Annotated in this window: 48 protein-coding genes and 1 pseudogene (2 of these 49 cut by a window edge); 22 read left to right on the top strand and 27 right to left on the bottom strand. The window is 63.8% G+C overall.

Annotation, left to right across the window (positions count from 1 at the left end; all coding sequences use genetic code 11):
* Positions 1-186, bottom strand: the start of a protein-coding gene (locus FYB76_RS09360; RefSeq protein ID WP_370516334.1) for an FAD-dependent oxidoreductase. Its footprint begins 1,086 nt before the window's first position; only the first 186 of its 1,272 coding nucleotides appear in the window; it begins with the start codon at positions 184-186; the stop codon falls past the left edge of the window.
* Positions 187-656: 470 nt separating this feature from the next.
* Between FYB76_RS09360 and purL the strand changes: the two genes are divergently transcribed.
* The gene (purL, locus tag FYB76_RS09355; RefSeq protein WP_154133483.1) at positions 657-4,688 is read left to right on the top strand and encodes a phosphoribosylformylglycinamidine synthase; all 4,032 of its coding nucleotides are present in this window, start codon (positions 657-659) and stop codon (positions 4,686-4,688) included.
* Between the two features lie 181 nt (positions 4,689-4,869).
* Here the strand turns inward: purL and FYB76_RS09345 are convergent, their stop codons facing one another.
* The 6 genes from FYB76_RS09345 to FYB76_RS09320 all read right to left on the bottom strand — a co-directional run bounded on the left by FYB76_RS09345 (position 4,870) and on the right by FYB76_RS09320 (position 10,231).
* Positions 4,870-5,970: a porin gene (locus FYB76_RS09345; RefSeq protein WP_154133481.1), complete on the bottom strand. Its 1,101-nt coding sequence runs from the start codon at positions 5,968-5,970 to the stop codon at positions 4,870-4,872.
* Between the two features lie 504 nt (positions 5,971-6,474).
* Entirely contained in the window at positions 6,475-7,251 is a 777-nt protein-coding gene (locus tag FYB76_RS09340; RefSeq protein ID WP_088753910.1) for a peptidylprolyl isomerase, read from the bottom strand.
* A gap of 90 nt (positions 7,252-7,341) precedes the next feature.
* Positions 7,342-7,626 (bottom strand): BolA family transcriptional regulator, encoded by a 285-nt coding sequence (locus tag FYB76_RS09335; RefSeq protein WP_154133480.1) that lies wholly within the window; start codon positions 7,624-7,626, stop codon positions 7,342-7,344.
* On the bottom strand, positions 7,623-8,243 hold the full coding sequence (locus tag FYB76_RS09330; RefSeq protein WP_154133479.1) for a septation protein A: 621 nt from the start codon (positions 8,241-8,243) through the stop codon (positions 7,623-7,625). Before FYB76_RS09330 ends, FYB76_RS09335 begins: the two co-directional genes overlap by 4 nt.
* 45 nt (positions 8,244-8,288) lie before the next feature.
* The gene (gene msrB, locus FYB76_RS09325; RefSeq protein WP_088753913.1) at positions 8,289-8,684 is read right to left on the bottom strand and encodes a peptide-methionine (R)-S-oxide reductase MsrB; all 396 of its coding nucleotides are present in this window, start codon (positions 8,682-8,684) and stop codon (positions 8,289-8,291) included.
* A 71-nt stretch (positions 8,685-8,755) separates the two neighbouring features.
* On the bottom strand, positions 8,756-10,231 hold the full coding sequence (locus FYB76_RS09320; RefSeq protein ID WP_154133478.1) for a YdiU family protein: 1,476 nt from the start codon (positions 10,229-10,231) through the stop codon (positions 8,756-8,758).
* Positions 10,232-10,395: 164 nt separating this feature from the next.
* Here FYB76_RS09320 and FYB76_RS09315 point away from each other — a divergent pair, with 164 nt between their 5' ends.
* From FYB76_RS09315 to FYB76_RS09295, 5 genes are all read left to right on the top strand, one after another.
* Complete coding sequence (locus FYB76_RS09315) at positions 10,396-11,331, top strand: branched-chain amino acid ABC transporter permease (RefSeq protein ID WP_088753915.1); 936 nt, start codon at positions 10,396-10,398, stop codon at positions 11,329-11,331.
* Positions 11,332-11,334: 3 nt separating this feature from the next.
* On the top strand, positions 11,335-12,555 hold the full coding sequence (locus FYB76_RS09310) for a branched-chain amino acid ABC transporter permease (protein WP_154133477.1): 1,221 nt from the start codon (positions 11,335-11,337) through the stop codon (positions 12,553-12,555).
* A complete protein-coding gene (locus FYB76_RS09305; RefSeq protein WP_154133476.1) occupies positions 12,552-13,310 on the top strand; it encodes an ABC transporter ATP-binding protein in 759 nt (252 codons plus the stop codon). Before FYB76_RS09310 ends, FYB76_RS09305 begins: the two co-directional genes overlap by 4 nt.
* A complete protein-coding gene (locus tag FYB76_RS09300; RefSeq protein WP_154133475.1) occupies positions 13,303-14,019 on the top strand; it encodes an ABC transporter ATP-binding protein in 717 nt (238 codons plus the stop codon). The genes FYB76_RS09305 and FYB76_RS09300 overlap by 8 nt, the downstream gene beginning before the upstream one ends.
* A gap of 106 nt (positions 14,020-14,125) precedes the next feature.
* On the top strand, positions 14,126-14,407 hold the full coding sequence (locus FYB76_RS09295; protein WP_154133474.1) for a hypothetical protein: 282 nt from the start codon (positions 14,126-14,128) through the stop codon (positions 14,405-14,407).
* A gap of 75 nt (positions 14,408-14,482) precedes the next feature.
* On the opposite strand, the gene FYB76_RS09290 is transcribed toward FYB76_RS09295, so the two are convergent.
* The 3 genes from FYB76_RS09290 to FYB76_RS09280 form a co-directional block, all read right to left on the bottom strand.
* Positions 14,483-15,790 carry an MFS transporter gene (locus tag FYB76_RS09290; protein ID WP_154133473.1) on the bottom strand — a complete coding sequence of 436 codons (1,308 nt, stop codon included), beginning with the start codon at positions 15,788-15,790 and terminating at the stop codon, positions 14,483-14,485.
* 148 nt (positions 15,791-15,938) lie between these two features.
* Positions 15,939-16,697 carry an SDR family oxidoreductase gene (locus tag FYB76_RS09285; RefSeq protein WP_154133472.1) on the bottom strand — a complete coding sequence of 253 codons (759 nt, stop codon included), beginning with the start codon at positions 16,695-16,697 and terminating at the stop codon, positions 15,939-15,941.
* A 43-nt stretch (positions 16,698-16,740) separates the two neighbouring features.
* Positions 16,741-18,174, bottom strand: a complete 1,434-nt coding sequence (locus FYB76_RS09280; protein ID WP_154133471.1) for an aldehyde dehydrogenase family protein — start codon at positions 18,172-18,174, stop codon at positions 16,741-16,743.
* A gap of 311 nt (positions 18,175-18,485) precedes the next feature.
* On the opposite strand from FYB76_RS09280, the gene FYB76_RS09275 reads away from it, so the two are divergent.
* From FYB76_RS09275 to FYB76_RS09265, 3 genes are all read left to right on the top strand, one after another.
* Positions 18,486-19,262: a FadR/GntR family transcriptional regulator gene (locus FYB76_RS09275; RefSeq protein WP_088753923.1), complete on the top strand. Its 777-nt coding sequence runs from the start codon at positions 18,486-18,488 to the stop codon at positions 19,260-19,262.
* Between the two features lie 63 nt (positions 19,263-19,325).
* Positions 19,326-20,267, top strand: coding sequence for a LysR substrate-binding domain-containing protein (locus tag FYB76_RS09270; RefSeq protein WP_088753924.1), 942 nt, complete (start codon positions 19,326-19,328; stop codon positions 20,265-20,267).
* A 220-nt stretch (positions 20,268-20,487) separates the two neighbouring features.
* Positions 20,488-21,669, top strand: coding sequence for a GGDEF domain-containing protein (locus FYB76_RS09265; RefSeq protein WP_154133470.1), 1,182 nt, complete (start codon positions 20,488-20,490; stop codon positions 21,667-21,669).
* A gap of 26 nt (positions 21,670-21,695) precedes the next feature.
* On the opposite strand, the gene FYB76_RS09260 is transcribed toward FYB76_RS09265, so the two are convergent.
* The 3 genes from FYB76_RS09260 to imuA are packed head-to-tail and all read right to left on the bottom strand — an operon-like array spanning position 21,696 to position 27,102.
* The gene (locus FYB76_RS09260) at positions 21,696-24,932 is read right to left on the bottom strand and encodes an error-prone DNA polymerase (protein WP_154133469.1); all 3,237 of its coding nucleotides are present in this window, start codon (positions 24,930-24,932) and stop codon (positions 21,696-21,698) included.
* Between the two features lie 9 nt (positions 24,933-24,941).
* Positions 24,942-26,426, bottom strand: a complete 1,485-nt coding sequence (locus FYB76_RS09255) for a DNA polymerase Y family protein (RefSeq protein ID WP_154133468.1) — start codon at positions 26,424-26,426, stop codon at positions 24,942-24,944.
* A complete protein-coding gene (gene imuA, locus FYB76_RS09250) occupies positions 26,353-27,102 on the bottom strand; it encodes a translesion DNA synthesis-associated protein ImuA (protein ID WP_154133467.1) in 750 nt (249 codons plus the stop codon). The genes FYB76_RS09255 and imuA overlap by 74 nt, the downstream gene beginning before the upstream one ends.
* Positions 27,103-27,486: 384 nt before the next feature.
* Between imuA and FYB76_RS09245 the strand changes: the two genes are divergently transcribed.
* Positions 27,487-27,825, top strand: a complete 339-nt coding sequence (locus FYB76_RS09245) for a KGG domain-containing protein (RefSeq protein ID WP_088753930.1) — start codon at positions 27,487-27,489, stop codon at positions 27,823-27,825.
* 204 nt (positions 27,826-28,029) lie between these two features.
* Here the strand turns inward: FYB76_RS09245 and FYB76_RS09240 are convergent, their stop codons facing one another.
* Positions 28,030-28,785: a YoaK family protein gene (locus FYB76_RS09240; protein WP_088753931.1), complete on the bottom strand. Its 756-nt coding sequence runs from the start codon at positions 28,783-28,785 to the stop codon at positions 28,030-28,032.
* 277 nt (positions 28,786-29,062) lie between these two features.
* Between FYB76_RS09240 and FYB76_RS09235 the strand changes: the two genes are divergently transcribed.
* Positions 29,063-29,323: a hypothetical protein gene (locus FYB76_RS09235; protein WP_154133466.1), complete on the top strand. Its 261-nt coding sequence runs from the start codon at positions 29,063-29,065 to the stop codon at positions 29,321-29,323.
* 338 nt (positions 29,324-29,661) lie between these two features.
* Here the strand turns inward: FYB76_RS09235 and FYB76_RS09230 are convergent, their stop codons facing one another.
* Complete coding sequence (locus FYB76_RS09230; RefSeq protein WP_154133465.1) at positions 29,662-30,192, bottom strand: CBS domain-containing protein; 531 nt, start codon at positions 30,190-30,192, stop codon at positions 29,662-29,664.
* A 263-nt stretch (positions 30,193-30,455) separates the two neighbouring features.
* On the opposite strand from FYB76_RS09230, the gene FYB76_RS09225 reads away from it, so the two are divergent.
* The 3 genes from FYB76_RS09225 to FYB76_RS09215 all read left to right on the top strand — a co-directional run bounded on the left by FYB76_RS09225 (position 30,456) and on the right by FYB76_RS09215 (position 31,843).
* Positions 30,456-30,728, top strand: a complete 273-nt coding sequence (locus FYB76_RS09225; protein ID WP_186450031.1) for a SemiSWEET family transporter — start codon at positions 30,456-30,458, stop codon at positions 30,726-30,728.
* A gap of 158 nt (positions 30,729-30,886) precedes the next feature.
* Entirely contained in the window at positions 30,887-31,456 is a 570-nt protein-coding gene (locus tag FYB76_RS09220) for a DUF4142 domain-containing protein (protein ID WP_154133464.1), read from the top strand.
* A gap of 138 nt (positions 31,457-31,594) precedes the next feature.
* Entirely contained in the window at positions 31,595-31,843 is a 249-nt protein-coding gene (locus tag FYB76_RS09215; RefSeq protein ID WP_088753935.1) for a hypothetical protein, read from the top strand.
* Between the two features lie 392 nt (positions 31,844-32,235).
* Here the strand turns inward: FYB76_RS09215 and FYB76_RS09210 are convergent.
* From FYB76_RS09210 to FYB76_RS09195, 4 genes and pseudogenes are all read right to left on the bottom strand, one after another.
* A pseudogene (locus tag FYB76_RS09210) lies at positions 32,236-32,784 on the bottom strand (type 1 glutamine amidotransferase domain-containing protein); the annotation flags it as partial.
* A gap of 70 nt (positions 32,785-32,854) precedes the next feature.
* Positions 32,855-33,073, bottom strand: a complete 219-nt coding sequence (locus tag FYB76_RS09205) for a hypothetical protein (RefSeq protein ID WP_088753936.1) — start codon at positions 33,071-33,073, stop codon at positions 32,855-32,857.
* 146 nt (positions 33,074-33,219) lie between these two features.
* On the bottom strand, positions 33,220-33,477 hold the full coding sequence (locus tag FYB76_RS09200; RefSeq protein WP_088753937.1) for a hypothetical protein: 258 nt from the start codon (positions 33,475-33,477) through the stop codon (positions 33,220-33,222).
* Positions 33,478-33,480: 3 nt separating this feature from the next.
* The gene (locus tag FYB76_RS09195) at positions 33,481-35,175 is read right to left on the bottom strand and encodes a thiamine pyrophosphate-binding protein (protein ID WP_154133463.1); all 1,695 of its coding nucleotides are present in this window, start codon (positions 35,173-35,175) and stop codon (positions 33,481-33,483) included.
* Between the two features lie 229 nt (positions 35,176-35,404).
* Here FYB76_RS09195 and FYB76_RS09190 point away from each other — a divergent pair, with 229 nt between their 5' ends.
* The 4 genes from FYB76_RS09190 (at position 35,405) to FYB76_RS09175 (ending at position 41,760) form a co-directional block, all read left to right on the top strand.
* Positions 35,405-36,430: a Ku protein gene (locus tag FYB76_RS09190; protein ID WP_154133462.1), complete on the top strand. Its 1,026-nt coding sequence runs from the start codon at positions 35,405-35,407 to the stop codon at positions 36,428-36,430.
* Positions 36,427-39,021, top strand: a complete 2,595-nt coding sequence (gene ligD / locus FYB76_RS09185; protein ID WP_154133461.1) for a DNA ligase D — start codon at positions 36,427-36,429, stop codon at positions 39,019-39,021. The genes FYB76_RS09190 and ligD overlap by 4 nt, the downstream gene beginning before the upstream one ends.
* Positions 39,022-39,207: 186 nt before the next feature.
* On the top strand, positions 39,208-40,293 hold the full coding sequence (locus FYB76_RS09180; protein ID WP_229296934.1) for a nucleotide excision repair endonuclease: 1,086 nt from the start codon (positions 39,208-39,210) through the stop codon (positions 40,291-40,293).
* A 99-nt stretch (positions 40,294-40,392) separates the two neighbouring features.
* Entirely contained in the window at positions 40,393-41,760 is a 1,368-nt protein-coding gene (locus FYB76_RS09175) for a hypothetical protein (RefSeq protein ID WP_154133459.1), read from the top strand.
* A 132-nt stretch (positions 41,761-41,892) separates the two neighbouring features.
* Here the strand turns inward: FYB76_RS09175 and FYB76_RS09170 are convergent, their stop codons facing one another.
* Genes FYB76_RS09170 through FYB76_RS09150 form a run of 5 tightly spaced genes read right to left on the bottom strand, consistent with a single transcriptional unit; the run spans position 41,893 to position 48,715 of the window.
* Positions 41,893-42,696 carry a transporter substrate-binding domain-containing protein gene (locus tag FYB76_RS09170; protein ID WP_154133458.1) on the bottom strand — a complete coding sequence of 268 codons (804 nt, stop codon included), beginning with the start codon at positions 42,694-42,696 and terminating at the stop codon, positions 41,893-41,895.
* A gap of 60 nt (positions 42,697-42,756) precedes the next feature.
* Positions 42,757-43,413: a ligase-associated DNA damage response endonuclease PdeM gene (gene pdeM, locus FYB76_RS09165; RefSeq protein WP_088753942.1), complete on the bottom strand. Its 657-nt coding sequence runs from the start codon at positions 43,411-43,413 to the stop codon at positions 42,757-42,759.
* Positions 43,410-45,977 carry a ligase-associated DNA damage response DEXH box helicase gene (locus tag FYB76_RS09160; protein ID WP_370516332.1) on the bottom strand — a complete coding sequence of 856 codons (2,568 nt, stop codon included), beginning with the start codon at positions 45,975-45,977 and terminating at the stop codon, positions 43,410-43,412. Before FYB76_RS09160 ends, pdeM begins: the two co-directional genes overlap by 4 nt.
* A complete protein-coding gene (locus FYB76_RS09155; RefSeq protein ID WP_154133457.1) occupies positions 45,958-47,661 on the bottom strand; it encodes an ATP-dependent DNA ligase in 1,704 nt (567 codons plus the stop codon). Before FYB76_RS09155 ends, FYB76_RS09160 begins: the two co-directional genes overlap by 20 nt.
* Positions 47,654-48,715, bottom strand: a complete 1,062-nt coding sequence (locus FYB76_RS09150; RefSeq protein WP_154133456.1) for a ligase-associated DNA damage response exonuclease — start codon at positions 48,713-48,715, stop codon at positions 47,654-47,656. Before FYB76_RS09150 ends, FYB76_RS09155 begins: the two co-directional genes overlap by 8 nt.
* Positions 48,716-49,068: 353 nt before the next feature.
* On the opposite strand from FYB76_RS09150, the gene FYB76_RS09145 reads away from it, so the two are divergent.
* The 3 genes from FYB76_RS09145 (at position 49,069) to FYB76_RS09135 (ending at position 51,595) form a co-directional block, all read left to right on the top strand.
* Positions 49,069-50,001, top strand: coding sequence for an HDOD domain-containing protein (locus tag FYB76_RS09145; RefSeq protein ID WP_088753946.1), 933 nt, complete (start codon positions 49,069-49,071; stop codon positions 49,999-50,001).
* 515 nt (positions 50,002-50,516) lie between these two features.
* Positions 50,517-51,266: a transporter gene (locus FYB76_RS09140; protein ID WP_154133455.1), complete on the top strand. Its 750-nt coding sequence runs from the start codon at positions 50,517-50,519 to the stop codon at positions 51,264-51,266.
* A gap of 122 nt (positions 51,267-51,388) precedes the next feature.
* Positions 51,389-51,595, top strand: coding sequence for a hypothetical protein (locus tag FYB76_RS09135; protein ID WP_034334193.1), 207 nt, complete (start codon positions 51,389-51,391; stop codon positions 51,593-51,595).
* 88 nt (positions 51,596-51,683) lie between these two features.
* On the opposite strand, the gene prpF is transcribed toward FYB76_RS09135, so the two are convergent.
* Genes prpF through FYB76_RS09120 form a run of 3 tightly spaced genes read right to left on the bottom strand, consistent with a single transcriptional unit; the run spans position 51,684 to position 56,268 of the window.
* Complete coding sequence (gene prpF, locus FYB76_RS09130) at positions 51,684-52,874, bottom strand: 2-methylaconitate cis-trans isomerase PrpF (protein WP_154133454.1); 1,191 nt, start codon at positions 52,872-52,874, stop codon at positions 51,684-51,686.
* Complete coding sequence (gene acnD / locus FYB76_RS09125) at positions 52,871-55,492, bottom strand: Fe/S-dependent 2-methylisocitrate dehydratase AcnD (protein ID WP_154133453.1); 2,622 nt, start codon at positions 55,490-55,492, stop codon at positions 52,871-52,873. Before acnD ends, prpF begins: the two co-directional genes overlap by 4 nt.
* Before the next feature lie 47 nt (positions 55,493-55,539).
* Positions 55,540-56,268 carry a GntR family transcriptional regulator gene (locus tag FYB76_RS09120; protein WP_154133452.1) on the bottom strand — a complete coding sequence of 243 codons (729 nt, stop codon included), beginning with the start codon at positions 56,266-56,268 and terminating at the stop codon, positions 55,540-55,542.
* A gap of 262 nt (positions 56,269-56,530) precedes the next feature.
* Between FYB76_RS09120 and FYB76_RS09115 the strand changes: the two genes are divergently transcribed.
* Positions 56,531-57,176, top strand: the 5' portion of a protein-coding gene (locus FYB76_RS09115) for an IclR family transcriptional regulator (RefSeq protein ID WP_088753952.1). 92 nt of this gene lie beyond the right edge of the window; the window shows 646 of its 738 coding nt (coding positions 1-646); the start codon lies at positions 56,531-56,533; its stop codon lies off the right edge, out of view.

Below are 57,176 nucleotides of genomic sequence, written 5' to 3'. Positions count from 1 at the left end.
CAAGGTCAGCGGCATGGCCGCCCCCGGCGCCAACAGGCCCGAGTCGCCGAAGGTGGCTTCTTCGGCCACGTGCGCGCGCCGTTCGATGACGGCGACTTCATAGCCCTTGGCGGCCAGGAAGTAGGCGCTGCAAATCCCTGAAAGTCCCCCGCCGATGACGGCGATCTGTCGATGTGTGCTGTTCACTCTATTTGTCTTGGAAGCGGCAGGGCCGCTGTGGTCGTGGGCATCGGCCGTGGCTCGCCGGGCTGGCCCGGTTCCGGTGCGGGCCGAATGATACCGCGAAATTTCCTTGCAGTTTGGATATTGCCGCAGGGCTACCCGCGTCCTGCCCGAAAGGGTGGACATTTTCTGCTTCGGATGACAACGTCCGGCGACGCAGCGCGGATGACAAGGGCCTGGTGGATCAGCGTGCCGCCCGCGCGGACGCGGGCCGGCCTGACCGCTCGCTTTGCGCGGGACTTGGCGCGGTGTCCACTGTATAATGCCGGCTCTGCCAGCAAACGCGCGCACGATCCATCATTCCGCCTTCCCCCGGCCTGCACGATTTTTCACTGTGCAATGCGGCATCCGGGGCCGGCCGGTGCCGGTGGACCGGTCCCTGCCGCGATGCTGCGACGGTTTTCCCGATTCAAGCTAACTGCCTCGACCTCGCCATGCTGATCCTGCCGGGCTCCAATGCCCTTTCCGCTTTTCGTACCCAACGCCTTCTGACCCAATTGCAAGCAGTCGATGCCGCCATCACCGGCGTGTCCGGCCGCTACCTGCACTTCGTCGACGCCGGCCAGTCCCAGGCCCTGACGCGCGAGGACGAGGCACGCCTCAATGGCCTGCTGACCTATGGCGATCCCTTCAATGGCAGCGATGAGGGCGATGCCTTCGTCGTGATCCCGCGTTTCGGCACCATCTCGCCCTGGGCCAGCAAGGCCACCGACATCGTGCGCAACTGCGGCATGGGCCACATCCACCGGGTCGAGCGCGGCATCATCTTCCGTGTGCAGGTCAAGACGGGCTTGCTGGGCGGTGCCAAGAAGCTCAACGAAGCCAGCATCCCGGCCGTGGCCGCACTGTTGCACGACCGCATGACCGAAACCGTGCTGCGCGACCCGCAGGACGCCGCCGGCCTGTTCTCGGAACTGCAGGCCAAGCCGCTGGAGTCGGTAGACGTGATCGGCGGGGGCCGTGCCGCGCTGGAGCGCGCCAATACCGAGCTGGGCCTGGCCCTGTCGGATGACGAGATCGATTACCTGGTGGACGCTTTCACCAAGGCCCAGCGCAATCCGACCGACGTCGAACTGATGATGTTCGCCCAGGCCAACAGCGAACACTGCCGCCACAAGATCTTCAACGCCGACTGGACCATCGACGGCGAAAAGCAGGACAAGTCGCTCTTCGGCATGATCAAGAACACCCATCAACTGGCGCCCAAGGGCACCGTGGTGGCCTATTCGGACAACTCCTCCATCATCGAGGGCGCGACCGTCTCGCGCTTCTACCAGCGCGGTGCCACCAAGGGCAACGTGTATGAAGCCTCGGACGAGCTGACCCACATCCTGATGAAGGTGGAAACCCACAACCACCCGACCGCCATCTCCCCGTTCCCGGGCGCCTCCACCGGTGCCGGCGGCGAGATCCGCGACGAAGGTGCCACCGGTCGTGGCTCCAAGCCCAAGGCCGGCCTGACCGGCTTTACCGTCTCCAACCTGATGGTCACCCACGCCGTGCAACCCTGGGAAAACGCCCGTGACGTGGCCCAGCCGGTGGACCAGCGCGATGAACACGCGCAGGGCGGCATCTACGGCAAGCCCGAACGCATCGCTTCGCCCCTGCAGATCATGATCGACGGCCCGCTCGGTGGCGCGGCCTTCAACAACGAATTCGGCCGTCCCAACCTGGGCGGTTACTTCCGCACCTACGAGCAGAACGTGGGCGGCCAGGTCATGGGCTATCACAAGCCCATCATGATCGCCGGCGGCATGGGCAACATCTCGGCCAAGCACACCAAGAAGAACGACCTGCCGGTCGGCAGCCTGCTGATCCAGCTGGGCGGTCCCGGCATGCGCATCGGCATGGGCGGTGGCGCTGCCTCCTCGATGGCTACTGGCGTCAATACCGCCGACCTGGATTTCGACTCGGTGCAGCGTGGCAACCCGGAAATGGAGCGCCGTGCCCAGGAAGTCATCAACGCCTGCTGGGCGCTGGGTGACGACAACCCCATCCAGTCCATCCACGATGTGGGTGCGGGCGGCCTGTCCAACGCCTTCCCGGAAATCACCAACGACGCCAAGCGCGGTGCAATTTTTGACCTGCGCAAGGTGCCGCTGGAAGAAAGCGGCCTGGCCCCGCGCGAGATCTGGAGCAATGAATCCCAGGAGCGCTACGTGCTGGCCATCCTGCCGGAACACCTGGACCTGTTCAAATACCTCTGCGAGCGCGAGCGCGCACCCTTCGCCGTGGTGGGTACCGCCACCGAAGAACGCCAGCTGAAGGTGATCGACCCCGAGCACAACAACAACCCGGTCGACATGCCCATGGACGTGCTGCTGGGCAAGCCGCCCAAGATGCACCGCGATGTGCAGCACGTGCAAAAGCAGTTGCCGCCGGTCGACCTGACCGGCATGGACCTGGTGGACGTGGCCCAGCGCGTGCTGCGCCTGCCGGCCGTGGCCGACAAGTCCTTCCTGATCACCATCGGTGACCGCAGCGTCGGTGCCATGTCCGTGCGCGACCAGATGGTCGGTCCCTGGCAGGTGCCGGTGGCCGACGTGGCCGTGACCGCCATGGGCCTGGAAGGCTATCTGGGCGAAGCCATGGCCATGGGCGAGCGTACCCCGCTGGCCGTGATCGACGCACCGGCCTCGGGCCGCATGGCCGTCGGTGAAGCCATCACCAACATTGCTGCCGCCCCCATCGCCGAGATCGGCGACATCAAGCTCTCGGCCAACTGGATGGCCGCCTGCGGCCAGCCCGGCCAGGACGCCGCGCTGTTCGATACCGTCAAGGCCGTGGGCATGGAGCTGTGCCCGGCACTGGGCATCTCGATCCCGGTGGGCAAGGATTCGCTGTCCATGCGCAGCACCTGGAGCGATGAAGAGGGCGCCAAGTCGGTGACCTCGCCGGTCTCGCTGATCGTTTCCGGTTTCGCGCCGGTGACCGACGTGCGCCGCGTGCTGACCCCGCAACTGCGCAAGGACAAGGGCGACACCGTCCTGATCCTGATTGACCTGGGCCGTGGCAAGAACCGCATGGGTGCCTCGGCGCTCACCCAGGTGATGCAGCAGATCGGCAACGAGACCCCGGACGTGGACAGCGCCGAAGACCTGAAGGCCTTCTTCAACGCCATCCAGCAACTCAATACCGAAGACCGCCTGCTGGCCTACCACGACCGTTCCGACGGCGGCCTGTATGCCACCCTGGCTGAAATGGCCTTTGCCGGCCATACCGGCATTTCGGTCAACCTCGACATCCTGACCATGGAAGCCGAGCACGCCGCCGACTGGGGCGATTCCAAGAACTGGACCACGCAAGTGGCCGAGCGCCGCAATGAACTGACCCTGCGCGCGCTGTTCAGTGAAGAACTGGGCGCCGTGATCCAGGTCCCGGCCGAGCAGAAGTCGGAGGTCATGAACGTGCTGCGCAGCTACAACCTGGGCGCGTGCAGCCACATCATCGGCAAGCCCAACGACCGCGACGTGATCGAATTCATGCGCGATGCCAAGAACATCTACGGCCAGCCGCGCGCCGAGCTGCACCGCGTCTGGAGCGAGACCAGCTGGCGCATCGCCCGCCTGCGCGACAACCCGGCCTGCGCCGATGCCGAATACGAACGCCTGCTGGATGCAGCCGATCCCGGCATGACGCCCAAGCTGACCTTCGATCCGCAGGAAGACATCGCCGCACCCTACCTGTCGCTGGGTGCAGCGGCGCGTCCCAAGGTCGCCATCCTGCGCGAGCAGGGCGTGAACTCGCACATCGAGACTGCCTACGCCATGCACAAGGCCGGCTTCACCGCCGTGGACGTGCACATGAGCGATTTGATCGCCAATCGCGCCAAGCTGGATGACTTCAAGGGCTTCATCGCCGTGGGCGGTTTCTCCTACGGTGACGTGCTGGGTGCCGGCGAAGGCTGGGCCAAGACGATTCTCTTCAATGCGCAGCTGGCCGAGCAGTTCTCGCGCTTCTTCCAGCGCCAGGACACCTTCTCGCTGGGCATCTGCAACGGCTGCCAGATGATGAGCAACCTGAAGTCCATGATCCCGGGCGCCGAAGCCTGGCCCAAGTTCACCCGCAACAAGTCCGAGCAGTTCGAGGCGCGTTTCGTGATGGTGGAAGTGGCCGATTCGCCGTCCATCTTCATGCAGGGCATGGCCGGTACCCAGGCACCGATCGCCACCGCTCACGGTGAAGGTTTCGCCGACTTCTCGCAGACCGGCGACATCGACCGTGCCATTATCGCGATGCGTTATGTCGACCATCGCGGCGCGGCCACCGAAGCCTATCCGTTCAACCCCAACGGTTCGCCCCAGGGCATCACCTCGGTGACCACCCCGGACGGCCGCTTCACGGTCCTGATGCCGCACGCCGAACGCGTGTTCCGCACGGTGACCCAGTCCTGGCACCCGGAATCGTGGGGCGAGGATTCGCCGTGGATGCGCATGTTCCGCAATGCCCGCAAGTGGGTGGGTTGAGCCGGAAATGGCTTGACATGAAGTTTCCTGTCCCGACTGCCCGCCGCACGGGGCATTCGGACAGGGGATGGAAAAGCAGGATGAAAAAAAACGCAGTTCCGAAAGGAACTGCGTTTTTTGTTTCTGCTGCGGGGTTGGGTGATGACGCTCTCCCGAAGGAAAGCGCCACCCTCAAGCCGGATCAGAAGATGTGACGGATGCCAACGCCGACGGTGGTCAGGTTGTCCTTGCCAGCGGCTTGGCCGGTCAGCTCGTAGCGGGCTGCATCCTTGGCCTTGTTGTAGTCCACGATGGTGTAGACCTGGGTGCGCTTGGACAGGGCATATTCGGCCCAGCCCACGATGGCGTAGCGCTTGCCGTCGCCAACCGTGCCCACGTTCTTGACGCTGGCGTTCTGGCTCTTGTCATAGTAGAAGGCGCCGGTCAGCGACAGGGCGGCGGTAGCTTGGTAGGACGTACCGAAGAAGTAACCCTTGTCCTTGCGCTGGACACCTTCGACACCGCCAGCCGATGCTGCGCTGTTGGTCATGGCCATGTAGGCAGCAGTGGTACCGGTGGCATCCTTGATGTTGAAGTAGCCGCCGAACAGCTTGGCGTCACCGATCTTGTAGGAAGCCGACAGGTTGTAGCTGGTGTCCTTGTTGTCGCTGTTATTGGGGCTCACAGTCTGCTGCCAGCCGCCACCGACGGAGAAGGGGCCGGTGGTGTATTGCAGCGAGCTGCTGATCTGGCTGCCGCGACGTGCCGAACCGGCTTGTTCGCCAGCCGAGTAGGACAGGCCAACGCTCACGCCGCTGAAGCTGCCGTAGTACTTGATCATGTTGCTGTTGCGCACCAGGGTGCCGGCGGCCGGCAGCCAGGAGTTGCTGTCGTAGTTGCCCACGGTCAGCGGGTCGAAGTGGTCAGCCAGCAGGTCGAACAGCGGGGTGTTCTGGCGGCCGATGGAGACCTTGCCGAAGCTGCCACCCAGGCCAACCCAGGATTGACGGTTGAAGATGGTGTTGGCGCTGCTCATGGAGCCGTTGTCACCGTTGAAGCCGTTTTCCAGCTGGAACATGGCCTTCAGGCCGCCACCCAGGTCTTCGGTACCCTTGAAACCGATACGGCTGTTGGCGATCGCGCCGTTGTCCACGCGCACGTTGCTGTTGCCCTGGGCATTGTCGCTGCTCAAGTAACGGATGCTGGTGTCGACGATGCCGTAGATGGTCACGGTGGACTGGGCAAAGGCTGCCCCGCCCGTGGTCAGGCCGGCTGCCAGCAGCAGCATGGAACTCTTCTTCATAGGTTTCTCTCCAGAAAGCACGATGTTGTGTTGTTGATGGCGCCGCGGATCAGCCTTGTGTGCCTCTCCCCGAAACACCTCTTTTATCGCCGCGACCGCATTGAACGTGGCCGGCCGCAGCCTGTCCCTATTTGGAACTGGATCGAAGAATATCAGAACGATGGTTCGCAAAATGCGCAAAATGCTGCAGGTTAATTCCTCTTTTTTAATTATTTAGTGAATTTATATGATTATGAAAAATTTATTGGATAAATCTTTTATAAAAATAAATCTTCACTATGAAACTTGGTTTGTGTCTTCTCTGTGACAAGAAGGCCAATTTCAGCGCTTTTTTGGAGGAAATCCGGGGTTTTCGAGCGACTTTTTGATCGCAGGTGCAGAAGTTGTGCGTGCGATCGTAGCTAAAAAGCAACATGCCCGGCGAGGAGACCTGGCCGGGCATGCTGGGGGAACGATGAAGAGGAGGGCGCGCGGCCGTCCCCTTCGACGATCAGGGCGAAAGGCTTATTGCACCTTGGCCTTGGCGCGCAGTTGTTCCTGGTAAGCCTGCAGCTTCTTCTGTTGCAGGGCTTCGGCGATCTGCGGCTTGACTTCTTCCAGGGTCGGGACCTTGGCGGGGCGCACGTCTTCCAGCTTGATCACGTGCCAGCCGAACTGGGTCTGCACCGGGGTCTGGGTGATGTCACCCTTCTTCAGGGCCACCATGGCGTCGGAGAAAGGCTTGACGAACGAGGCCGGGGTGGCCCAGTCCAGATCGCCGCCGTTGGCTGCCGAACCGGTGTCCTTGGATTGCTTGGCCAGGTCTTCGAACTTGGTACCAGCCTTCAGCTTGGCGATGATGGCTTCGGCGTCTTCCTTCTTGTCCACCAGGATGTGGCGGGCGTGATATTCCTTGTCGCCGGCCTGGGCCTTGAACTTGTCGTATTCGGCCTTGATGTCGGCGTCGGAGACCGGGTTCTTCTTCAGGTAGTCAGCGATCAGGGCGCGGATGACGATGGACTGGCGGGCCAGTTCCAGCTGGTTCTTGACGTCGCTGCTGTTGGACAGGCCTTGCTTGTCGGCTTCCTGCATCAGGATTTCACGGTTGATCAGCTCTTCCTTGATGGCGCCGCGCAGTTGCGGGCTGTCAGGCTGGCCTTGCGCAGTCATCTGCTTGACCATCAGTTCGGCGCGGGAGGAGGGAATCGCCTTGCCGTTCACTACGGCCAGGTTTTGTGCGAAGGCCGGGATGGAAGCGATGGCGAACAGCAGCACCAGCAGACGAGCGGGTTTGAATGTCATTGTTGAATCCTAGAAAAGAAAGGAATGAATCAAAACGGAGAAAAAAACAGGAGGGGCTTGATAAGCAGGCGTCGGTCTTTGTTCTTGGTCTCAGTTCGTTGCCTCTGACGGCGAGAGCGCCACTATGGCCAGCGCGTGGATCTCCTGCTGCATCAGGTCGGACAGGCAATCATACACCAGCCGATGGCGGTTCAACCGATTTTTGCCCTCGAACAAGTCGGAAACCAGGCGGACCCTGTAATGTCCTCCGCCAGAGGCGGCGCCGGCATGTCCAGCATGCAGGGCCGACTCATCCTCGACCAGACAGGCCTGCGGCGTGAAAGTTGCAGTCAGGCGTTCGGTAATGCGCTGCACGCGCGTGTCAGCGACACTCATTCGGCGTCCTTCATGTATTTGGAAAGGAACAGGCTCTGCCCGATGATGAAGGCAAACATCAGGCCCATGCTGCCGAACATCTTGAAGTTGACCCAGGTATCGAGCGAGTAATTGAAGGCGATATACAGGTTCAGCACGCCCATGACGGCGAAGAACACGATCCAGGCCAGGTTCAGGCGCGGCCAGATCGGTTCGGGCAGGGTGACCTGCTTTTCCATCATGACGCGGATGAGATTTTTCTTCATGAACAGCTGCGACACCAGCAAGGCCAGTCCGAAGGCCCAGTACAGGATGGTCGGTTTCCACTTGATGAAGGTATCGTCACGGAAATAGATGGTGGCACCGCCAAAGACCACGATGATGGCCAGCGACACCCACAGCATGCCGTCCACCTTGCGCCGGCGCAGCAGCAGCCAGGCAATCTGGCCCAGCGAGGCGATGATGGCCACCGCCGTCGAGAGCAGGATCGGTGCCTGGGTGGCCGTGACGGCGCCGGCCGACATGGCCCCGCCCAGGTATTGCATCACGAGGTCCTGCGCGGCCGAGGGATGGCCCTCGGCCCATTTGAAGACGCCGAAAAACAGGATGACGGGGAACAGGTCGAACAGGAACTTCATCGGGTTGGCTTCTTCAGTGAGTCAATGAAACGGTGGAAGAGCGGCTTACGCGGGGTCGAAACGCAGCGAAGCCGAATTGATGCAATAGCGCAGTCCGGTCGGCGGCGGGCCGTCGGGGAAGACATGGCCCAGGTGGGCGTCGCAGACGTTGCAGATGATCTCGGTGCGAATCATGCCATAACTGCGGTCCAGTTTCTCGCGCACGTTGGCCGGATCGATGGGTTCGAAGTAGCTGGGCCAGCCGCAGCCGGAATCGAACTTGGCGTCCGACGTGAAGAGCGGCGTGTCACAGCAGACGCAGGTATAGATGCCGGCTTCATGATGATCCCAGTAGCGGCCGGTGAAAGCGCGCTCGGTGGCCGCTTCGCGGGTGACCTGGTATTCCATGGGGTCCAGCTGTTCGCGCCATTGCGCTTCGGTCTTTTCTACACGTTTGTTCATGCTTGGCTCCTTGGGGATGACGGGCGACGGGCAAATGCGGGCCGCCCGGGAAGAAAGTTGCAGAGGCCGCCTCAGGAAGAGCAACTCACCTCGAGATGGCGGGCCCACTCCGGCGGCAGTGCGGCGTAGCGCTCGAATTCGGGTTGCTCGTCAAAGGGGTGTTGCAGGATCTGCTGCAGGCGCGCCACTTCACTGAAATCCTTCTCCAGCGCGCGGTCGATGGCGTCCTGGGCGAGGTAATTGCGTAGCACGTATTTGGGGTTGACCGCATGCATTGCAAGCCGGCGGGCGTCGTCGTCGCTGTCTTCGGCGCGCAGGCGGGCGCGATACTGCACGGCCCAGGCATCGAAGGCAGGACGATCAAGGATCAGGTCGCGCACGGGCTCGTCGTCAGCCACATTGCCGATGCGCAAGTCGCCCAGGCGGCGGAAGAACAGGGTGAAGTCCACCCCATTGGCCTGGAGGATGGCAAACAGCGCTTCGATCAGTTGTTCATCCTCGGGCTGCTGCGTGCGCAGCCCCAGCTTGGCGTGCAGCAACTGGGCATGGCGCGCCTGGAAGATGGCTTCATAGTCGGCCAGCGCTGCTTCGGTCTGCTCCACCGAACCGATCAGCGGCAGCATGGCCTGGCCCAGTGCGAAGCAGTTCCACTGGCCGATCCTTGGTTGCATCTGGTAGCTGTAGCGGCCCTGGCTGTCGGTGTGGTTGCAGATGTGGCGGGCGTCGAAGGCTTCCATGAAGCCGAAGGGGCCGTAATCCAGGGTCAGGCCCAGGATGGACATGTTGTCGGTATTCATCACGCCATGCATGAAGCCCACCGCCTGCCATTGCGCCATCAGGGTGGCGGTGCGGCGGGTGACTTCCTTGAGCAGGGCCTGGTACGGGTTCTCTTCAGGCAGCAGTTCCGGATAAAACTGTTCCAGCACGGTATCGGCCAGGATCTTCAAGTCGTCGAAGCGCTGGTTGTAGTACCAGTGCTCGAAGGAGCCGAAGCGGATGAAACTGGGCGCCATGCGGGTGACGACGGCGGCGGTTTCCGGGGCTTCGCGCATGACGCGCTGGTCCGAGCCGATCACGGTCAGGGCGCGCGTGGTCGGGATGCCGAGCGCGGCCATGGCTTCCGAGCAGAGGAATTCGCGGATCGAGGAGCGCAGCACGGCGCGGCCGTCGCCCATGCGCGAGTAGGGCGTCATGCCCGCGCCCTTGAGTTGCAGTTCGATGCGGCCCTGGCCGTCGGCGGCCGGCAGGTCGCCCAGGGTAATGGCGCGCCCATCGCCCAGCTGGCCGGCCCAGACCCCGAACTGGTGCCCGGAATAGACCGCCGACAGCGGCGTCGAGCCGGGTGCGATCTGGTTGCCGGCGAAGATGTCCAGGAAATCGAAGTGCTCATCGGCCGGCCGCGGCAGCCCGACCGTGGCGGCGGCTGCGTCGCTGAAGCCGACCAGGTAGGGGGCGGGCAGGGGTGTGGGCTGCAGGCGGGTATAAAAAGCCGGCGGCAATTCGGCGAAACGGTTCTCGAAGGGGGGCAGCGGATAGGATTGCGTCATGGTCAGCCTGTGGCGCGCAGCCCGGACCGGGCCGCAATCCGCTATTTTGACAGAGAAGCGCGAATCCCATAGGATCGCTCCACTTTTGCGTCCTGCCGCGCCTGGCCGGGCGCGGCAAGCCCCTCAACCCCTTCGATACGGCATCTCCCCGCAAGGCTGGCAATTTGGAATTCGCGCTGATCACCTTCCTGAACGGCCTGGGCTACGGCTTTTTGCTGTTTCTGCTGTCCTCGGGCCTCACGCTCATCTACAGCATGATGGGCGTGCCCAACTTCGCCCATGCCAGCTTCTACATGCTGGGCGCCTATGTCGCCTATGCCTTGGCCGGGCTGTTGGGATTCTGGTGGGCGCTGTTGCTGGCGCCCTTGATCGTGGGCGTGGCGGGCGCGCTGGTGGAGCATTACGGCCTGCGCATCGTGCATCGCTACGGGCACGTGCCTGAACTGTTGTTCACGTTCGGCCTGTCCTATCTGGTGGTGGAACTGGTGCAACTGGTCTGGGGGCGCTCGCCCGTGCCCTACCGCATCCCGCCCGAACTGGATGGCACGCTGTTTACGCTGTATTCCACCGCCTTCCCGGTCTATCGCGGCTTCATGCTGCTGGTGGCGGCCTTGATGCTGCTGGCCCTGTGGCTGCTGCTGCGCCATACCCGCATCGGACTGCTGATCCAGGCCGCGCTGACCCATCCGCAGATGGCCGAGGCACTGGGCCACAACGTGCCGCGCGTGTTCATGCTGGTGTTTGGCGGCGGCTGCGCGCTGGCGGCACTGGCCGGTGTCATCGGCGGCAATGCCTTCGTCACCGAGCCGGGGATGGCCGCCGCCGTGGGCAGCATCATCTTCGTGGTGGTGGTGGTAGGTGGCCTGGGCTCGCTGGCCGGGGCCTTCATCACCTCGCTGCTGATCGGCATGATGCAGACCTTTGCGGTGGCGCTGGATGTCTCGCTGGCCAGCCTGGGGCTGCAGGTTCCGTCCGGCAGCGCGCTGGCGCCCCTGGCGCGGCTGACATTGGCGCAGGTGGCACCGGTGTTGCCCTACCTGCTGCTGGTGGTGATGCTGGTCGTGCGTCCCAAGGGCCTCATGGGCCGGCGGGAGGGCTGAGCGATGCGGCGGATGGTCTTTCCCTGGCTGCTCTTTGCCCTGGTGCTGCTGGCCGCGCCGCTGGTATTTGCGCAGAGTGCGGCCTTGTCGCTGCTCTCGCAGATGGGCACGATGGTGCTGCTCTGCCTCTCCTACAACATGCTGCTGGGGGAGGGCGGCATGCTCTCTTTCGGGCATGCGGTGTATTCCGGGCTGGGGGCCTTCGGGGCCATCCATCTCATGAACCGCATGGCCGATGGCGTGCTGGCCTTTCCGATGACGCTGGTGCCGCTGGCGGGCGGCCTGACCGGAGCGCTCTGTGCGGTGGTGCTGGGCTATCTCACCACGCGCCGCGCCGGCACCACCTTTGCCATGATCACGCTGGGGCTGGTGGAACTGGTCTCGGCCTGCGTGCTGATGTTTCCCGAGGTCTTCGGCGGCGAGGGCGGCATTTCCGGCAATCGCGTCATCGGCGAGCCCGTGCTGGGGATCAGCTACGGGCCGCAGATCCAGGTGTATTACCTGATCGCCGGCTGGCTGCTGGTCTGCGCCATGGCCATCTGCGCGCTGCGCCACACGCCCCTGGGCCGCATCCTCAATGCCGTGCGCGACAACCCCGAACGCGCCGCCTTCATCGGCTACGACCCGCAACGGGTGCGCTACCTGGCGCTGATCCTGTCGGCCTTCTTTGCGGGGGTCTCGGGCGGGCTCTCGGCCATCAATTTCGAAATCGTCAGCGCCGAATACGTGGGCGCGCTGCGCTCGGGCGCCATCCTGCTCTTTACCTTCATCGGCGGCACCGCCTATTTCTACGGGCCCATCGTGGGCGGCGTGGTGGGCGTGCTGTTTTCTTCCTGGCTGTCGGCCTATACGCAAGCCTGGCAGTTCTACCTGGGCGCGTTCTTCATCCTCATCGTCATGACCACGCCGGGCGGACTGGCCAGCCTCATCGACCGCGCCTGGCATCTGCGCTATGGCGACATCGATGCCAGCCGCGCGCTGCGCCTGGGGCTGTGGCTGGCAGGGGCACTGTGTGCGCTGGCCGGGCTCATCCTGGCCACCGAAATGGCCTATCAGGCCAGCCTGGGCAGCCTGGCCGAAACAGGCGCAGGTGCCGCGCCCTTGCTGTTGTCGGGCTGGCGCATCGACGTGCATGCGCCTTTTCCGTGGGTGATCGCGGTGTTGTGCATGGTGGCGGGAACAGCGATGCTCATGGCTTGGCATCGCCACGGAAGGCCGCGATGACTGCGCCGGCTCCCTTGATCCTGCAGGGTGTGTACAAGGCCTTCGATCGCAGCGAGATCCTGCGCGGCGTCGACCTGCAATTGCAGCCCGGCGAGCGCTGTGCGCTGATCGGGCCCAATGGGGCGGGCAAGTCCAGTCTCTTTCACGTCATCTCGGGCCGCTATCGTGCCGATGCCGGCCGGGTGCTGCTGCATGGGCGCGACATCACCCACGCACCGCCGCAACAGATCCATCGCCTGGGCCTGGCGCGCAGCTTCCAGATCACCAGCCTGTTCCCGCGCCTGAGCGCCTTCGAGAACGTGCGTTGCGCGCTCCTGTGGACGCTGGGCTATCGCTATGCCTTCTGGCGCCGCATCGGCCGGTTGCGCGACGCCAGCGAGCGGGCGCTGGCGGTACTGGAGAAGGTCGGCCTGGCCGCGCGAGCGCAAGTGGTCGCGGGTGAACTGAGCTATGCCGAGCAGCGCGCCCTGGAGCTGGCCGTGACCATTGCGGCCGACGCCTCCGTGATCCTGCTCGATGAACCGACCGCCGGCATGAGCCGCGCCGAGAGTGCGGCCATGGTGGCGCTGATCCGCGAGGTCACCGTCGGCAAGACCCTGCTGATGGTGGAGCATGACATGCAGGTGGTCTTCGGCCTGGCCGACCGCATCGCGGTCATGGACAACGGCCGCGTGATCGCCTGCGACAGCGCCGAGCGCATCCGCGCCAATCCGCATGTGCAGGCGCTGTATCTGGACCGGAGGCGCCATGGATAAATCCCCTGCGCTGCTCAGGGTCCATGACTTGCAGGCCTGGTATGGCCAGAGCCATGTGCTGCATGGCGTGTCGCTGGAGGTGGGGCGCGGCGAGATCGTCAGTGTCCTGGGCCGCAACGGCGCGGGACGATCAACCCTGCTCAAGGCCCTGATGGGCCAGGTGCGCAGTACCGGCGACATCGATTTTGAGGGCCGTCCCCTGGCCGGGCTGCCGACCTACACCATCGCCCAGCGAGGTATCGGCTATGTGCCGGAAAGCCGCGATGTCTTTCCCGCACTCACCGTGCAGCAAAACCTGCTGCTGGGCCGCAAGCGCGGGCCGGCGGTGGCCGAAGGCTGGCGTGAAGACGAAGTGCTCGCACTCTTCCCGGCCCTGGAACGGCGCTACAAGGTGGCCGCCGGCGCCTTGTCGGGCGGCGAACAGCAGATGCTGGCGCTGGGACGCTCGCTGATGGGCAATCCGGTCCTGCTGCTCATCGACGAACCGACCGAAGGGCTCTCGCCGCAGATGGTCGAGCAGGTGGCGCATTGCCTGGAACTGCTGCGCCAGCGCCAGGTGGCGGTGCTGCTGATCGAGCAGAAGCAGGCGCTGGCGCTGGAGATGTCGCAGCGGGTCTATGTGATGGGACGCGGCGAGATGGTCTTCGAAGGGACGCCCGTCCAACTGGCGAAGGACCCGGCCTTGCAGCAGGAGTGGCTGGCGCTCTGAAGACAGGGCGGATGAAAGGCGGCATTTCTCGCGCAGCCGCGATGGCTGTGCCTGCCGCGTGCGCGCACAATCGCCGCTCTAGCCGAACGCTGACCGGGAGATGTGCATGCTGCTCTGGACCCTGCTGATTTGCCTCGCCATTCTCGCCCTCTACGCCGCCGATCGCGCCTGGCTGCGCCATGTGCAGCGCGAGGACTTGCCCTTGTCCGATCCGCAGGGCTATCTGGAGATGACCGCCCGCATGACCGAACTCTGCCACGGCGACCGGGCGCGGGTAGAGCAGCTCATTGCCCGCCAGCGCCAGCGTTTTCCGCAGGCGGCGCATGCCGAACTGGTGCGGCTGGCCATGCGCCAGTTGCTGGAACCGCAATCGGCCAGACAGCCGTGACCTTGTTCGCAGATCGCAGATACAAAAACGGCGGCCCGTTTGCAGCGAGCCGCCGTTTGCGTATCAGCACGAGGATTACTTGTTGACCAGCTTGGCCGGCAAGCTCAGGGTCAGCAGGCCGCCGATCACCAGCGAGGCCGCCAGCACGTACATGCCGGCATTGGTGCTCTGGGTGGTGTCCTTGAGCCAGCCGACCAGGAAGGGGCTGACGAAACCGGCCAGGTTGCCCAGCGAATTGATCAGCGCGATGCCGGCCGCAGCGGCGGTGCCCGACAGGAAGGCGGTCGGCAGGCTCCAGAACAGCGGCAGGGTGGTCAGGATGCCGATGCTGGCCAGGGTCAGCGAGGCCATCGCCAGCGCCGTGTTGTGGCCGTACAGGGTCGACAGCAGCAGGCCGATGCAGCCGATGAAGGCGGGAATGGCCACGTGCCAGCGGCGTTCGCGGCGGGCGTCGGCGCTGCGGCCGATCAACACCATGGCGGCTGCGGCGAAGGCGTAGGGAATGGCGGTCAGCAGGCCCACGTTGAGCGGATCAGAGACGCCGGTGGCCTTGATGATGGTCGGCAGCCAGAAGCTCACGCCATACAGGCCCATGACGAAGCAGAAGTAGATCAGAGCACCCAGCCAGACACGGCCGTTGGTGAACATGGCACCCAGGGATAGGTGCTCCTTCTGGCTTTCTTCGTGGCTGATGTTGGTTTCCAGCAGGCGCTTTTCGTCTTCGGTGAGCCACTCGGCGTCACGGATGCGATCCTTCATGTAGAGGATCACCAGGGCGCCCAGGATCAGCGAAGGAATGGCTTCCAGGATGAACATCCACTGCCAGCCGGTATGACCCCACACGCCCGGCATGGCGTGCATGATCCAGCCCGACAGCGGTCCGCCGATCACGCCCGAGAGCGCGATGCCGGTCATGAACAGCGCAGTGATCTTGCCGCGGCGCGCGGCCGGATACCAGTAGGTCAGATACAGGATCACGCCCGGGAAGAAGCCGGCTTCGGCCACCCCCAGCAGGAAGCGCATGATGTAGAACATTTCCGGGGTGGTGACATAGGCCATCGCGCCCGAGATGATGCCCCAGGTGATCATGATGCGGGCGATCCAGAGCCGCGCACCGACCTTGTGCAGGATCATGTTGCTGGGCACTTCGAAGACGAAGTAACCCAGGAAGAAGATGCCCGCGCCCAGGCCATAGACGGTATCGCTGAACTTCAGGTCCTGCAGCATCTGCAGCTTGGCAAAGCCGACGTTGACCCGGTCCAGGTAGGAAGCCACATAACACAGGAACAGCAGCGGCAGCAGCCGCCAGGTGACCTTGCTGTAGGTCGCGTCTTCAAAGGATGCGCGTGCGCCGCTGGCGGCTGCGCCTGCTTGGTAGGTCATGTCTCGCTCCAGATATTGTTTGACGTGTCGTTGTTGTACGCCGACGGTTCTTTGTGACCGCTTGACGGTGCCACGCATTGTAGGCGCGGTGAGGACATTGTCAAATCAATATCCTCACCGATCGCATGAAGATTTTTGCAATGCGGTCTTACACGCAGCGCCCGCCATCGACCTCGATGCACACACCGGTGACGAATTGCGCTTCATCCGAGCCCAGGTACAGGCAGGCATTGGCAATGTCTTCCGGGGTGGAGAAGCGGCCCATGGGGATGGTAGCGACGAACTTCTTGCGGTTTTCCGGGGTGTCGGGCACGCCCATGAACTCCGACAGCAGGCCGGTGGCCGAGATGACCGGATTGACGCAGTTCACGCGGATCTTGTCCGGGCCCAGTTCGGCCGCCATCGATTTGCTGGTGGTGATGACGGCGCCCTTGCTGCCGTTGTACCAGGTCAGGCCCGGACGCGGGCGGACGCCGGCGGTGGAGGCAATGTTGACGAAAGCGCCGCCGCCGACCTGGCGGAAGTAGGGCACGAAGGTCTTGGCCGAGAGGAAGATGCTTTTGACGTTGACCGCATAGACGCGGTCAAATTCGTCTTCTTCCACTTCCAGCATGGGACGGTTGCGGTGCGTGGTCCCGGCATTGTTGACGACGATGTCGAGCTTGCCGAAGTGTTCCAGGGCGGTCGCCAGCAGTTGGTCCATGTCGGCGCGCTTGGAGACGTCGGCCTTGGCGAAGACTGCACGGCCGCCCGCCGCCTTGATCTCTTCGACCACCCGCAGGCCGCCGGTTTCGCCGATATCGGCCACCACGACGGAAGCGCCTTCACGGGCATAGGCCTTGGCGATGCCTTCACCGAAACCCGAACCGCCACCGGTGACGATGGCTACCTTGTCTTGCAAACGCATGATGTGTCTCCTTGGAAATTGCGTGTGTTGAGTGAGGGGGAGGTCAGCCGTGGCGGATGGCGATGGTTTTCAGGACCGTGAAGCCATACAGGGCCTCGAATCCCTTTTCGCGCCCGTGGCCGCTGGCCTTGACGCCACCGAAGGGCAATTCCACGCCACCGCCGGCGCCATAGTTGTTGATGAAGACCTGGCCGCTGCGAATGGCGCGCGCCAGCCGCAACTGGCGGCCGCCGTCGCGGGTCCAGACGCTGGCCACCAGGCCGTAGTCGGTGCCGTTGGCCAGGGCGATGGCCTCGGCTTCATCCTCGAAGGACATGGCTGCCAGCACCGGACCGAAAACTTCTTCCTGCGCCAGCCGGTGCTGCGGCGGTACGTCGCGCAGCAGGGCCGGGGCCTGGTAGAAACCGCCGGCCGGGGCGCCGGGCGCGATCTCGCCCTGTGCCACCAGCGCGATGCCATCGCGCCGCGCATCCGAGAGGAAACCGGCCACGCGCTCCTGCTGGGTCTTGCGGATCAGCGGGCCGCAGTCCAGGTCCATCTGCGAGGACCCCACCTTGAGCTGCGAGAACAGCCCGGCAAGCCGCTCCAGCACCTGCTCGTAAGCGCCACGCTGGACCAGCAGGCGGCTACCGGCCGAGCAGGTCTGGCCGGCGTTCTGCACGATGGCATTGACCACCACCGGCAGCAGGGCGTCCATGTCGGCATCCTCGAACACCACCTGCGGCGACTTGCCGCCCAGTTCGAGGGTAACCGGCGTGTGATGTTCCGCGGCCGCGCGCACCACCAGCTTGCCCACGTTGGGCGAGCCGGTGAAGGACACGTGGTCCACGTCAGGATGCTTGACCAGCAGGTCGCCGGCCTCGTGCCCATACCCGGTGACGATGTTGAGCGCACCCTCGGGGAAACCCGCCTCAGCCGCCAGTTCGGCCACCCGGAGGATGGACAGGCAGGCATCCTCGGCCGGCTTGACCACGCAGGTATTGCCGGCAGCCAGGGCACCGCCCACGCAGCGCCCGAAGATCTGCATCGGGTAGTTCCAGGGCACGATGTGGCCGGTCACGCCGTGCGGCTCGCGCAGGGTCAGCACCGTATAGCCGGCCTGGTAGGGAATGGTGTCGCCGTGCAGCTTGTCGGCGGCCCCGGCATAGAACTCGAAGTAGCGCACGATGGCCGCCGCGTCGGCACGTGCCTGCTTCATGGGTTTGCCGCAGTCGCGTCCTTCCAGCTGGGCCAGTTCTTCCTGGTGATCCTGGAGTTTGTGGGCCAGCTTCATCAACAGGCGGCTGCGTTCGGCGGCGGAAAGCTTGCCCCAGGCGCCTTCATAGGCACGGCGCGCCGCTTTCACGGCCTGCTCGATGTCGGCGGCGTTGCCACGGGCGATGGCCTCGAAGGCCTGGCCATCGGAGGGATCGATGACGGGAATGCTTTCGCCGGAGGCGGGGACGACCCAGCGGTTGTCGATGAAGTGCTGTTTCATGGCGATGCGGTCCTTGGAGGCGAATCAGGGAGAGGAGCAGTACAGGGAAACAGCAGGAAAGCACGCCATGCATGCGCGGGCCGGCGTCGGACGGGCAGTCCGAACGGGGGGCCGGGAAGGGCTTGTCTCCTGGTGTCTTGTCATGTGCTGCTGTTTTTGTTGTGCCTGAATCTAAGCCTGTGCATGCAAGATGTCAAATGAATTTACTACTTTGTTGACTGCTTGCGCCTGATGGCTGGCGGTGAGGCCGACAAATCCGCTACCATGCGGCCCATGCTGTTCTTTTCAGTTGCTGCCCAAGTGGAGTTTGGATGCCTTCATCGAGCAAGTCCCCGCGCCCCGGCGCTTCCGGCGACATCCTGAGCCTGGCTGCTGCCGGGCTGGGCCCGGTGCGGCCGGAACGCTTCGCTGAACGCGTCTATGAAACCTTGTTCCATGCCATCGTCGAAGGGCGCATTGCGGTGGGCAGCAAGCTGCCTTCGGAAAACGACCTGGCCACGCTGTTCGAGGTGTCGCGCCCGGTGGTGCGTCAGGCGCTGGACCGCTTGCGGGAGGATCAACTGGTGGAATCCCTGCGCGGCTCCGGGACCTATGTGAAGGAAAAGGCGGGACTGGCGCCGGCCCGGCCCGATGGCGAACCCGAGACCCGCATCGGCCACATCATGAACGGCCTGGAACTGCGCCTGGTGCTGGAGCCTGAATGCGCCTACATGGCCGCCCTGCGGCGCAACAAGCAGGACCTGGAACAGATGGACGCCTTGCTGCTGGGTTTCGAGGAAGCCAACCGGGTGGGCGCCATCGCCCATCATTACGACTTCGGCTTCCATGAAGCCATCGCCCAGGCCACCGGCAACCAGCGTTTCGTGCAGGTGATGAAGACGCTGGAATACGATGTCAGCCACGCCGTGAACATGCTGCGCCACCTGATGCACATCCCGCCCTGGAAGCGCTCCCAGGATGCCATGGATGAACACCGCCAGATCTTCGAGCTGATCCGGCTGCAGGATGCGGAAGGCGCCCGGCGCGCCATGCGCGGCCATATCGAGAATGCGCGCACGCGCATGTTCAACAGCCGGCCAGGCTTGTAAGCAGCTTGTCATTGAGGCTGTCAATTTATTTAACTACTTATCGTCAAGCAGGAAGCCCACCGCATGGAATTACGCCAACTGCGCTACTTCGTGGCCATCGTCGATCACGGTTCGCTGTCGCGGGCGGCGCGTGTGCTGCACATCGCCCAGCCGGCGCTGACCCAGCAGATCCGCCAGCTGGAAGACGAGATGGCGGCGCAATTGCTGCATCGTTCGGCCCAGGGGGTCATCGCTACCGATGCCGGCAAGGTTTTCTATGAGCACGCCCTGGCGATCTTGAAGCAGGTGCAGGACGCCAAGCAGGCCGTAGCGCAATCCACCGACAAACCCTCGGGGACGGTGGCGCTGGGCATTCCGCAGAGCGTCTCCAATGCGCTGGCCTTGCCGCTGTTGAACGCGGTGCGCTCGATTTACCCCGAGATCACCCTGCAGCTGACCGAGGAATTGACGGGCAACCTCATCACCCAGTTGAAGTCCGGCCGCATCAACCTGGCCGTGCTGTTTGACGACGGCCAGCTGTCTTCCTTCGCGGCCACGCCCATGATCGAGGAAGAGATGATGTACATCACCCGCGCCAAGTCGCGCTATGGGGTGAAAGGCCGCAAGGGCGTGCCGCTGGCAAAGGCCATAGAGGCTCCGCTGATCCTGCCCGGCCTGGCCCATGGGGTGCGCCCGCGTATCGAGAACCTGGTACGAGCCCAAGGCATGAGCCTGGACAACGTCATCGAGATCAACTCGGTGGCCATCCTCAAATCCGCCATCCTGGCCGATATCGGCGCCACTATCCTGCCGGTGGCTCCGCTGCTGGCCGACATCGAGCGCGGCGAGATGGTCGCCCACCCCATCGCCGGAGAGCAGATCTCGCGCACCCTTGTGCTGTGCGCCTCGCGCAATATTCCGCTGACTACCGCCGCCGCCGCCGTCGAAAGGCTGGTGCTGGATGTGACGGACGAACTGTGCCGTTCAGGGCAGTGGGGGCATACGCGGGCCTTGGAACGTGAATAATTCTGAATGAGTGCCCGGTTTTCCAGCATGGAAATTCAGATTTTTTGATGAATTGCTGAAAATCACTGCTGAGCTTGCGCCATCGGTTACACTTCCGCCGATCCCGGCCGTCCTTTAGCCCCCAGCCATTGAGGACGCTGCCAATGTGCTTGTGAGCGCATCTTCCGCATCGCCCGCCGCGGTGCCTTCTACACCCGTCCGCGAGGACAAGCGAACCCGCATGAATCCTTTCACCGCCAGCATTGCGCTGGCCATCGTACAGTTTTGCAGTGGCGTCATCATGACCGGGCTGTTCATCAGCACGCCGTCAGAGCGCTTCACGCGGCTGTGGGCGCTGTCGGGGGTGTTCTCGGCGCTGGGGATCTGCATCACCGTGGCGGTCTACAGTGGTCTGGAGGGCAACCTGCGTTTGCTGGGCTTGTTGCTGGGCAATACGCTGGTGTTTTCTTCCGGCATCGTGGCCTGGTGCGGCCTGCGCAGCTTCTACCAGCGCCAGTCGCGGGACTGGCCGTGCATGATCATCATCGGCTATGCCGTCAGCTTTACGGGCCTGTTGGTCGGCGGGGCCGATTTCACTCAACGCGCCTTCCTGGCCGTGGGTGGGCTGCAACTGGTGTTTTGCCTGGTGCTGCTTGAGTTCTTCAAGGGCATGTCCGGACCACTGGCCAAGCGCTACCCGCGCTGGACCTTTGGCCGCTGTACCGGCATCGGTGCCTTGCTGATCCTCAGTGCCACCCTGGTGAGCCGGTTCGTGATCTCGCTGTCGCATCCCGAACTGTTCATGCCGCCGGAGATGAGCAACCTGGGCGTGGCACTGATCTATCTCATTCCCATCAGCGGCTCCTTGCTGCTGTCGGTATCGCTGATGATGATCTACTTCGAACGCCTGCTGGCCGACAAGCAGCGCCTGGCGACCGAAGATGAACTGACGGGTACCCTCAACCGCCGCGAGCTGGTGCGCTGTGGCGAAGAAGTGCTGGCCCGGGCGGTGCAGGGCGGGCGGGTATTGACGCTGGCCTTCATCGATGTGGACCATTTCAAGCACATCAACGACACCCACGGCCACCTGGTGGGCGACCGCGTGCTGGCCGACATCGGTGCCTTGCTGCGCGAGCAGTGCTGCCAGGGCGGCATGGTGGGCCGCTACGGCGGGGAGGAATTCTGCGCAGTTTTCCCGGACTGGTCCGAAGCCCAGGCACGCCAGATCGCCCAGCATCTGCTGGAGACCGTGCGCAATCACGATTTCGGGCATGGGCAGAGGGTCACCATCAGCGTCGGGCTGGCGGTATTGCAGCCGGGCCAGTCCATGAGCTGGGATGCGCTGGTTCACGAGGCCGATCTGGCCCTGTATCGTGCCAAGAGTGAAGGGCGCAATGCCTTCAGGATGGCATTGGCGGCCTGATCCGGACGCTGCTTTACAAGGTACTTTCAGAAGAAATCCCGGCTGCGCGGCTGCAGCTCGCCCAGCAGATGGGTCCAGTCTTCCAGGCGTCCCGCCACCAGGTGGCGCACTTCACCATGGCACTGCCAACTGCCATACACCCCCAGCAAGCGCGCATTCAAGACCTCGCTGCGCTGCCTCTCCAGTACCGAAGGCCAGACGATCACATTGGCCGAACCAGTCTCATCCTCCAGCGTCATGAAGATCACCCCCTTGGCCGTGCCCGGCCGCTGGCGCACCGTGACGATGCCGCAGCAACAGGCGAACTGGCGGTTCTGCAAGGTGTTCAGGTCGGCCACGCTCATGAAGCGCCGCCGCTGCAAGGTCGGGCGCAGGAGCGCCAGCGGATGGCGGCGCAGCGTCAGATTCATGGCGCGATAGTCGTCGACGATCTGGTCGCCTTCGCCGGGTGCCTCCAGTTCTACGGTGTCATCGCCGCGCGGTGCCGTGCGTAGCAGGTCGCGGTCGGGCACTGCGCCCACCGCATGCCAGAGCGCAGCGCGCCGATGCCCGGCCAGCTCGCGCAAGGCATCGCCCGCTGCCAGCGCCTGCAGGGCGTGGCGGTCCAGCCCGGCGCGCCGGGCCAGGTCATCGACATCGGCAAAGGGACGTTCGGCACCGGCCTGCTCAATACGCTGCGCCGCCTGTTCGGGCATGCCGCGCAACAGGCTCATGCCCAGCCGCACGGCCGGACGCGCCTGGCCGCTCGGGTCAAGCTCCAGGATGGATTCCCAGCGGCTGCGCAAGACGTTCACCGGCAGGACCTTGACGCCATGCCGGCGCGCATCCTGGATCAATTGCGAGGGCGAATAAAAGCCCATGGGCTGGCTGTTGAGCAGCCCGCACAGGAAAGCTTCCGGCTCGTGGCACTTGAGCCAGCTGCTGAAATAGGTCAGCAGGGCAAAGCTGGCGGCATGGCTTTCGGGGAAACCGTATTCGCCGAAACCTTCGATCTGGTTGAAGATGCTTTCGGCGAATTCACGCGAATAACCATTGTCGGTCATGCCCAGCACCAGCCGTTCATGGTGCGGCCCCATGCCGCCCTTGCGCTTCCAGGCGGCCATGGAGCGGCGCAGGTCATCGGCTTCGCTGGGGGAATAACCGGCGGCCTCGATGGCCACATCCATCACCTGTTCCTGGAAGATCGGGATGCCCAAGGTGCGCTCCAGCACCTTCCTGATCTTGCCGCTCTTGCTGGTGTTGTCCGGATACTCGAAGCTGCCGCCGCTGCGCACCAATTCCCGCCGCCGCAGGTAGGGATGCACCATGCCGCCCTGGATCGGGCCCGGCCGCACGATGGCCACCTGCACCACCAGGTCGTACTGGGTGCGCGGCTGCATGCGCGGCAGCATGCTCATCTGGGCGCGGCTCTCGATCTGGAATACGCCGATGGTATCGGCCTTGCAGATCATCTCGAAAGTGGCCGGATCTTCACGCGGGATGTCGTACATCTGCATGACCTGCGGCAGGCCGCGCCGCAGGCTCACCAGTTCCAGCGAGCGGCGCAGGGCGGTCAGCATGCCCAGCGCCAGCACGTCGACCTTGAGCAGCTTCAGCGACTCCAGGTCGTCCTTGTCCCATTCGATGACGGAGCGCTCTTCCATGGCCGCATTCTGGATCGGCACCAGCCGCGACAACTGTCCGCGCGCGATCACGAAGCCCCCGGTGTGCTGCGACAGATGGCGCGGAAAGCGCAGCAGCTTGCCGGTGATGCTGGCCCATAGTCCGATCTGCGGCAGTTCCGGGTCCAGCCCGGCCTCAGCAAAGCGGGCCAGCAATTCTTCCCGGCTGTCGAACCAGTGCTGCGACTTGGCCACCGTATCGACGATGGCCGCATCCACGCCCAGCGCCTTGCCGACTTCGCGCAGGGCGCCACGCGGCCGGTAGCTGTGCACGGCGGCCGCCAGCGCGGCGCGGCGGCGGCCGTACTTGCGGTAGATGTGCTGGATCACTTCTTCGCGGCGCTGGTGCTCGAAGTCCACGTCGATGTCGGGCGGCTCTTCGCGCTTTTCGCTGATGAAGCGGGCAAACAGCAGCCGGGTCGAAGTGGGATCGACTTCGGTCACCCCCAGGCAGTAGCACACCGCCGAGTTGGCGGCCGAGCCGCGTCCCTGGCAGAGGATGCCGCGCGAACGGGCAAACTTGACCAGGTCGTAGACCGTCAGGAAATAAGCTTCATATTCCTTTTGGGCGATCAGGGACAATTCCATCTCGATCTGGGCGCGCACCTCGCCCGGCAGTCCTTGCGGATAGCGTTTGGCGGCCCCGGCCAGGGTCTCCTGGCGCAGGTAGTCGGCCGGACTCATGCCCAGCGGCACCAGTTCGTCAGGATATTCATAGCGCAATTCCGCCAGGCTGAACTGGCAACCGGCCGCCACCGCCAGGGTCTGGGCCAAGGTGGACGGGCTGTGCACCAGCGACAGCCGCATGCGTGGCCGCAGGTGCTGTTCGGCATTGGGGGCCAGGGCCAGTCCGCATTCCTGCACCGGCTTGCCGACGCGGATGGCCGTGACCACATCCTGCAGGTATTTGCGTGAACGCTGGTGCATCTGCACATCACCCACCGCCACCAGCGGCAAGCCGTGCAGCCGTGCGGCAGCATCGATGGCAGCGCGGTGCAGGTCGTCCAGCGGACGGTACAGGCGCGTCATGCCCACCCACGAACGGCCGGGGGCCAGCGGGACGAACCAGCGCAATTGTGCATCCAGCGTTTCTTCATCGGCCGGGTAGTCCGGCACCAGGATCAGCTGACAATCGGGCAGGGTGCGCAGGTGCGACAGGGCGGGCGGCGGCTGGCTCAGGTCTTCTGGCGACAGCAGGTAGCTGCCTTTCTCGGCGCGGGTGCGCGCCAGCGTGATGAGTTCGCAGAGGTTGCCATAGCCTTCGCGGTTCCGGGCCAGCGCCACCAGGGTCATCCTGGCCAGGGGATGGGCCGGATCGTCCTTGAAGGACGTAAAACGGAAGCAACTGCCGATGAGCAGCTTGAAATCCTTGGCCTTGCCGCGATTGATCTGTTCCATCCAGGCGGCATGGGCGCGCACCACCCCGGCCATGGTGCATTCGTCGGTGATGGCCAGGGCGCGATAGCCCAGTTCGATGGCGCGCTCCACCAGTTCCTGCGCATGCGATGCCCCTTGCAGGAAACTGAAGTTGGTCCGGCAATAAAGTTCGGCATAGTCGGGCAGGCCGGTCTGGGGTACGCCCAAGGGCAGGGAAGCTTGCATGCTGCGCTCCTAGCCGAACAGGCCGTGCAGGAACCACTGCGGCTCTTCGTCGGACCACTCGCCGCCGCGCCACTGGCGGAAAATCCAGTAATAGGCATGGCTGGCATCGCGCGCCGTGAAGTAGTCGCGCGTCAATGGCCGGCCTTCCCACCAGCCGGCTTCGATACGTTCTGGCGGCGAGGTGAATTCCAGCACGCTGCGATAGAAGGGCTTGTGCTGCTGCATCCGCAAGGGCAAGGGTTCAGCCAGCAGCCACAGCGGACGCGGCGGCAATCGCGCCGCATCGGTAGTCAGGGCGGCCGGCAGACTGGCGGGGCTCTGCATCACGCTGCACCAGCGGTTGGCGATCTCGGGCCGGTGATCGGCGCGCGGGGCGGCCTGCTGCACCTTGTCCGCGCCCAGGCGCGCCACCAGCAGTTCCAGCAGGCGGTGGTGATCCTCTGCACTGCCGCCGGGTTCGGGGAAGAGCATCTCGCTGGCCGCCTGCTGGCTTTCCAGTTCATCGGCGGCCAGCCCCAGGGCGATGGCCGGGGCGGGCAGGGAAGAACGGGCCAGCTTTTCCTTCACCAGGGTGTGCAGATGATCTTCCTGCCAGGCCGGGACCGACAGCGCCACCTGCAGTTCGGTGGGCGCTACGGCCTGTCGTCCGCGTTCATGTTCCAGCCACAGGCGCAGCTTCTTGATGGCCAGCTGGCGTGCGGTCAGCCAGCCGGCCAGCTGGGCCAGCAAGCCCTGGGCATAGGTGGCCAGGATATCGGTGTGGTCGATGCGGTCCGGCAGCTCCACCCGGGCCTGGAAGGTCGGCGGCGCCACGATCCATTCATGTACTTCGGGCGCGGCACCATAGGCACGGTCCAGCATGGCCAGCATCTCCTTGCCGCAGCGGCGCTGCAAGCCGGGGCGGGGCAAGCGCTGCACCTGGCCCAGCTGGCGGCAGCCCAGCCCGTGCAGCCATTCCAGATGGGCTCGCGCGGCAGTCAGCAGAACGACTGGCAAGCGGTCCAGGCGGCGCTGCAGGGAACGGTGGCTCAAGGTACGCACGTAGCCGTAGCGTGCCAGCAGCCAAGATCCGGTCGCCGTGACGGCAGAGGACAGGGTGGCCGACAGACCCATGCGGGCGATGGTGCCCCGGATCTTGCGGCACAAGGCCCGGATCCCGCCGAACAGGCGCAGGCTGGCACCCACTTCCAGCAGGATGCAGGCCTCTTCGGCCAGCGTGACCTGGGGCGTGTATTGCAGCAGGGCCAGGGCGGCCTGCTGCAAGGTGGCTTGTTCCCGCAGGATGTCCCGCTCGTTCAGATGCGCTTGCGGGGCCAGCAATTGCACTCCCCCGCGCCGCATGCCTTCGTGCACGCCGAGCGTGCGCGCGGGTGCCGTCAGGGCGGCCACGCGGTCGCGCTCGAAGACCACGGCCGGGGCCTCATCCAGCCAGTTCGGACGGAAGACTTCCAGCGGCAGCAGTGGCAGGTGTACGGCGATCCACAGGGGTGACATGGCGTTGCAAATTCGGTGAAGGCAGCAAAGGGAGAAACAGGCTTTGTTCGCGCAGCGGTCCGCGGCGCTTGAGAAAACCGATCTCCAGCCCGTCCCTCGCTGACTTGAGGGTCAGCCGCAGAGGTGCGGGTGAAGGCTCGCGGGCGCAGGACAGCGGCCGCAGCATGAAGAACAGGGTCTGCCCGGCCTGCGCCGCCACATGCAGGCGTCGCAGCAGGTCATGGTCGCCCTTGCGCAAGCGCGGCTGCCACATCAGCAGGGCCTGGCAGCTATCGGCCCGCAAGACCTGCTCGGCAGCCCAGCAGGCGTCGGCCGCATGATCGGCCCGCAACTGCAGCAGCCGTGACGCATCCACCCCCATGTGCGCCCAGCCAGGGGCATTGACCTGGTGCGGGGCCTGCAGCAGCGCGATGCGGTCAGCCCGCGCGGGGCGCCGGGCATTCGCGGGCGCACGTGCCAGTACCGGGCGCAACAGGCGCAGCTCGCCGATGCCGTCCTGGGGCAGCAGCAGCTCGATGAGCACCCCGGGCGGCCAGCCGCGTTCGGGCAGCTCGGCATCGAGTACCTCGAATCCGCTGGAGACACCACGCGCACCGCCGCGCGCCAGCTGGGAGGCCAGCCAGAGCGAGGGGTGGATGATTTCCGGACGACGGACCGGAGAGCCGGGTGTCAACATGGGAAGTGAATCGAGGGTGCGAGGCAAAAGAAAATGCAGATAAAAGCAAAGACTGTATAAATATACAGTAATTGTTTTGGGGTGTGAAAAAAACTGACTGCCCGCCTGAAAGTGGGTGAAGTTTCCTTCTTGCAATGCCTGGTTGAGGTGAAATCGAGGGAATCCATACCGAAAAGCAAAGCTCATCTTCATGTCTTCCTACATGTCCGTCAGTCATTGCTGACCTTGGCTGGGGAGCTCTTCCGATAGTGAGGATCAGTGAGGCTTTTTACACTGCAAGCGTGGACAAAGGTTGGCTTGCCATCCGCGTGCTCGCGCAGGGCAGTAGGGCTGCGGGCTGGCAAATGTCTGCTCCATTCGATCATCCAAGACAAGGAGTCACACATGGCAAATTCACAGAATCCGGGGAACAGCAATCGCGGCTTTGCCGCCATGGACAGGGAGAAGCAGCGTCAGATCGCCAGCATGGGAGGCAAGGCCGCCCACGCCAAGGGTGCCGCCCATGAGTTCACCTCTGCCGAAGCCCGGGAAGCCGGACGCAAAGGTGGTCTGAACAGCCATGGCCGCAAGAATGCAGCAGCGGCTGCCGCGGCACAGAACGGCAATGGTGGCAACGGCGCCACCGCATCGGCCCAGCCGCAAATGAACCAGAGCACGCCACAAGAGGGCAATGGCGCCCAGCAGCCGCAGCAGTCGGACAGCAATCCCCAGCAGCAAGGCTGAGCGAAAGTTTCATCAGCGGCCACCTCAGGCCGGTTCAGCCGCCGTACCATGGCCCCTGATGGCATCAGGCCGCAGTTCCAACGAAGGACCCTGCGCTCCACTGGCTTCAGGAACCGGGCGGTGCACCACACTGATAAAAATAAAACGAAAGGCGCGTTGAGCGCCTTTTTTGTTGCCTGCTGTCCGACTCCCCCGGGGGAGACTTCAATTGCGTGCCAGATCATCCATCATCGGCACCAGCGCCAGCAGGAACAGGGCGGCCGCCAGCGGCATGGTCGCCAGGAAGCCCAGCGCCTTGAAGCCGAATGCACCGGCCACGCCGCCCAGGAAGAACATCAGCAACAGCGAGGACAGCAGCATGAACTTGCGCCGCGCGCCCGGCACGGGATCTTCCCCCGCCGCCTCACCGGGCTGGCGCGGTGCCAGCGTCCAGTAGCACATCTTGCCGATCTCGATGCCGATGTCGGTAACCAAGCCCGTGACGTGGGTGGTACGGATCTCGGAACGTGAAATCTTGCTGATCATGGCGTTTTGCAGACCCATCACGAAGCACAGCAAGGCCGCCGTCACCGGCACGAACAGTAGCCGGTGATTCTCCAGGTTGCTGCCGAGGATGCCAAAACACAGCAACAGCATCGCCTCCAGCATCAGCGGCATGGCGTATTCACTGTGCAGGCCGCGCCGCCTGGCCCAGTTGATCATCACCGCCGAACAGGCCGCGCCCAGCAAAAACGACAGCAAGGCACTGGCGCCGGCTACCAGCAGCAGGGTTTCCCCCAGGACCAAGTTGTCGGCCAGCGAAGAGACGATGCCCGACATGTGCGAGGTGTACTGGCCCACGGCCAGGAAGCCCCCGGCATTGACGGCCCCCGCAATGAAGGCCAGCGAACGCCCCAGGTGGCGGTTGGAAAGGTCGGTGCGCGCCGGACTGGTGAGACGGCGCAGGTAATCGATGGGCATGACGGGTCCAGACATAGGGGCTACAACACCAGGCGGCAGCATCCCCGGCCCCCGCGTCCCCGTTGGCTGCAACCGGAACAGGCTCATCTTCGCCCCTTCCTACGCAGATCGGCGGTGGCTTCTTGCTGCCTTTGCCTTCAGTGTTTCTTATGCTGACAAGAATACTTCTTCCTGGCCCGGTGCGGGGAAGGATGCAGCAATGCCTGACATGCGTCAGGGTGCGGGTCGCACCGGCTTGCCTGAACCGGGCCTTCCACCTTCAACAGAGGAGCACACCATGAGCATCCCCATCGATATTCCAGGCGGCGAAAAGCTGGGCGAACTGAACGGTCCCCCGGGTGGACCGGAAGGCGGCCCCCTCATGCAGCCCGGCGTGCAACAGTCCGAGGAGGGCGGTTTCCGGGGCATCGTGCTCATTGGCGCCTCGTCCCAGGCGCCCCATGAAGCGGTCTCCACGCATGTCTGCAGCATGTTGCGTGCCACCAGTGAGCTGGCCTATGCGGATGCACTGGCTTATATTGCGGTGCGCGGCAGCTGAAAATGAGGATAAAACGAGGATGAGACGAGGATAAAAAAAAGGCCGCCTGGGGGAGGCGGCCTGAGGGGGAGGGATATAAGACGCCGAGATCGGGGGAATCGTCGGAGAATTTCTGCTTATGAAAACGACTCGTGGGGATAAACCGATGGGGGATGGACCTTATTCATGACACGACGGAGGGGGACGTTCGTATCGGAATGTGGGGTCCTCGGTTTCGAGTTCGTTGAGATGCATAGTAGCGATGCAGCGCAAAAAAGAAGATCGGACATTCTCCAATAAACGCGTAGGAAAACACCTACACCAATGCTTGCTGCATGCCCCGCAAAGCCGCGCCGGCCTTAGCTTCGGCCGATATTGACCTCGTGCATGTCACTGTTGCGCACCTCCGGCAGTTCATAGTCGCCAGAAGGCGACACCCCTTCCTTGCGACGTACCGGTGCCGCCGGCAGCGATATCTCGGCCAGCGCACCGCCGATACCGCTGTTCTGCGTCTTGGCGGCGAGGTCGCCCAGGCTCACCATGCCGACCAGGTTTTTCTCGCGGTCCATCACGGGCAGGCGGCGGATCTGGCGCTGCACCATATCATCGAGCACATCATCAACCGGCTCATCTTCATAGCACCACAGCACATCGTGGCTCATCACTTCGGTCAAGGGAAGGCTGTCGGAGAGGCGATTGCGGGCCACGGCGCGCAAGACGATGTCGCGGTCGGTGACCAGGCCGACCAGGTTGTGCCCGGCGTCGCAGACGGGCAGGGCTCCCACGTCCAATGACTCCATGGCTTGGGCGGCACGGATGACGGAATCGTCAGGGCTCAAGGTATGGGCGCCGCGGGTCATGACGTCGGCAATGGTTCGGGTAGCGTGCATGTTGATCTCCTGGTGGGTGGGTGAATTGTTTCAATTCCAGTTCCAGACTAGGGAAGTGGACCGGATGCCGCAATGCCGCATGAGCGCTTTGTCGGGTCGGCCGATTCCCGCATGGCCGTGCGAATGCTCCCACCCTGGTCTCAATCGGGCCGGCGAGACTTCCTACAACGCCTCGCGGCAGCGGCCGACTGTGGGCGCCGCCGCGTTGGTCCACCATCGGCTCTCCACTAGCTTCCAGGCCCCAGCGGCTCCTGTTGACCATCATGTCTGATCAGATCACCGACCTCATTGGCTGGGGCGCGACCCTCATCCTCTTGCTGACCATCTCCTCCCAGGTCTATGAACAATGGCGCAGCCGCTCCACGCAGGGCGTCTCGCACTGGCTCTTTGCCGGGCAGCTTGCCGCGTCGGCGGGCTTCGTGACCTACAGCGTGCTGCAGGGGGACTGGGTGTTTGTGGTGTCCAACGTGTTCCTGCTTTTCACTGCCCTCTTGGGCCAGGTGCTGTACCTGCGCAACCGGCGCCGCCAGCAGTAGAGCTGGAAAGCTACGGCGCTGGGCCGCGCTCATCGATTCTTACATCGGTCATTGGCACTGTCTGATGTTGGCGGGCTGCCTTCCTGACTACAGTGAAAACATTCCGGCCATACGCAAATCGGCCGCAGCTCATCATCCACAAGCCAAAGGAGTTACCCATGCAAATCAAACCGACCACCCAAGCTCGCCTGCAATCCACTACCGGCCGCCGCCTGATCGGCGCTGGCGTAATGATGCTGGCGGGTGCCGCCTTGTCTTTCAATGCGGCCGCCGAATCCGTGAACAGCAAGGACAAGAGCTTCATGACCAACGCCGCCGAAGCCGGCCATGCTGAAATCGAAGCCAGCCAGATCGCGCTGGAAAAAAGCAGCAACCAGGCCGTCAAGGATTACGCCCAGAAGATGATCGACCAGCACACCAAGGTCGACGAACAACTCAAGCAACTGGCCTCCAGCAAGGATGTCACCCTGCCGACCGAACCCAGCATGGCCCAGCGCGCCAAGATCGCCATCCTGGAAAAGCTCAAGGGCAACACCTTCGACAAGCGCTATGCCAGCATGATCGGCGTGTCCGCCCATGAAGATGCGGTCAAGCTGTTCCAGAAGTCTTCCAAGGAAGCGCAGGATCCGGATGTGAAGACCTTTGCCAGCAAGACCCTGCCAGGCCTGCAGGAACACCTGCAAATGGGTCGTGACCTGAAGAAAACCGTGGATGCCGCCAAGAAATAATCGTCATCCCTTCAGCCGATCAGCACTGCAAATGAAATAAAACTTCCCTTGCAGCGTTGATCGACTAAGCTGTAGTCAGCTTTACTCCCACCCCTGTCATGCCGTCCGCCTCACGCCCGTGTGGCCTGGAGACTTGCCATGAAACACTTCGCCCGCTCCGTTGAACTGCAGCAAGCCAGTCACTTCATGCCCCGCGTCACCAAACTGGACAAGCACAAATACGTGGCCTACATCGATACCCGTATCGATGAACTCTGGCATATGGATTTGCACGACCTCGGTGCACAACCTGTGCGCATCTGCAAGAAGCGCAAGGCGGCCGAGAAGGCTGCCCTGGCGTTGCTGGCCGAAGCCATGCACAAGCATCAGGGGGAGCCCCGGGGGTAGGCCGCCGATGAAGGCCGGGCCATCGGCCTGGCATCCCCGGTTGTGCCAATGCCGTCCGGCGTGATCCGGACGGCATTCTTGTTTTCAGGGCTGAGGGGCTGAGGGTTTTTGGTCAATTCCTTCATGCTGCCTTCGCGCGCTTGCAAGTCCATGCTTGACCGGCCCATAAAAAATCGAGGGACAAGCCCTCGATCTTTTTCCTTCATATCGGCCTGATGACGCCTTTAGCCGTCGCTTTGCGCCGATTCGCCATGGGCGACTGCAAAGGCTTCGCTTTCATGGTTGGGGGGCGCGGCCGGGGCGCTGCCTTTGGCCGACAGTTGCGGCTTGGAGGCGCCGTCAGCAGAGGCGGGGACATCGCCTGCAGCGTCAGCCGGTTGCCTGGTCTGTTCACGGCGCTGCTGTTCATCCAGCAGCTTCATGAATTCATTGTTGAAGGCAGGGATATCGGTGGGTTTGCGCGAGGAGACGAAGTTTTCATCACGCACCACTTCCTGGTCCACCCACTGGCTGCCCGCATTCTTGAAGTCATCCTGAAGGCTGGGCCAGCTGGTGACGGTACGGCCCTTGGCGATGCCGGCCGAGATCAGCAGCCAGCCGCCGTGGCAGATGGAAGCGATGGGCTTTTCGGCATCATTGGCGGCGCGCACGAAATTGCGGGCCTCCGGCAGCAGGCGCATGGCGTCGCCATTGACCACGCCACCCGGCAGCAGCACGGCCGAATAATCGGCCGGATTGGCACTATCCAGGCTGCCATCGACGCTGACCACTTCACCCTTGTCGACGTGCTTGAAACCCTGCACGCTGTCGCTCTTGTCGGAGAGGATGTGGACGGTGGCACCAGCAGCTTCCAGCGCCTTTTTCGGTTCCAGCAGTTCGGCCTGCTCGAAGCCGTCGGTCACCAGCACGGCGACCTTCAATTGGTTGTAGCGATTGCTCATCATGTTTCTCCCTTCATAAAAGAAAGGCGGCCGGCATGCACCGGCCGCCCAGGAATCGGGCGCAACGGGATCAGTTGGCCTTGGGGGTGTTTTCCTTGACCCGGTGGCTGTTCTGGTGGTCGTCCTTGGCCTTGTCCATCTCGGGCGCCTTTTCGATGCGCGTGATGTTGGAGGTGGACACCGGATCGCTGCCCGGGAAGCTCATCTCATTGGCTTCATCCAGGGCCACTTCGGACGGGGTGTCGTATTGGTTGGGACGATGGTCCTTGCCGGATTTGCTTGCGCTCATGCTGTTCTCCTTCTGGTCTGATGGAATGGGCTGGCAGCGGTGCAGCCTGTGAAATGAAGCTTACTGCGCCTGCTGCTGCAGCCCTATAAGCGGGAGGCGCAACCGCGCGTAAGAATGCGCGAGGAAGCATCTCCCTCGCACCGGCTTCAAGGCCAGGGCGCTGGCGTCACGTCCTCGAACTGCGCCTGCTGCGCGCCGCCGGCAGGTATGCCGTCGGGTTTGCGTCCAGGATGCAGCATGGTGCCGGTCAGCAGTTCCAGTTCCCGTTCGGCCGCAATGAAGGCGCTGTCCTCCAGCGGCTGTTCGGCCACTGGCCAGTGCTGGATGGCCCAGCGCTTGTACTCTTCAAAACGCGCGCGCAGTTGTTTGGCGTAGTCTTCTCGTTGCTGTTCGATGGTGTCCATGTTTCATCCTCCTTGCATGGCAATCAGGCTTTCCTTGACCTTGGCCAGGCCGAACTTCCAGATCTGCTCCATCTTGATGTGCGGCATGACAGGCAGCTCGGCCGGATCGATGAAGACATCCAGCACCGCCGGGCCAGGGGCGGCCAGGAGTTGCTGCAGGCTTTCCTGCAACTGGTCCGGTGTACGCGCCGTGAAGCCCTGGCCGCCACAGGCACGGGCGAAGGCGGCGAAGTCGGCATTGGGGAATTCCGAGCCTTCGAAGGCGGGCATGCCGGCTTCTTCCATTTCCAGATGCACCAGCCCCCATTCACGGTTGTTGAAGACAATCACCTTGACCGGCAGCTTGTGCTCCACGCTGGTCATGAATTCACCCAGCAACATGGTGAAGCCGCCGTCACCCACACCCACGATCACTTGGCGGTTGCGGTCCAGTGCCTGGATGCCATTGGCCTGGCCCAGCGAGGTGCCCACCGCCGCATTGTTGAACGAGGCCAGCAGGCGCTGCTGGCCTCGCTGGCGGATCCAGTTGCCACACCAGAGCGTGACTACACCGGTATCGATGACGAAGCGGGCATCGTCGTCAGCGAGGTCGCTCAAGGCACGGGCCACGCTTTGCGGCTTGATCTTCTTGTGATGACGCTTGATCTCGGCGGCGTTGTCCAGCTTGCTGTTCCAGCGTTCACGATCGGCATTGGCTTTTTGCAGGAAACTGCCGTCGGTCTTGCCCTCGACTTTTTCCAGCAGCGCTTGCACGGACGGTCCCACCGAGCCGGTAATGCCCAGCGTGACCGGGGCGCGGCGACCGAGCACGAAACCGCGTTCGTCAACCTGGATGATCTTGGACTTGGTCGGCAGGAATTCCGAATAGGGATAATCCGAGCCCAGCATCAGCATCACCTCTGCGCCATGCAATGCATCGGTACCCGGCGCGCCGCCAATGAGCCCGACCCCGCCGATCCAGTGCGGATGGTCATAAGCCACCAGATCCTTGCCACGGAAAGTGTGCATGACCGGGGCCTGCAACTTGCTGGCCAGCGCCAGCACCTGGTCAATGGAACCCCGGCAGCCATTACCGGCGAAGATGGCGACCGAACTGGCCGCGTTGATCAGTTCAGCGGCAGCGGCGATATCGGCGGCCGGTGGCGCCAGTTCACTTCGCTCACGCAGCGTATGAATGCTCGGGACGCTGCCGCTGACCTTGGCACCGATGATGTCCGCAGGAATGTTCAGGTGCGCTACGCCGCGCTGGGCATAGGCCTGGGCGATGGCCTGGTGGAACACGGCCGGTGCCTGTTCCGGGCTGGTGATGACCTGGCTGTAGGCGGCCACATCGCGAAAGAGCATGTCGGGTGAATTTTCCTGCAAGTAGTCGGTGCCGCGCTTGGCAGCCGGCACGCCACCCGAGATGGCCAACACGGGGGCGTGATCCTTGCGGGCTTCGTAGAGTCCGGCCACCAGGTGGTTGGCGCCGGGGCCGGTGGTGCCGCAGCATACGGCCAGGCGGCCGGTCAGCTTGGCCTGGCCGGCGGCGGCCAGGGCAGCACCTTCTTCGTGGCGCACGCCGATCCATTCGATGCGCTTGTCGCGTCGAATGGCGTCGGTCAGCGGGTTCAAGGCATCACCGACCACGCCGAAGATCTGGCGTACGCCGATTTCGTAGAGCGTGTCGATGAGGATGTCTGCAACGGTAGCGGGCATGGCGGCTCCTGGGAGGGGGAGGGAATCGCTCAAGAGTAAGTCCGGCGGTGGCGGGGCTGTATCGGCATGTGCGGTAAATCCATGTAGGAGAAGATCGGGCGGGAGACCGCAAAACCCGCAATGGCCTGCGGCCCCGGCACATTCCTACGCGGGCTTCATCACCAGTCCGACTGCGCCGCCGGCCGGGGAATTTGATAATCGGCCCATCAGCGAACTTGCGGAGAAAGCGATGCGACGCGCACTGTGGAAGGGAGCGATCAGCTTCGGGCTGATCAATATCCCGGTCGAACTCTATACCGCCGAAAAACACGATGAGCTGGACTTCACCCTGCTGGACAAGCGCGACCTGTCCCCGGTGGGCTACAAGCGCTACAACAAGAAATCCGGGCGCGAAGTCCCTTGGGAAAACATCATCAAGGGCTACCAATACGAGGAGGGCCAGTTCGTCCTCATGTCCGATGAAGACCTGCGCCAGGCCAATGTGGAGGCCACCCAGAGCATCGACATCCAGAGCTTCGTGGAGCGCGAGCAGGTCCCTATCCTCTACTACGAGCAGCCGTATTTCCTGGCCCCCGCCAAGGGCGGCGACAAGGCCTACGCCTTGTTGCGCGAGACCCTGCTGGCCAGCGACAAGATGGCCATTGCCCAGATCGTCATTCGCACCCGCCAGCACCTGGCCGCCTTGATCCCCCAAGGCGACATGCTGCAACTGATCACCTTGCGCTATCCCAGCGAATTGCGCGCGCCGGATGACTTGCCGGTACCGTCGCGCAAGTCGAAGAAGTCGGCGGTGACCAAGCAGGAGGTCGAGATGGCACGGGCTTTGGTGGATCACATGTCTTCAGACTGGGAGCCCGAACAGTTCCATGACACCTATCGCGACGATGTGCTGACCCTGATCCAGAAGAAGATCAAGAGCCGTCAGACCCACGCAGTGGCCGAGCCCGACGAGGCGGCCGCCCCGGCCAGCAGCGGGGCCAAGGTAGTGGACCTGATGGCTTTGCTCAAGAGCAGCCTGGAAGGCCGGGGTAAATCCAGGGCCCCAGCCAAGGAAAAGGCAGGAGAGGGAGGCGCCAAGGTCCACAAGATGGCCGATCGCAAGCCGGCCGCCAAACGCGCCACCACCAGCAAGGGTGAAGCTGGCACGGCTACCAAAACCAAGACCAAGACCACAGTCCGCCGCAAGGCCGCCACCAGCAAGGGTTCAGCGCGCAGCACCACCGCACGCAGCAGCGCCAGGAGGGCCCAGGCATGAGCCGCACGCCTTCAGCGCTGGAGCGCTATCACGCCAAGCGCGATTTCAGCATCACGCCGGAACCTTCAGGCCATGAAACGAAGCAGGGACGCAAAGGCGGAGAAAAGGCGACCGAGCCGCTGCAATTCTTCATACAGCGCCACCACGCGCGCCGCCTGCACTACGATTTCCGGCTGGAGCTGGACGGCGTCCTCAAGAGCTGGGCCGTACCGAAAGGCCCCAGCCTCGATCCCCATGACAAGCGCCTGGCGGTGCGGGTAGAAGATCATCCCTTCGATTACGGCACCTTTGAAGGCGATATCCCGGCGCATCAATACGGTGCCGGCCATGTGGTGTTGTGGGAGCGCGGGCAATGGATGCCGCATGGCGACCCGCATGCCGGCCTCAAGAAAGGACATCTCAGCTTTGCGCTTTCAGGCGAAAAGCTGCAAGGCCGCTGGGCGCTGGTGCGCATGGGCAAACCGGCCGAGGATGGCAAGGAAAACTGGCTGCTCATCAAGGAAGACGATGACGCCGCACAAACCGGCCGTGCTGCCGCCATTACCGAGCTCCGTCCGGAAAGCGTCAAGGACCTGGGCGATGCTGCGCCAGCAGGCAAGCTCAACAGTGAGTCGTCCCGCGATGACGATGCAGCCAGCACGGAAATCGCCATGCCCGACAAGGTCGAGGTACAGCTGGCCACACTGGCCGACAGCGCACCGCAAGGCGAAGAATGGCTCAGCGAACTGAAATTCGACGGCTATCGCGGCCTGTGCCGCATCGATGCTGGTCGAGCGGCCATCTACACCCGCGAGGGGCTGGACTGGAGCCATCGATGGCCTGTCCTGGTCGAGGCGTTGGCAAAGCTGCCGGTTGACCAGGCCTGGATCGATGGGGAGGTGGTGGCCCTGGATGCCGAGGGCCGTATCAGCTTCGAAGCGCTGCAAAACCTGGCCCGTGGCGACCGCCAGCAGGCCAACGGGATCCGGCTGGCGCTGTATGCCTTCGATCTGCTGTACCTCAATGGCCATGATGTGCGCCAATTGCCGCTGCGTCAGCGCAAGGAATTGCTGCGCGAAGTGATTCCGGGCAGTGACGAGCAGGGCTTGCTGCTCTACAGCGAACATATCGCCGGGCACGCAGATGAAGTATTTCGCCACGCCTGCCAGCACGGCATGGAGGGCATCGTGGTCAAGCGTGCCGACGCTCCCTATAGCGGACGGCGCGATCGCAACTGGCTCAAGGTCAAATGCGAACAACGGCAGGAGTTCGTCATTGCCGGCTATACGGAACCAGCCGGGCAGCGCAGCGGCTTTGGTGCCATCCTCGTCGGCGTTCATGACGCACAGGGGCGCTTGCAATACGCCGGGCGCGTGGGCACAGGCTTTGATGAGCGTTTGCTGGCCAGCATGCTCAAACAGTTTCGCCAGCGGGAGCAGGATGAGCCCGCCTTCTTCAATCCGCCTACTGGCCAGCAGCGGCGCGGCGTGCATTGGCTCAAGCCTGAACTGGTGGCTGAGGTGAAATTCGCGCAGTGGACCCAGTCCGGCATCCTGCGCCATGGCAGTTTCGTCGCCTTGCGAGAGGACAAGAAGCCGGAAGAGATCATGCGCGAAACACCCGCCGTAGCGGGCGACAAGCCTCCGCAAGAAGCCACCGCTGCAGCCACTTCGCACCGTCGCAAGCGCAGCGAACCCGTGCAGGACCTCTCCAAACCGGTCATGGTCGCGGGCGTCAAGCTGACCCATCCCGGCAAGATTCTCTTCCCCGATACCGGCCTGACCAAGCTGGAGCTGGCGCGCTACTACCAGAGCATCGCTCCCTGGATCCTGCCCGAGCTCAAGCAGCGCCCCTTGTCGCTGGTGCGCTGCCCGGACGGTCATGCGGGCAAGTGCTTCTTCCAGAAACACACCGGCCAAGGCATGCCTGAGGCCATCGAGACCATCGAGGTCCCGGAAGGCGAGGGCAAGGCGCAGTACATGATGGTCAACGACATCGCCGGCCTGGTGGCGACAGTGCAGATGGGCGTGCTGGAGCTGCACGCCTGGGGTGCCACCGGACGGGCGCTGGACAAGCCGGACCGGGTGGTTTTCGACCTCGATCCGGCGCCGGATGTGGCCTGGTCCACGGTGGTGGAGGGGGCGCAGCTGGTACGCGGGCTGCTGCAGGAACTTGGCCTGGATTGTTTCCTGAAGACTTCCGGTGGCAAGGGCCTGCATGTGATGGTGCCGATCCGCCCGGAGCATGACTGGGACGTCGTCAAGGACTGGGCGCATCGGCTTGCCGCGCACCTGGCGCGACTGTTGCCGGACCGCTTCATCGCCCGGATGAGCAAGGCTGCGCGCGCCGGCAAGATCTTCATCGATTATCTGCGCAATGCGCCCGGGGCGACGACGGTGGTGGCCTATTCGGTGCGGGCACGGGATGGGGCACCGGTCTCCGTCCCGATCACATGGGAAGAACTGGAGCAGGGCGTTACTGCGGACCATTTTCGTGTGGCGACCATGCCCGGCAGGCTGGAAAGCCTCACCCAGGGCGACCCCTGGGCCGATTTTGGCAAGGCGCCCCAGCGCCTGACCCGGGCCATGCTGGACGCTTTCGATCCGGCTTGAGCCGTTGCGCAAGCTCTGCAAGGCGGCAATGTCCTACACGATCTTCATCTTCCTGCCGACTGTGGCGCAAGAGGGCCAACTTCATAATCCACTTTAACTTGATGGTCCTGTCTTTGCGGGCCGTCTGCAACCTGACAGAGCACGCCTCGCCGTGACATGAACAACAAGAAGGATTTGGCCAGCGCCATGAATACCATCAGCCACCGCACTTCGCTGACCCAGCTGTTTACCCGCCCCCTGCAAGCCGTGATGCCCGCCCTGATGCCCCAGGCACCGGCAGCGCTGCACACGGCCCAGCCGCGCAAGTTGCCCGCCGCGCTGGTGGACCGCTTGCTGGAGCAGGAAGGTCAACGCGGCATGCGCCATGCCCAATTGCGCCGCGCCACCTTCAATGCGCCACAGCCCGCAGCGCATCGCGCCGCCACCTTCAGCTATCCGTTGCACATTGACCGCGCCAGCATCGAAGCCTTGCCGGCCGCCTGCGGCGTCTACATTCTGCGCGGAGTGAACGATCAGGCCCTTTACGTGGGCCGCAGCGTGAACCTGCGCAGCCGTGTGCTGGCCCATTTGCACAATCATGAAGAACAATTCCTGATCGGCCAGACGCGCCGTATCGAATGCCGCCGTACTGCCGGTGAACTGGGCGCGGTGTTGCTGGAGAACTGCCTGCTGCGCGACTTGCGCCCTTCGCACAACAAGAAGCAGCGCACCAAGCGCGGCCTGTTCACCCTGCGCCTGAACGCAGCTGGCCAGCCGCAAGTGGCGCAGGTCGAGGAACGTGAATTCAGCCGTGCCGAGAATCTGTTCGGTATCTACACCAGCGAGCGTGCCGCGCAGGAAGCGCTGCAAAAGATGGTGGAGCGTCACGGCCTGTGCTCCATCGCCACCGGCATGGAGCAGGCCGAGGGCTTTGGCATGGCCTGTTTCGGCCGCCAGATCCGCCGCTGCCGTGGTGCCTGCACCGGCGAGGAATCGCAAGAGCAGCACCAGCAGCGGCTGATGCAGGCCCTGGAAGACCTGCGCATCCTGCCCTGGCCTTACGCTGGCCCGATGGCGCTGGTGGAGCAGGGCGATGGCTGGCAACAGGTCCATGTGATCGATCATTGGCGCTATCTCGGTTCGCTGGACCGGGACAACCGCCAACTGGCCAGCCGCCCGGCAGCCAGCCTCAAGGGTTTCGACCTGGAAAGCTACAAGCTGCTGATCCAGCCCTATCTGCTGGGGCAACTGGAATTGCGTCCCTTGCCGGGCCTGCCGCTGGCGCAGGTCTGAACGCTGCTCTGCGGGCCGGCTTTGCCGGCCTTTGCGCTTTGGGCCTGGCCGCGAGGTCCGACTTCCTCTCCGTATCCTGCTTTTCTCCCCTTCGAACTGATGCAACGACGATTCCCTTTCCCTGTCGCCGCCATCCTGCTGGCCGCTCCCTTGACCCTGACCTTGGCCCACGCGGCCGATAGCGGCGGATTCTGCGCCAGCGACCACACCCTGGACAAGGATCAACTGGCCGCCACTCTGATCCGTACCTACCCCGTGAGCACGGCTTATCTGTCGGTAGGCAAGGAGCCTGCCCCGCTGAACTCGCCGCGTGCATTGGTGACCTGGCTGCTGCAAAAGCGTGCTGCGGAGAAGGCAGCCGGGCAGGCTTGCACAGGAGACAGCTGCAACGTCGACCACATGGCCGCCGATGTGCAATCGCTGCTGGACGGCAAGGATGGCCGCTTCCAGCCCAGTGGCCACAGCGATGCGGTGGCCTTTTTCCGTGACAACAGCCGCGTGGCGCTGCGCTGTACCGCCTCAGGGGCGGCCTCGACCTTGGCCCATGCTGACGCCGCCTTGCGCATGGGCGTGGCACCGACCGCGCCCGCTACGCCAGTGGCGGGTCCGGCCACGCCCCCCGCTGCAGCGGCGGCGCAGTCACAGCAGGCCAGCTGGATGGATCCGCTGCGCATTCGCGGCAATCCCGACCAGCTTTCCATCGACCATCGCGACAAGGCGGCATTCGCCTCGGTGGATCGTGCGCGCGTAGCGCTGGCCAATGACGATGTGGCGCAGTCGCGCACCAATGACGTGGTGGTCTTTGCCGGCTATTCGCTGGACAAGCGGGCCATGGGCGAGCCGGGCAGTACTTATGAGGCGGTCCCTTATGTCGGTTTCAAGCAGAACCGGGTCACCAACTACGACAGCGGCAATCCGGAGATCACCACCACGCGCACCAGCCAGGTCGGCATGCTGTCGGCCTTCCATTTCGCCCATGCGGACACGGCCAATACCGAAGACCTGACGGCGCGTCCCGATTACCTGATCAACAATACCGATGGCAGCCGGCTGCTGACGGTCAACTTCACGCTCACGCCGGTGCGGCCGGGTGTGCTCAACGATTTCCTGCGCTGGAACAACGGGCTGGCGTTCAAGCCTATCCTGATCGGCCAGAGCCGCAACGGTATCTACATCAACCGGGGCGATCCGGATGTGGTGGACCAGCATCGCGACTTCATCCGTCTGGGCGCGCAGGCGGGTTTCACGCTGTCGTCCACCAATCCGGCCTTGCCGTTTGATTTCACCACGACCTATACGGGATTGAAGGCCTTGCAGGGCAATCGCAGCATTCATTACTGGAAGTCGGTGCTGACCTACAACTTCAACCAGAACGTCGGCTTGAGCCTGGATTATTCGAATGGCTTGCTGCCCGATAGCGGGGATGCGGAGCGCAAGTGGGGGTTGGGAGTGTCCAGCAAGTTCTGACATCGTCCGATGGTTGGCCGCGCAGGATGTGCTGCGTCACTTGCAACGGCAAAAAATAAAGCTTCATGCCGCAATATGACGATATGACGATATGACGATATGACGGCATGAAGCTTCAACCATATTTGCCGCTTACTGGAAGGTGCTGGCCATCTTTGCCGGCAGCGGCACATTGAGCCATTTCTGCACGATGGCATTGAGTTCGCCGCTCTTCTTGGCGGCGCTCAGCACCTCGTTGACCTTGCCCAGCAAGGCGGTCTCGCCCTTGTTGAGGCCTACATTGCAGGCCGATTCCTGGATGATGTACTTGAGCACCGGCTTGTTGTTGGGCGCCTTTTCTGCCAGGGCATAGGCCACGAAGTCGCCCGTCCCTACCAGCTGAACCTGGCCCGAGACATAGGCCGAGATCATGGCATTGTTGTCCTCATAGCGCTTGATGGTGGCGCTCTTGGGGGCCGTGTCGGTCAGCTGCAGGTCCTGGAAGGTACCGCGCGCCACGCCCACGGTCTTGCCGGCCAGATCGGCTGGCCCGCTCACTGCCACGCTCGCCACACCAAACACGCTGTTGTTGTAGGGCGCATAGGGCTGGGAAAAATCGATCACCTTTTCGCGCTCGGCATTCTTGCCCAGGGTGGAGATGACCAGGTCGGCCTTGTGTGTCTGCAGGTAAGCGATGCGGTTGGCGCTGGCCACCGGCACCAGTTGCACCTTGAGGCCCATTTTCTGGGCGATCAGCTTGGCCACATCGATATCCAGTCCCTGCAATTGCAGGTCCGTATTGACTGAGCCGAAAGGCGCAAAGTCCTGCGGTACGCCGATGCGGACCACGCCGGCCTTCTGGATGTCGGCCAGCGCATCGGCTTGTGCCGGCGCATGGGCGAGAATGCCCAGGCCGAGTGCAATCGAAAGGGCCAGCAGGCGGTGTTTGCATGTCATTGTCTTTGTCTCCTCGTATGATTATCAGCGCGCCGATGATACCCCGTATTGCGTGGCGGTTCAGCCGGGCAGCGGCAAGACACAATCCTCGGCAGCCAGATAGATGCGCTGTCCCGGCAAGGCATCGACACGATAGCCGCCCGTGAACGCGCCAAATGCCGGCAGCATCGCCCAGCGTCCATCCACCACGAAGCAGGGCAGCCGCAAGCTGTCGCCCGCCGAGGACAGGCGATACACCGGATGCACATGGCCCACAATGGCAAAGGCCCCGTCCACCGTCTGCGGATGATGGCAGAACGCCAGCGGGCCGACCCGCCAGGGTTCATCGACCAGCTCCATGCCCAGTGCTTCTGGCGGATCACCCGCATGATGGTCGTGATTGCCGCGCACCAGCGTGAGCGTCAGTCCAGCGTTGCGGCTACGCCATTGCGCCAGTGCCGCGAGCGTTCCTGCAGCACGCCCGGCGCGGGCATGCAGGAAATCCCCGAGGAACACGATATGACGCACTGCATGTTGCTGTACCAGCGCATCAATGGCCTCCAGGTTGGCGCGTGTCGTACCGTGCGGCACCGGAATGCCGCCGGCCCGAAAGGCGGCCGCCTTGCCGAAATGCACATCGGCCAGGATCAGCATGCCGCGCTCGCGCCACAGCAGGGCGCGTTCGGGCAGCATGGTCAGGATGGCGCCATCGGCATCGAAGCTGGGGTATTGCATCATGCGGCAGTCTTGGGCTTGGCCTTGCGCCGGGTGGCGGGCTTGGCTTGTTCACGAGCGGGGGTCTTGTCGGCGGCACCTTCCAGATCGCGCAGCATGCGTGCGACGCGGTCCGCCAGCTTTTCGGTCGAGAGTTTCTCACGGAAGCGTTCCACCATCAGTGGCAGGGCAAACGGGGTAGGGCGCTCCAGTTGCACCAGCGTCATGGTGCGCGCACGCAGCTCGGCCAGGGTACTGCGCAGGCGTTCCAGCTCCAGCTCCTGTTCCAGCACTTCACGCTGGGCCTGCGTGAGGAGCAGGTTGCTGGCGTCATGCTTGCGGAAGACTTCAAAGAACAGCGCCGAGGAGGCCTGCAACTGGCGCGCGCTCTTGTGCTGCCCCGGGTAGCCCTGGCTCACCAGTCCGGCAATCCTGGCGATCTCGCGGAAGCGCCGCTGCGACAGTTCAGTGGCGTTCAGGCTGGCGAGGACATCTTCCAGCAACTGGTCTTCGCTGAAGAGCGCCTGGGCCTGTTGCGGTGCCAGTCGATGCATCTCCACTTCCTCCGCCCCCAGCAATTCGAAACCATAGTCGTTGACGGCAATCGAGAAGGTCGCCGCGCGCGTGCTGGCCAGGCGCCAGGCCAGCAGCGAGGCCAGCCCCATGTGCACCAGCCGGCCGGCGAAGGGATAGAAGAACAGGTGATGGCCTTCGCGGCTCTTGAGGGCTTCCACCACCAGGCGCTCCCCGGTCGGCAGCGCCGACCAGGCGTCCTGCAGGGCCAGCAGGGGCTGCACGGCCTGCATTTCGGGACCGTCGAAATGCTGCTGTTCGGCTTGCTGCAGCCGGTCCAGTACGGCGTGCGCCAGGGTCGAGGACAAGGGCATGCGGCCGCCCTGCCAGCGCGGGACGGCCCCGCTGCCAGCCGTGCTGCGGCGTACCCAGGCGGTCATCTCATGCACCCGGACGAACTCCAGCACGCGGCCCCCGAAGAGGAAACGGTCACCCGGACGCAGCCGCGCGATGAAGCCTTCTTCAATGGTGCCGATGCGTCCGCCCTTCATGTACTGCACGTGCAGGCTGGCGTCGGCCACGATGGTGCCGATGTTCATCCGGTGCCGCCGCGCAATGGCCGGGACTTCCACGCGGTAGACGCCGTCTTCGCCCCGGGTGACGCGGTGATATTCGGGATAGGCGGTCAGGCTCTGGCCGCCGCGCACCACGAAGTCCAGCGCCCATTGCCACTGTTCCAGGCGCAGGTCCCGGTAGGACCAGGCCTGCCTGACCTCCGCGAACAAGGCATCGGCCTGGAAGCCGCCGCCCAGTGCGATGGTCACCAGATGCTGGACCAGCACATCCAGCGGCGTTTCCGGTACCGGCCGCTGCTCCACGCGGCCGGCCGCTACCGCATCCTGCGCCGCCACGGCTTCGACCAGTTCCAGGCTGTTGGTTGGCACCAGCGTGGCGCGCGAACTGCGGCCGGGCGAGTGGCCCGAGCGTCCGGCGCGTTGCAGCAGGCGGGCTACGCCGCGGGGGCTGCCGATCTGCAGCACGCGTTCCACCGGTGTGAAGTCCACGCCCAGGTCCAGGCTGGAGGTGCAGACTACGGCCTTCAGGCGTCCATCCCGGAGGCCCTGCTCGACCCAGTCGCGCACTTCACGGTCCAGCGATCCATGATGCAGGGCGATGATGCCGGCCCAGTCCGGCCGGGCGTCCAGCAGATTCTGGTACCAAAGTTCAGCCTGTGAGCGCGTGTTGGTGAAGACCAGGGTACTGCCGCTGGCCTCGATCTCCGCGACCACCGCCGGCAGCATCTGCATGCCCAGGTGGCCGGCCCAGGCGAAGCGTGCCGGTTGCGGCGGCAATAGGGTATCGATGACGATGCGCTTGCGCTGCTCGCCGCGCACCAGCACGCCCTGTTCGGCCGCGGTTGGGCCCAGCAAGGCCTGCAGCGATTGCTCCAGGTTGCCCAGCGTCGCCGACAGCCCCCAGACCACCATCCCCGGCCGCCAGCGCCGCAGCCGTGCCAGCGCCAGTTGCACCTGAACGCCGCGCTTGTTGCCCATCAGTTCGTGCCATTCATCGACGATCACGGCATCGAGCCTGGCAAAACGCTGTTGGGCATCGGCTTGCGATAGCAGCAAGGAAAGGCTTTCCGGGGTGGTCACCAAGGCCTGGGGCAAGGATTTCATCTGGCGCGCACGTTCACCGGAAGCCGTATCGCCGGTGCGCATGCCGGCCTGCCACTGCGGCAGCAGCTCGGCCAGCGGGGCTTGCAGGGCGCGCAAGGTATCGGCCGCCAGGGCGCGCATCGGGGTGATCCAGAGCACCCGCAGGCCGCTGGTGTTGGCTGGCAGCTCAGGCTGGCCCTGCCGGGGCTCGGCATGGAGCAGGGCACCGAACCAGACCGCATAGGTTTTGCCCGAGCCGGTGCCGGAATGCAGCAAGCCGCTCTTGCCCTGTACGGCCGCCTGCCAGACCGCGCGCTGGAAATCGAAGACCTCCCAGCCGCGCCGGGCGAACCAGCCCTCTGCCTGGGCCAGGGCAATCTCTTGGGTGGATCGGGATTTAGTCGTCTTGCGTGGCACGGTGCAGTTCTTTCTGATGAGGGTCGGCCGGCTGGCTGGCCGAAGGCCCCAGCAGGGCACGCAGGCTGGCCAGGGTATCGGCCTCTTCGACGGTCTTGTCCAGGCGCTGGCGCAGGATGCGCGGGAAACGCACCGCGATGCCCGCCTTGTGACGCGAGGACAGCGCGATGCCCTCGAAACCGATCTCGAAGACCATGCTCGGCTTGACGCTGCGCACCGGCCCGAATTTCTCGATGGTGGTCTTGCGGATGGCCTGGTCGACTACGGCAATCTCGGCATCGGTGAGGCCCGAATAGGCTTTGGCGAAAGGCACCAGCGAGCGCTGGCCGGTCTCGTCGGGGGCATTCCACACCGCGAAGGTGTAATCGGTGTAGAGCGAAGCGCGCCGGCCGTGCCCCGCCTGGGCGTAGATCAGCACGGCGTCGATGGAGTAGGGGTCGACCTTCCACTTCCACCAGGTGCCCACATTGCGGGTGCGGCCGATGCCGTAGTGCGCCTCCCTTTGCTTCAACATCATGCCTTCCACGCCGCGCTCGCGTGAGGTGGCGCGCAATTGCGCCAAGGCATCCCAGTTGGCCGCGGCAATCTGCGGTGCCAGCATCAGGGCCGGTGCCGCATGGGCCTGCACCAGGGCTTCCAGCCGGGCGCGTCGTTCGTGCTGGGGCAGGCTGCGCAGGTCTTGGCCATCCTGTTCCAGCAGGTCATAGGCGATCAGGCCGGCCGGGAGATCGGCCAGCAGCCGTGCCGCGAGCGTCTTGCGGCCGATGCGTTTCTGCAGGTCGGCGAAGGGGGCTACGCGGTCGGCCTGGGGGCCGGAATCGGGCAGCCGGATCACGATCTCGCCATCGATGACAGTGCCGTCCGGCAGGGCCAGTGTGGCCAGTTCGGGGAAGCGGTCCGTGATCAATTCTTCGCCGCGCGACCACAGCCAGTTGCTGCCGTGGCGGCGTACCAGCTGGGCGCGGATGCCGTCGTATTTCCATTCCACCTGCCAGTCCGTGAGCGGGCCCAGTGTCTCGGGCGACTCCAGCAGGGGATGCGCGAGGAAGAAGGGATAGGGCTGGCCACCCTGCAATTGCGCATCCTGGCCCTCGGCCGGGGCAACCAGTTGCGCATAGCGCTCGGCATCGGGCCGGGCACGGCCGTCGGTCCAGCCTACCATGCGCTGCGCCACCAGCTTCGGATCCAGCTGCGCCACGGCGGCCAGGGCGCGCGTGACCAGCAGGCGCGACACGCCCACCCGGAAACCGCCGCCGATGAGCTTGGAGAGCAGGAAGCGCCCCTGCCAGTCCAACTCATCCCAGGCCGCAAACAGCGCGGCGCGGATGACCGCAGGATCGGCGCCGCGCAAGGGCGCGATGCGCTCTTCCATCCAGCGCGAAAGGCCCAAGTCGCTACTGCCCTTGGGCGGCGGCAGCACGTGCGCGATGGTCTCGGCCAGGTCGCCCACGCTGTGATAGCACTCCTCGAAAAGCCATTCGTCGATCTGCGCATAGTCCATTGCGCATTGCTTGAGCAAGCCCGTGGGGACCGCCTGGCGCGGCTTGCCACCGGCCAGGAAATAGACCGCCCAGGCCGCGTCGGCGGCGTCGGCGCGGCCGAAGTAGTCCTGCAGTGCGGCCAGCTTGCGGGTGGTCGAGGTGGTGGCGTCGAGCTCGGTGTAGAGGCGGGAAAATTCACGCATGGCCGGGTTCCTGCTCCTTCCCGGCCGCGCCCGGGCTGGGGCTGTCGTCTTTTTCTTCATCTCCGTATTCGGTGGCGAAGGCCCCGGCATCCAAGCCGTTCTGCCGCAGCCAGCGCACCATGGTGGCCACCTGTCCGTGGGTAACGATGACACGCTCGGCCCCGGTGGCGCCGATGGCCTCATGCAATGCCGGCCAGTCCGCATGGTCGGAGAGGATGAAGCCACGATCCACGCCGCGCCGACGGCGCGTGCCGCGCAGGCGCATCCAGCCGCTGGCGAAGGCATCGCTGTAGTCCCCGAAACGGCGGATCCAGGTCGAGCCGGCAGCAGAGGGTGGCGCGATCACCAAACTGCCCGCGTAGGCCGCCGCCTTGCCGCGTTTGCCGGCCTCGGCTTCGCCGACGGTGAGGGTGTCGGGCAAGCGGATGCCGGCTTCACGGTACAGCCGATTGAGCGGTTCCACCGCGCCGTGGCAGACGATGGGCCCGATGCTGGCATCGATGCCGTGCAGGATGCGCTGCGCCTTGCCGAAGGAATAGCAGAACAGCACGCTGGCCCTTCCTTCTGCGGCGTTGTCGCGCCACCACTGGTTGATCTCTTCGAAGATGTCCCGTTGCGGCTGCCAGCGGTAGATCGGCATGCCGAAGGTGGATTCCGTGATGAAGGCGTGGCAGCGCACCGGCTCGAAAGGGGCGCAGGTGCCGTCCGGCTCCAGCTTGTAATCGCCCGAGGCGACCCAGATGCGGCCTTCATGTTCCATGCGCAATTGCGCCGAACCCAGTACGTGGCCGGCCGGATGCAGGGACAGTTGCACACCGTTGTGGCTGATGCGTTCCCCATATGCCAGGGCTTGCAGGTTGATCTCGGCACCCAGGCGCGCGCGCAGGATGCCCGCGCCCGGCGTGGCCGCCAGATAGTGGCCATGGCCCACGCGGGCGTGGTCGGCGTGGGCATGCGTGATGACGGCGCGCGTCACCGGGCGCCAGGGATCAATGTAGAAATCACCAGGCACGCAATACAAACCTTCCTTGCGTACCACGACCATGTCTTCCATGCGGGTGGGGTCCTTGCTCTGCGTTGAAAAAACCATGCGGCACCGTTGTGCCGTGTCCGGCCGGCTTTGTCCATGCTTGGCACATTCTTGTCGCGGCTTTGCAGCGGGTTATATGAAGCCATCTGCAAAGGGGCCGGCCTTTGCGACCTGCGGTCAGCTTAATGGCAAGCGCATGCGCCGGCTGTCGGACCATGTCTTGCCTTTCTGTCAGCCAGCCAGCCGGACTGCCCCGCAAAACTTGATTTCCGTTTGCATTGCCGCAACGCACAACCCCCATTATTTGGGTATGCTAGTCGTCAACTTAAAGCGGCATCTCGCCAAGCATCAACTCCAAAAGAATCACACGAATCCTCATGTCTCATTACGTCGATCCCAAGGTTTTCCGTGAATTGCAGGACTCCGAAGTCCTGCCTGCTCCATCAGGCGTGCGCCTGAAAATCATGCAGATGTGCCAGCAGGAAGACATTGCGCTGCCGGAGCTGGTGGCGCAGGTGCAGGGCGACCCCATCCTGGCGGGCCGACTGATCCAGATCGCCAACATCCCCAACATCAACAAGGGCCGCATGGTGGCGGCCGTCAATGTCGAACTGCTGCTGATGGTGGGCTTGCATGCGGTACGCCAGATGGCGCTGGCAATCTCGCTGACCGAATCTGCGCGGCGGGGAGACTGCACGGAATTCGACTACGACCTCTTCTGGAGCCGTTCGACCGCCATGGCCTGCGCCGGCCAGGCGCTGGGGGACCTGTTGCAGGTGGCCCCGCCGGCAGAAATGTTCACCATCGGCCTGCTGGCCGATATCGGCCGCCTGGGCCTGGCCTCGGCGCGTCCCAAGCGTTATGGCGAGCTGCTGCGCACGGGCGCGCAAGGCGCGCCACTGCGGCAGGAAGAAAAGGACATCTTCGGCTTCAATCATCTGGAGCTGGCTGCGGCCATGATGCAGGATTGGCACTTCCCCAAGCTCTTCTGTGAAACCGTGCTTTATCACCACGATGCCGACAATACCGGCATGGATGAGGAAGACCGCCAGCAGCGCCTGATCCGCCTGCTGGAACTGGCGGCCTGCGTGGCCGACGTCTGTGTGGCAACCGATGCCGAACGGGCCGCCTTGCTGCCGCGCCTCCTGGCACTGGGTGAGCGCTTCGAACTGCCGCTCTCCAGCCTGGAATACCTGTGCGGCCGCGTTTCCTGGGATTGGAGTGACTGGGGCGCCTTGCTCAAGGTACCTACCCGCGTGTTGCGCGAGATCGGTGCGGAACTGGCTGAGGCCGCCGAGAAGCCGGAGTGAATGGCTTGCAAGAATCGTCAGATTTAGTCAGCAAAAATCGAAGTTTTTTGTTGCTGTTTTGTCAGGCGCCGATGTTACTATCCCCCTCGCTCTGGAAGTGAAGCACCTCTGTTGACCGTCAGGACCGCTGCAGGCCCCTCTGCGGCCATCGTTGCCCCGTCATCATCAGACCCTGCCCGGACTTCGCTTCCAGCGGCGAGCAAGGCTCGATGAACCCAGCCAGATTGATGTTCCTTCCGTAAAAGCCACGGCATTTACCGCAGCCACCAACGTGGACATATTCATCAAATGGGCCTTGCCTGCACCTCTGCTGTGCGCAATGCAAGGCGCGCACGTTTGCTAATGTGTTCCGGCATGGCAGCGGCGCGATTTCCCTTCGGTTCGCTCTGACCACATCGCTGTATTCGTCGCCTGCGACGTGCCCTGTCACGCCCGTGGCAGGTGGGGGTGTGTCATCGTGGCGGCCGGGCAAATGCCGTACCGATCAAAAAAACACGAGAAAGTGGGGTCATTCCATGAATAACAAAATCATCAAGCTGTCCTGCCTGGGTGCACTGTTGCTGGCGGCCAGCCATTCTGCCTTTGCGGCCCACCCGCTGGTGACCGATGATGCGGGCGTGCAGGGAGCCGGCGGTATCCAGCTCGAAATGAATACCGACTGGAGCAAGCAGAACGGCAATGCCGGCCATGTGGGCGCGTTGACGTTCACCTACGGCGTGACCGACAAGCTGGACCTGTTCTTCAACTTGCCGCAGACCTTCCAGTCGCCGACCGGCACCGGCGTGGGAGACGTCTCGGTGGGCGCCAAGTGGCGCTTCTACGAGGCCGAGGGCCTGGCGCTGGCGCTGAAGCCAGAATTCTTCATGCCCAGCGGCGACGAGGAGAAGGGCCTGGGAACGGGCAAGAACGGCATGGGCCTGACCGGCATCGCCTCCTATGAAACCGGTCCGTGGACCTTGCACGGCAACCTGGGCCTGCGTTACAGCCGTTTCAAGCTGGAGAAAGACCAGCAAGGCCAGCGCAAGACCCTGTGGCGGGCCTCGGCGGCGGTCTGGTATGGGATCAATGAACAATGGCGCCTGGTGGCCGATACCGGCGTGGCGCAGAATCCGGATGCCAGCAGCAAGAAGCTGCCGTCGTATGCCCTGGTGGGCGCCATCTGGTCGCCCAACAAGACGGTGGACATCGATGCCGGTGCCAAATTCGGCCTGAACAAGGCTGAGGTGACACGCCAGTTCGGTGTCGGCGTGACCTTGCACTTCTGATGAGGCAGCAAGCAGCGCACAAAGCTTCATCTCTGTGCGCTGCAACATGCAATGCGCTGGAAAGCCGCGCCAAATCTGCTATCGTTGACCTTGGCGCTAGGCCACGACTAAGGAGACGACATATGGATCTGGTGGAAAAATTCGATGCCAAGGGCAAGACCGGCGCACCTTACCACGTAGAGGTGTACCAGACGCAGCAGGACGAGGCCGATGAAGCGGCCCAGGCCTTCAGCCGCAGCTACAAGCTGGCCGACGGTCGCGCGCTGGATCCCCTGACCAACGAGAAATTCAGGATCGTCCAGACCGGGGAGAAAATCTACCGCGTCTGAGTCCACCCTGGACCCGCAAGCCGATCAAGCCGGCACCGCAAGGTGGCCGGCTTTTTTCATGTCTGCGGGAGCCCGGTACAGCGTCGGCTCAGAACGCATCCCCCGGCACGCGCACCCAGCCTTCCATCAATACGCGCGCACTGCGGCTCATGATGGCCTTGGTGACGACCCACTGGCCGTCTTCCAGCTTGGCCTCTGCACCCACACGCAAGGTGCCGGACGGATGGCCGAAGCGCACACTGTTGCGTTGGCCGCCACCGGCAGCCAGGTTGACCAGCGTGCCCGGAATGGCGGCTGCCGTACCGATGGCCACGGCAGCCGTGCCCATCATGGCGTGGTGCAGCTTGCCCATGGACATGGCACGCACCAGGACATCGGTATCCTGCACGGTGACGGTCTTGCCGCTGGAAGACACATATTGCTTGGGCGGTGCGACGAAGGCCACCTTGGGGGTGTGCTGCCGGGTCGCGGCTTCTTCCACCTTGCTGATGAGCCCCATGCGGATCGCCCCATGGGCGCGGATGGTCTCGAAGCGGGCCAGTGCGGCGGGATCGCCGTTGATGGCCTCCTGCAGTTCAGTGCCGGTATAGCCGATCTCGTCGGCATTGAGGAAGATGGTCGGGATCCCGGCATTGATCATGGTGGCCTTGAAGCTGCCCACGCCAGGCACTTCCAGGGTATCGACCACATTGCCGGTGGGGAACATGGCGCCACCCGCGCCTTCTTCCTCAGCGGCCGGATCCATGAATTCCAGTTGGACTTCGGCAGCGGGGAAGGTGACGCCATCGAGTTCGAAGTCACCGGTTTCCTGTACTTGTCCGCCGCGCATGGGGACGTGGGCCACGATGGTCTTGCCGATGTTGGCCTGCCAGATGGTGATGACGGCCACGCCATCCTGCGGCAGCCCGGACGGGTCCACCAGACCGGCCGAAATCGCGAAAGGTCCGACAGCTGCAGACAGGTTGCCGCAATTGCCGCTCCAGTCGACGAAATCCTTGTCGATGGAGACCTGGCCGAACAGGTAGTCGACATCATGGCCGGGCCGCTCGCTGCGCGAGATGATGACCGTCTTGCTGGTGCTGGACGTTGCGCCGCCCATGCCATCGATCTGCTTGCCGTAAGGATCGGGACTGCCGATCACCCGCTGCAGCAGCTTGTCGCGCGCACGGCCCGGGACGCGGGCGGTTTCGGGCAGGTCGTCGAGCTTGAAGAAAACGCCCTTGCTGGTGCCGCCACGCAGGTAGGTGGCGGGGATGCGGATCTGGGGGACTTGGCTCATGCTTGTTCCTTGGCGTTCTGGCCGGCGTTGGCCGAGGCTTCCAGGAAATCCTGGGCAAAGCGCTGCAGCACGCCGCCGGCCTCGTAGATCGAGACTTCTTCGGCGGTATCGAGGCGGCAGGTCACCGGCACTTCCACGCGTTCGCCATTCTTGCGGTGGATCACCAGCGTCAGGTCGGCGCGCGGACGGCGCTGGCCGATGACATCATAGGTTTCGGTACCGTCGATGCCGTAGGTATTGCGGTTTTCACCGGCCTTGAATTCCAGCGGCAGCACGCCCATGCCGATCAGGTTGGTCCGGTGGATGCGCTCGAAGCCTTCTGCCACGATCGCTTCCACACCGGCCAGGCGCACGCCCTTGGCCGCCCAGTCGCGCGAAGAACCCTGGCCGTAGTCGGCACCGGCGATGATGATCAGCGGCTGCTTGCGCTCCATGTAGGTTTCGATGGTTTCCCACATGCGCATGACACGGCCTTCCGGCTCCAGGCGCGCCAGTGAGCCTTGCTGCACGCTGCCGTCGGCCTTCCTGACCATTTCGTTGAACAGCTTGGGATTGGCGAAGGTAGCGCGCTGGGCGGTCAGGTGGTCGCCGCGGTGGGTCGCGTAGGAATTGAAGTCTTCTTCCGGCAGGCCCATCTTGGCCAGGTATTCGCCGGCCGCGCTGTCGAGCAGGATGGCGTTGGAGGGCGAGAGGTGGTCGGTGGTGATGTTGTCGCCCAGCACGGCCAGGGGACGCATGCCCGAGAGCGTACGCTCACCGGCCAGCGCGCCCTCCCAATAGGGCGGGCGGCGGATGTAGGTGCTCTGGGGACGCCAGTCATAGAGCGGGCTGACCGACTGGCTGCGATCCACACGGGCGGCGAACATCGGGGTGTAGACATTGCGGAACTGCTGCGGCTTGACTGCGCTGGCGACCACGGCATCGATTTCCTCATCGCTGGGCCAGATGTCTTTCAGGCGGATTTCGCGGCCCTCGGCGGTGACGCCCAGCACGTCCTGTTCGATATCGAAGCGGATGGTGCCGGCAATGGCATAGGCCACCACCAGCGGCGGCGAAGCCAGGAAGGCCTGCTTGGCGTAAGGGTGGATGCGGCCGTCGAAGTTGCGGTTGCCGGACAGCACGGCAGTGCTGTAGAGGTCACGGTCGATGATTTCCTGCTGGATCTTCGGGTCAAGCGCGCCGGACATGCCGTTGCACGTGGTGCAGGCAAAGGCGACGATGCCAAAGCCCAGCTTTTCCAGGTCGGCGGTCAGGCCCGCTTCTTCCAGGTAGAGTTCGACCGCCTTGGAGCCAGGCGCCAGCGAACTCTTCACCCAGGGCTTGCGGGCCAGGCCGAGGCGATTGGCATTGCGCGCCAGCAGGGCCGCCGCGATCACGTTGCGGGGGTTGCTGGTATTGGTGCAGCTGGTGATGGCGGCGATGATGACGGCGCCATCGGGCATCTTGCCGGGTTCGTTCTCGACCTTGCCGGCGATGCCTTGGGCGGCCAGTTCGGACACCGGCAGGCGCTTGTGCGGATTGCTCGGGCCAGCCAGGGTACGGACCACGGTGGAGAGGTCGAAGCGCAGCACGCGCTCGTACTCGGCCTTGCTGAGGCTATCGGACCAGAGGCCGGCCTCCTTGGCATAGGTTTCCACCAGCTTGACCTGTTCATCTTCGCGGCCGGTCAGCTTCAGGTAGTCGATGGTCTGCTGGTCGATCGAGAACATGGCCGCCGTCGCACCATATTCCGGGGCCATGTTGGAGATGGTGGCGCGGTCCCCCAGCGTCAGGCTGGCTGCGCCCTCGCCATAGAATTCCAGGTAGGCACCCACCACCTTCTGCTTGCGCAGGAATTCGGTCAGCGACAGCACGATATCGGTGGCGGTGATGCCGGGCTGACGGCGGCCGGTCAGTTCCACGCCGATGATGTCGGGCAGGCGCATCCAGGAGGCGCGGCCCAGCATGACGTTTTCCGCTTCCAGGCCGCCCACGCCGATGGCGATTACGCCCAGCGCGTCCACGTGCGGGGTGTGGCTGTCGGTGCCCACCAGGGTGTCCGGGAAGGCCACGCCATCCTTGGCATGGATCACCGGCGACATCTTCTCCAGGTTGATCTGGTGCATGATGCCGTTGCCGGGCGGGATCACGTCCACGTTTTCGAAGGCCAGCTTGGTCCAGTCGATGAAGTGGAAGCGGTCTTCATTGCGGCGGTCTTCGATGGCGCGATTCTTTTCGAAGGCCTGCGGGTCATCGCCGCCACATTCCACCGCCAGCGAGTGGTCCACGATCAGTTGCACCGGGACCACCGGATTGACCTTGGCCGGGTCGCCGCCCATGTCGGCAATCGCGTCGCGCAAGCCGGCCAGGTCCACCAGCGCGGTCTGGCCCAGGATGTCGTGGCACACCACGCGCGCCGGGAACCACGGGAAGTCGAGTTCGCGCTTGCGTTCGATGAGCTGGCGCAACGAATCGGTGAGGGTCGCCGGATCACAGCGGCGCACCAGGTTTTCTGCCAGCACGCGGGAAGTGTAGGGCAGGGTGTCCCACGCACCAGGACGGATCGCTTCCACGGCGGCGCGGGCATCGAAATAATCCAGTCGGGTGCCGGGCAGTTGCTTGCGGTATTGGGTATTCATGGCGGTTGGCTCGTGTCTCGTTGATGGAATGGTTGTTGTGCAGGGGATTACGTTGAGGCTTGCTCGCGCTGGCGGCCGGCGCTGCCGGGTCCGGCCTGGGCGATCTGGTGTTCGATGTTGCGGCGGGAGGCGCCGATGTGGCGCCGCATGAGCAGGTCGGCCAACTCACCGTCGCCATCGGCCAGGGCATCGAGGATGCGGTGATGTTCGGCAAAGGCCTGTCGTGGCCGGTTGGGCGCGGCGGAATACTGGATGCGGTACATGCGGGCCAACTGGTACAGCTCGCCGCAGAGGATGCGGGTGAGGATCTGGTTGCCGCTGGCCTGGATGATCTTGTAATGGAAGTCGTAGTCGCCTTCCTGCTGGTAATAGCCGCGTCCGGCCTGGAAGGCCTCGTCCTTCTCGTGCGTCTCCAGCACCCGGCGCAGTTCGTCGAGTTCGGCGCGGCTCATGCGCTGGGCGGCCAGGCGGCAGGCCATGCCTTCCAGCGATTCGCGGATCTGGAACAGTTCCACCAGGCCTTCGAGGGTCAGCGACACCACCCGCGCGCCCACGTGGGGCACGCGCACCAGCAGGTTCTGGCCTTCCAGGCGGTGAATGGCTTCACGCAGGGGGCCACGGCTGATGCCATAGGTGCGGGCCAGTTCGGGTTCGGAAATCTTGCTGCCGGGCGCGATCTCGCCCTGCACGATGGCGCTCTGGATCTTGCGAAAAACGTGTTCGGAGAGTGTTTCTCCGTCGCGTTCGGCACCAGGCAGTGCAATCAGCTCGCTCATGGGTTTTTTACCGTGTCGACAATCCAATGGATTTGATGCGTTTCATCATAGCACTTTGCCCAAAAAAGGGAAGAAGTGTCGACACTAGAATATTTTCGGCACTACCCAGTAAAAAAATAGCATGAGGCAATTTTCGTTACAGGTGAGAAAATTCAGCCGCCCGCTGGGAATATATGAAAAAGCGACTCAAAATTTTTCTATTTATTTCCCCATATACGGGAATCGTTCGCCCAAAGTGAGAATTTAACCTTATATTGCCGTCATGGACTCACCACAAACCTCTACCATCGTTGACCGCGTTCTCCACGTACTCGCCGGCGTGGCTCGTGCCGGCAAGCCCGTCAGTGCCAAGCAGATTGCTGCGATGGTGCAACAACCGGTCAGTACTGTTTATCGCCACCTGGCATCCCTGAAGAAGTGGGGATTGTTGCAGGAGCACATGAATTCCGGCACCTTCGAGCCGGGTCCGACCGGTGTGCAGCTGGCGTGGGGGTTCGACCAGAATTCCAACCTGATCAGCCAGAGCCGCGAGGAAATCATTTCACTGGTCCAGCGCAGCGGCGAGAGCGTGGGCCTGCTGGTGCCGATCAATGGGCAGATGGTTTGCATCGCCATGGAAGAAAGCGACCAGCCGCTGCGCTGCTCTTTCACCAAGGGCCGGGCACATCCCTTGCTTAAGGGAGCATCGGCCAAGAGCCTGCTGGCCTTCATGCCACGCAAGCTCCAGCAAAAACTGCTGGCCGACCAGCTGGGCGACAAGCCCGAGGAAGCCGCCGCATTGGAAGCGCAGCTCGATGAGATTCGCCGTCGCGGCTATTCCATCAGCGAGAGCGAAGTGGACCTGGGCGTGTGGGGCGTCTCGGTACCCATCATGACCTCCAACGGCCGCCTCGAAGGCACCATCACCC

The sequence above is a fragment of the Herbaspirillum sp. CAH-3 genome (assembly GCF_009668275.1).
Classification (GTDB): domain Bacteria; phylum Pseudomonadota; class Gammaproteobacteria; order Burkholderiales; family Burkholderiaceae_D; genus Herbaspirillum; species Herbaspirillum aquaticum.
The sequence above is the reverse complement of the archived record's forward strand: the minus strand, read 5'-3'. Positions and strand labels throughout refer to the sequence as shown.

Coding starts and splice junctions, on each gene's coding strand:
- FYB76_RS09175 (WP_154133459.1), top strand. CDS start 40,393: ATGCAACGACGATTCCCTTTCCCTGTCGCCGCCATCCTGCTGGCCGCT.
- acnD (WP_154133453.1), bottom strand. CDS start 55,492: ATGAATACCCAATACCGCAAGCAACTGCCCGGCACCCGACTGGATTAT.
- FYB76_RS09320 (WP_154133478.1), bottom strand. CDS start 10,231: ATGACGCAATCCTATCCGCTGCCCCCCTTCGAGAACCGTTTCGCCGAA.
- FYB76_RS09295 (WP_154133474.1), top strand. CDS start 14,126: ATGCTGCTCTGGACCCTGCTGATTTGCCTCGCCATTCTCGCCCTCTAC.
- prpF (WP_154133454.1), bottom strand. CDS start 52,874: ATGAGCCAAGTCCCCCAGATCCGCATCCCCGCCACCTACCTGCGTGGC.
- FYB76_RS09285 (WP_154133472.1), bottom strand. CDS start 16,697: ATGCGTTTGCAAGACAAGGTAGCCATCGTCACCGGTGGCGGTTCGGGT.
- msrB (WP_088753913.1), bottom strand. CDS start 8,684: ATGAACAAACGTGTAGAAAAGACCGAAGCGCAATGGCGCGAACAGCTG.
- FYB76_RS09205 (WP_088753936.1), bottom strand. CDS start 33,073: ATGAGCGCAAGCAAATCCGGCAAGGACCATCGTCCCAACCAATACGAC.
- FYB76_RS09145 (WP_088753946.1), top strand. CDS start 49,069: ATGTCTCATTACGTCGATCCCAAGGTTTTCCGTGAATTGCAGGACTCC.
- FYB76_RS09155 (WP_154133457.1), bottom strand. CDS start 47,661: ATGCGTGAATTTTCCCGCCTCTACACCGAGCTCGACGCCACCACCTCG.
- FYB76_RS09195 (WP_154133463.1), bottom strand. CDS start 35,175: ATGCCCGCTACCGTTGCAGACATCCTCATCGACACGCTCTACGAAATC.
- FYB76_RS09225 (WP_186450031.1), top strand. CDS start 30,456: ATGTCTGATCAGATCACCGACCTCATTGGCTGGGGCGCGACCCTCATC.
- FYB76_RS09215 (WP_088753935.1), top strand. CDS start 31,595: ATGAAACACTTCGCCCGCTCCGTTGAACTGCAGCAAGCCAGTCACTTC.
- FYB76_RS09235 (WP_154133466.1), top strand. CDS start 29,063: ATGAGCATCCCCATCGATATTCCAGGCGGCGAAAAGCTGGGCGAACTG.
- FYB76_RS09290 (WP_154133473.1), bottom strand. CDS start 15,790: ATGACCTACCAAGCAGGCGCAGCCGCCAGCGGCGCACGCGCATCCTTT.
- FYB76_RS09220 (WP_154133464.1), top strand. CDS start 30,887: ATGCAAATCAAACCGACCACCCAAGCTCGCCTGCAATCCACTACCGGC.
- FYB76_RS09200 (WP_088753937.1), bottom strand. CDS start 33,477: ATGGACACCATCGAACAGCAACGAGAAGACTACGCCAAACAACTGCGC.
- FYB76_RS09280 (WP_154133471.1), bottom strand. CDS start 18,174: ATGAAACAGCACTTCATCGACAACCGCTGGGTCGTCCCCGCCTCCGGC.
- FYB76_RS09230 (WP_154133465.1), bottom strand. CDS start 30,192: ATGCACGCTACCCGAACCATTGCCGACGTCATGACCCGCGGCGCCCAT.
- FYB76_RS09150 (WP_154133456.1), bottom strand. CDS start 48,715: ATGGAAGACATGGTCGTGGTACGCAAGGAAGGTTTGTATTGCGTGCCT.
- FYB76_RS09310 (WP_154133477.1), top strand. CDS start 11,335: ATGCGGCGGATGGTCTTTCCCTGGCTGCTCTTTGCCCTGGTGCTGCTG.
- imuA (WP_154133467.1), bottom strand. CDS start 27,102: ATGTTGACACCCGGCTCTCCGGTCCGTCGTCCGGAAATCATCCACCCC.
- FYB76_RS09305 (WP_154133476.1), top strand. CDS start 12,552: ATGACTGCGCCGGCTCCCTTGATCCTGCAGGGTGTGTACAAGGCCTTC.
- FYB76_RS09170 (WP_154133458.1), bottom strand. CDS start 42,696: ATGACATGCAAACACCGCCTGCTGGCCCTTTCGATTGCACTCGGCCTG.
- FYB76_RS09245 (WP_088753930.1), top strand. CDS start 27,487: ATGGCAAATTCACAGAATCCGGGGAACAGCAATCGCGGCTTTGCCGCC.
- FYB76_RS09140 (WP_154133455.1), top strand. CDS start 50,517: ATGAATAACAAAATCATCAAGCTGTCCTGCCTGGGTGCACTGTTGCTG.
- FYB76_RS09240 (WP_088753931.1), bottom strand. CDS start 28,785: ATGCCCATCGATTACCTGCGCCGTCTCACCAGTCCGGCGCGCACCGAC.
- FYB76_RS09190 (WP_154133462.1), top strand. CDS start 35,405: ATGCGACGCGCACTGTGGAAGGGAGCGATCAGCTTCGGGCTGATCAAT.
- FYB76_RS09330 (WP_154133479.1), bottom strand. CDS start 8,243: ATGAAGTTCCTGTTCGACCTGTTCCCCGTCATCCTGTTTTTCGGCGTC.
- FYB76_RS09300 (WP_154133475.1), top strand. CDS start 13,303: ATGGATAAATCCCCTGCGCTGCTCAGGGTCCATGACTTGCAGGCCTGG.
- ligD (WP_154133461.1), top strand. CDS start 36,427: ATGAGCCGCACGCCTTCAGCGCTGGAGCGCTATCACGCCAAGCGCGAT.
- FYB76_RS09255 (WP_154133468.1), bottom strand. CDS start 26,426: ATGTCACCCCTGTGGATCGCCGTACACCTGCCACTGCTGCCGCTGGAA.
- FYB76_RS09345 (WP_154133481.1), bottom strand. CDS start 5,970: ATGAAGAAGAGTTCCATGCTGCTGCTGGCAGCCGGCCTGACCACGGGC.
- FYB76_RS09270 (WP_088753924.1), top strand. CDS start 19,326: ATGGAATTACGCCAACTGCGCTACTTCGTGGCCATCGTCGATCACGGT.
- FYB76_RS09135 (WP_034334193.1), top strand. CDS start 51,389: ATGGATCTGGTGGAAAAATTCGATGCCAAGGGCAAGACCGGCGCACCT.
- FYB76_RS09265 (WP_154133470.1), top strand. CDS start 20,488: ATGAATCCTTTCACCGCCAGCATTGCGCTGGCCATCGTACAGTTTTGC.
- pdeM (WP_088753942.1), bottom strand. CDS start 43,413: ATGATGCAATACCCCAGCTTCGATGCCGATGGCGCCATCCTGACCATG.
- FYB76_RS09275 (WP_088753923.1), top strand. CDS start 18,486: ATGCCTTCATCGAGCAAGTCCCCGCGCCCCGGCGCTTCCGGCGACATC.
- purL (WP_154133483.1), top strand. CDS start 657: ATGCTGATCCTGCCGGGCTCCAATGCCCTTTCCGCTTTTCGTACCCAA.
- FYB76_RS09260 (WP_154133469.1), bottom strand. CDS start 24,932: ATGCAAGCTTCCCTGCCCTTGGGCGTACCCCAGACCGGCCTGCCCGAC.
- FYB76_RS09120 (WP_154133452.1), bottom strand. CDS start 56,268: ATGAGCGAGCTGATTGCACTGCCTGGTGCCGAACGCGACGGAGAAACA.
- FYB76_RS09340 (WP_088753910.1), bottom strand. CDS start 7,251: ATGACATTCAAACCCGCTCGTCTGCTGGTGCTGCTGTTCGCCATCGCT.
- FYB76_RS09180 (WP_229296934.1), top strand. CDS start 39,208: ATGAATACCATCAGCCACCGCACTTCGCTGACCCAGCTGTTTACCCGC.
- FYB76_RS09335 (WP_154133480.1), bottom strand. CDS start 7,626: ATGAGTGTCGCTGACACGCGCGTGCAGCGCATTACCGAACGCCTGACT.